Annotated in this window: 59 protein-coding genes, 1 pseudogene, 1 riboswitch and 1 other annotated feature (1 of these 62 cut by a window edge); of the genes and pseudogenes, 37 read left to right on the top strand and 23 right to left on the bottom strand. The window is 52.3% G+C overall.

All coding sequences use genetic code 11. The features are described 5' to 3' along the window. From EDM54_RS02800 to EDM54_RS02765, 8 genes are all read left to right on the top strand, one after another. Positions 1–432, top strand: partial view of a LytS/YhcK type 5TM receptor domain-containing protein gene (locus EDM54_RS02800; RefSeq protein WP_122957739.1) — the 3' end only. The gene continues 1,320 nt to the left of window position 1, outside the view; only the last 432 of its 1,752 coding nucleotides appear in the window; the start codon falls outside the window, past its left edge; it ends in the stop codon at positions 430–432. Then, on the top strand, positions 432–1,169 hold the full coding sequence (locus EDM54_RS02795) for a LytR/AlgR family response regulator transcription factor (RefSeq protein ID WP_003387408.1): 738 nt from the start codon (positions 432–434) through the stop codon (positions 1,167–1,169). Before EDM54_RS02800 ends, EDM54_RS02795 begins: the two co-directional genes overlap by 1 nt. Before the next feature lie 150 nt (positions 1,170–1,319). Beyond that, the gene (locus EDM54_RS02790) at positions 1,320–1,670 is read left to right on the top strand and encodes a DUF485 domain-containing protein (RefSeq protein WP_003387406.1); all 351 of its coding nucleotides are present in this window, start codon (positions 1,320–1,322) and stop codon (positions 1,668–1,670) included. Beyond that, the gene (locus tag EDM54_RS02785) at positions 1,667–3,193 is read left to right on the top strand and encodes a solute symporter family protein (RefSeq protein ID WP_024985150.1); all 1,527 of its coding nucleotides are present in this window, start codon (positions 1,667–1,669) and stop codon (positions 3,191–3,193) included. Before EDM54_RS02790 ends, EDM54_RS02785 begins: the two co-directional genes overlap by 4 nt. A gap of 80 nt (positions 3,194–3,273) precedes the next feature. After that, positions 3,274–4,830, top strand: coding sequence for a solute symporter family protein (locus tag EDM54_RS02780; protein WP_031931757.1), 1,557 nt, complete (start codon positions 3,274–3,276; stop codon positions 4,828–4,830). A gap of 44 nt (positions 4,831–4,874) precedes the next feature. Continuing rightward, a complete protein-coding gene (locus tag EDM54_RS02775) occupies positions 4,875–5,192 on the top strand; it encodes a hypothetical protein (RefSeq protein WP_003387403.1) in 318 nt (105 codons plus the stop codon). 120 nt (positions 5,193–5,312) lie between these two features. Beyond that, positions 5,313–6,377 (top strand): HD-GYP domain-containing protein, encoded by a 1,065-nt coding sequence (locus tag EDM54_RS02770; protein ID WP_122957738.1) that lies wholly within the window; start codon positions 5,313–5,315, stop codon positions 6,375–6,377. A 139-nt stretch (positions 6,378–6,516) separates the two neighbouring features. Continuing rightward, positions 6,517–7,371: a universal stress protein gene (locus tag EDM54_RS02765; protein ID WP_122957737.1), complete on the top strand. Its 855-nt coding sequence runs from the start codon at positions 6,517–6,519 to the stop codon at positions 7,369–7,371. 133 nt (positions 7,372–7,504) lie between these two features. Here the strand turns inward: EDM54_RS02765 and EDM54_RS02760 are convergent, their stop codons facing one another. The 3 genes from EDM54_RS02760 to EDM54_RS02750 all read right to left on the bottom strand — a co-directional run bounded on the left by EDM54_RS02760 (position 7,505) and on the right by EDM54_RS02750 (position 10,086). Beyond that, the gene (locus EDM54_RS02760) at positions 7,505–8,785 is read right to left on the bottom strand and encodes an MFS transporter (protein WP_003387400.1); all 1,281 of its coding nucleotides are present in this window, start codon (positions 8,783–8,785) and stop codon (positions 7,505–7,507) included. Positions 8,786–8,847: 62 nt separating this feature from the next. Further along, entirely contained in the window at positions 8,848–9,441 is a 594-nt protein-coding gene (locus tag EDM54_RS02755) for a TetR/AcrR family transcriptional regulator (RefSeq protein ID WP_024985154.1), read from the bottom strand. A 132-nt stretch (positions 9,442–9,573) separates the two neighbouring features. Beyond that, positions 9,574–10,086, bottom strand: a complete 513-nt coding sequence (locus EDM54_RS02750; protein ID WP_003387396.1) for a GNAT family N-acetyltransferase — start codon at positions 10,084–10,086, stop codon at positions 9,574–9,576. A gap of 255 nt (positions 10,087–10,341) precedes the next feature. Here EDM54_RS02750 and EDM54_RS02745 point away from each other — a divergent pair, with 255 nt between their 5' ends. Together EDM54_RS02745 and EDM54_RS02740 are read left to right on the top strand one after the other, a co-directional pair. Next, positions 10,342–11,223 (top strand): deoxyribonuclease IV, encoded by an 882-nt coding sequence (locus EDM54_RS02745; protein WP_003387395.1) that lies wholly within the window; start codon positions 10,342–10,344, stop codon positions 11,221–11,223. A 39-nt stretch (positions 11,224–11,262) separates the two neighbouring features. After that, positions 11,263–11,661, top strand: coding sequence for a hypothetical protein (locus tag EDM54_RS02740; protein WP_122957736.1), 399 nt, complete (start codon positions 11,263–11,265; stop codon positions 11,659–11,661). A 200-nt stretch (positions 11,662–11,861) separates the two neighbouring features. On the opposite strand, the gene argS is transcribed toward EDM54_RS02740, so the two are convergent. The 4 genes from argS to EDM54_RS02720 form a co-directional block, all read right to left on the bottom strand. After that, a complete protein-coding gene (gene argS, locus EDM54_RS02735; RefSeq protein WP_003387393.1) occupies positions 11,862–13,577 on the bottom strand; it encodes an arginine--tRNA ligase in 1,716 nt (571 codons plus the stop codon). 57 nt (positions 13,578–13,634) lie between these two features. Continuing rightward, positions 13,635–13,883, bottom strand: a binding site (T-box leader). A 42-nt stretch (positions 13,884–13,925) separates the two neighbouring features. Continuing rightward, the gene (locus EDM54_RS02730; protein WP_003387392.1) at positions 13,926–14,405 is read right to left on the bottom strand and encodes a hypothetical protein; all 480 of its coding nucleotides are present in this window, start codon (positions 14,403–14,405) and stop codon (positions 13,926–13,928) included. A 96-nt stretch (positions 14,406–14,501) separates the two neighbouring features. Further along, a complete protein-coding gene (locus EDM54_RS02725) occupies positions 14,502–15,362 on the bottom strand; it encodes an AraC family transcriptional regulator (RefSeq protein WP_122957735.1) in 861 nt (286 codons plus the stop codon). Positions 15,363–15,529: 167 nt separating this feature from the next. Continuing rightward, complete coding sequence (locus EDM54_RS02720) at positions 15,530–15,634, bottom strand: YjcZ family sporulation protein (protein WP_003387390.1); 105 nt, start codon at positions 15,632–15,634, stop codon at positions 15,530–15,532. Positions 15,635–15,833: 199 nt separating this feature from the next. Further along, positions 15,834–15,934, top strand: a riboswitch (SAM riboswitch). Between the two features lie 101 nt (positions 15,935–16,035). Here EDM54_RS02720 and metH point away from each other — a divergent pair. From metH to EDM54_RS02685, 7 genes are all read left to right on the top strand, one after another. After that, positions 16,036–19,482 carry a methionine synthase gene (gene metH / locus EDM54_RS02715; protein WP_024985157.1) on the top strand — a complete coding sequence of 1,149 codons (3,447 nt, stop codon included), beginning with the start codon at positions 16,036–16,038 and terminating at the stop codon, positions 19,480–19,482. Positions 19,483–19,514: 32 nt separating this feature from the next. Beyond that, positions 19,515–21,383, top strand: a complete 1,869-nt coding sequence (locus EDM54_RS02710; RefSeq protein ID WP_122957734.1) for a bifunctional homocysteine S-methyltransferase/methylenetetrahydrofolate reductase — start codon at positions 19,515–19,517, stop codon at positions 21,381–21,383. Positions 21,384–21,614: 231 nt separating this feature from the next. Further along, on the top strand, positions 21,615–22,136 hold the full coding sequence (locus tag EDM54_RS02705; protein WP_024985159.1) for an AAA family ATPase: 522 nt from the start codon (positions 21,615–21,617) through the stop codon (positions 22,134–22,136). 28 nt (positions 22,137–22,164) lie between these two features. Beyond that, complete coding sequence (locus EDM54_RS02700; protein WP_122957733.1) at positions 22,165–22,752, top strand: histidine phosphatase family protein; 588 nt, start codon at positions 22,165–22,167, stop codon at positions 22,750–22,752. Between the two features lie 32 nt (positions 22,753–22,784). Continuing rightward, positions 22,785–23,225, top strand: a complete 441-nt coding sequence (locus tag EDM54_RS02695; RefSeq protein WP_003387384.1) for an Rrf2 family transcriptional regulator — start codon at positions 22,785–22,787, stop codon at positions 23,223–23,225. Between the two features lie 162 nt (positions 23,226–23,387). Next, positions 23,388–24,029: an NAD(P)-dependent oxidoreductase gene (locus tag EDM54_RS02690; RefSeq protein ID WP_024985168.1), complete on the top strand. Its 642-nt coding sequence runs from the start codon at positions 23,388–23,390 to the stop codon at positions 24,027–24,029. A 59-nt stretch (positions 24,030–24,088) separates the two neighbouring features. Beyond that, positions 24,089–24,640 (top strand): NADPH-dependent FMN reductase, encoded by a 552-nt coding sequence (locus EDM54_RS02685; protein ID WP_003387382.1) that lies wholly within the window; start codon positions 24,089–24,091, stop codon positions 24,638–24,640. A gap of 198 nt (positions 24,641–24,838) precedes the next feature. On the opposite strand, the gene EDM54_RS02680 is transcribed toward EDM54_RS02685, so the two are convergent. The 3 genes from EDM54_RS02680 to EDM54_RS02675 all read right to left on the bottom strand — a co-directional run bounded on the left by EDM54_RS02680 (position 24,839) and on the right by EDM54_RS02675 (position 27,486). Next, entirely contained in the window at positions 24,839–25,405 is a 567-nt protein-coding gene (locus tag EDM54_RS02680) for a mismatch-specific DNA-glycosylase (RefSeq protein WP_031931771.1), read from the bottom strand. Positions 25,406–25,668: 263 nt separating this feature from the next. Further along, positions 25,669–25,815: a hypothetical protein gene (locus EDM54_RS26345; protein ID WP_170208359.1), complete on the bottom strand. Its 147-nt coding sequence runs from the start codon at positions 25,813–25,815 to the stop codon at positions 25,669–25,671. Positions 25,816–25,968: 153 nt separating this feature from the next. Beyond that, positions 25,969–27,486 carry a carboxypeptidase M32 gene (locus tag EDM54_RS02675; protein WP_122957732.1) on the bottom strand — a complete coding sequence of 506 codons (1,518 nt, stop codon included), beginning with the start codon at positions 27,484–27,486 and terminating at the stop codon, positions 25,969–25,971. A gap of 157 nt (positions 27,487–27,643) precedes the next feature. On the opposite strand from EDM54_RS02675, the gene EDM54_RS02670 reads away from it, so the two are divergent. The 3 genes from EDM54_RS02670 to EDM54_RS02660 all read left to right on the top strand — a co-directional run bounded on the left by EDM54_RS02670 (position 27,644) and on the right by EDM54_RS02660 (position 31,330). Next, positions 27,644–29,239, top strand: a complete 1,596-nt coding sequence (locus tag EDM54_RS02670; protein ID WP_003387378.1) for a peptide chain release factor 3 — start codon at positions 27,644–27,646, stop codon at positions 29,237–29,239. Between the two features lie 181 nt (positions 29,240–29,420). Then, positions 29,421–30,062, top strand: a complete 642-nt coding sequence (locus tag EDM54_RS02665) for a hypothetical protein (protein WP_031931773.1) — start codon at positions 29,421–29,423, stop codon at positions 30,060–30,062. Positions 30,063–30,184: 122 nt separating this feature from the next. Continuing rightward, positions 30,185–31,330 carry an MFS transporter gene (locus EDM54_RS02660; RefSeq protein WP_003387376.1) on the top strand — a complete coding sequence of 382 codons (1,146 nt, stop codon included), beginning with the start codon at positions 30,185–30,187 and terminating at the stop codon, positions 31,328–31,330. Here EDM54_RS02660 and EDM54_RS02655 read toward each other — a convergent pair. After that, on the bottom strand, positions 31,280–32,041 hold the full coding sequence (locus tag EDM54_RS02655) for a DUF817 domain-containing protein (protein WP_194247008.1): 762 nt from the start codon (positions 32,039–32,041) through the stop codon (positions 31,280–31,282). The genes EDM54_RS02660 and EDM54_RS02655 overlap by 51 nt on opposite strands. Before the next feature lie 292 nt (positions 32,042–32,333). Between EDM54_RS02655 and EDM54_RS02650 the strand changes: the two genes are divergently transcribed. Continuing rightward, positions 32,334–33,122 carry an exodeoxyribonuclease III gene (locus EDM54_RS02650; protein WP_122957731.1) on the top strand — a complete coding sequence of 263 codons (789 nt, stop codon included), beginning with the start codon at positions 32,334–32,336 and terminating at the stop codon, positions 33,120–33,122. Here EDM54_RS02650 and EDM54_RS02645 read toward each other — a convergent pair. Then, the gene (locus EDM54_RS02645; protein WP_024985172.1) at positions 33,097–33,525 is read right to left on the bottom strand and encodes a DUF6157 family protein; all 429 of its coding nucleotides are present in this window, start codon (positions 33,523–33,525) and stop codon (positions 33,097–33,099) included. The genes EDM54_RS02650 and EDM54_RS02645 overlap by 26 nt on opposite strands. Before the next feature lie 173 nt (positions 33,526–33,698). Next, positions 33,699–34,919 carry a DUF418 domain-containing protein gene (locus tag EDM54_RS02640; RefSeq protein ID WP_122957730.1) on the bottom strand — a complete coding sequence of 407 codons (1,221 nt, stop codon included), beginning with the start codon at positions 34,917–34,919 and terminating at the stop codon, positions 33,699–33,701. Between the two features lie 139 nt (positions 34,920–35,058). Here EDM54_RS02640 and EDM54_RS02635 point away from each other — a divergent pair, with 139 nt between their 5' ends. After that, positions 35,059–35,775 carry a response regulator transcription factor gene (locus EDM54_RS02635; protein ID WP_003387371.1) on the top strand — a complete coding sequence of 239 codons (717 nt, stop codon included), beginning with the start codon at positions 35,059–35,061 and terminating at the stop codon, positions 35,773–35,775. Beyond that, complete coding sequence (locus EDM54_RS02630; protein WP_122957729.1) at positions 35,772–37,544, top strand: sensor histidine kinase; 1,773 nt, start codon at positions 35,772–35,774, stop codon at positions 37,542–37,544. Before EDM54_RS02635 ends, EDM54_RS02630 begins: the two co-directional genes overlap by 4 nt. A 50-nt stretch (positions 37,545–37,594) precedes the next feature. Here EDM54_RS02630 and EDM54_RS02625 read toward each other — a convergent pair whose 3' ends face one another. Further along, entirely contained in the window at positions 37,595–38,422 is an 828-nt protein-coding gene (locus EDM54_RS02625; protein ID WP_122957728.1) for a sulfurtransferase, read from the bottom strand. Positions 38,423–38,694: 272 nt separating this feature from the next. Between EDM54_RS02625 and EDM54_RS02620 the strand changes: the two genes are divergently transcribed. Genes EDM54_RS02620 through EDM54_RS02605 form a run of 4 tightly spaced genes read left to right on the top strand, consistent with a single transcriptional unit; the run spans position 38,695 to position 42,618 of the window. Continuing rightward, positions 38,695–39,174, top strand: coding sequence for a DUF6530 family protein (locus tag EDM54_RS02620; RefSeq protein WP_003387368.1), 480 nt, complete (start codon positions 38,695–38,697; stop codon positions 39,172–39,174). 1 nt (position 39,175) lies between these two features. Further along, entirely contained in the window at positions 39,176–40,384 is a 1,209-nt protein-coding gene (locus EDM54_RS02615; RefSeq protein WP_122957727.1) for an MFS transporter, read from the top strand. A 19-nt stretch (positions 40,385–40,403) separates the two neighbouring features. Further along, the gene (locus tag EDM54_RS02610; protein WP_031931780.1) at positions 40,404–41,513 is read left to right on the top strand and encodes an AAA family ATPase; all 1,110 of its coding nucleotides are present in this window, start codon (positions 40,404–40,406) and stop codon (positions 41,511–41,513) included. Continuing rightward, positions 41,452–42,618 carry a vWA domain-containing protein gene (locus EDM54_RS02605; RefSeq protein ID WP_238986180.1) on the top strand — a complete coding sequence of 389 codons (1,167 nt, stop codon included), beginning with the start codon at positions 41,452–41,454 and terminating at the stop codon, positions 42,616–42,618. The genes EDM54_RS02610 and EDM54_RS02605 overlap by 62 nt, the downstream gene beginning before the upstream one ends. 162 nt (positions 42,619–42,780) lie before the next feature. On the opposite strand, the gene EDM54_RS02600 is transcribed toward EDM54_RS02605, so the two are convergent. Then, positions 42,781–43,023 (bottom strand): hypothetical protein, encoded by a 243-nt coding sequence (locus EDM54_RS02600; RefSeq protein WP_003387363.1) that lies wholly within the window; start codon positions 43,021–43,023, stop codon positions 42,781–42,783. Between the two features lie 76 nt (positions 43,024–43,099). Beyond that, positions 43,100–43,543 carry a DUF2621 domain-containing protein gene (locus EDM54_RS02595; protein ID WP_003387362.1) on the bottom strand — a complete coding sequence of 148 codons (444 nt, stop codon included), beginning with the start codon at positions 43,541–43,543 and terminating at the stop codon, positions 43,100–43,102. A 178-nt stretch (positions 43,544–43,721) separates the two neighbouring features. Between EDM54_RS02595 and EDM54_RS02590 the strand changes: the two genes are divergently transcribed. Beyond that, complete coding sequence (locus EDM54_RS02590; RefSeq protein WP_003387361.1) at positions 43,722–44,096, top strand: hypothetical protein; 375 nt, start codon at positions 43,722–43,724, stop codon at positions 44,094–44,096. Between the two features lie 109 nt (positions 44,097–44,205). Next, the gene (locus EDM54_RS02585; protein ID WP_003387360.1) at positions 44,206–45,165 is read left to right on the top strand and encodes a tetratricopeptide repeat protein; all 960 of its coding nucleotides are present in this window, start codon (positions 44,206–44,208) and stop codon (positions 45,163–45,165) included. Between the two features lie 304 nt (positions 45,166–45,469). Here the strand turns inward: EDM54_RS02585 and EDM54_RS02580 are convergent, their stop codons facing one another. Genes EDM54_RS02580 through EDM54_RS02570 form a run of 3 tightly spaced genes read right to left on the bottom strand, consistent with a single transcriptional unit; the run spans position 45,470 to position 48,058 of the window. Beyond that, a complete protein-coding gene (locus EDM54_RS02580; RefSeq protein ID WP_003387359.1) occupies positions 45,470–46,276 on the bottom strand; it encodes an ABC transporter permease in 807 nt (268 codons plus the stop codon). Then, on the bottom strand, positions 46,257–47,060 hold the full coding sequence (locus EDM54_RS02575; protein WP_003387357.1) for an ABC transporter ATP-binding protein: 804 nt from the start codon (positions 47,058–47,060) through the stop codon (positions 46,257–46,259). The genes EDM54_RS02580 and EDM54_RS02575 overlap by 20 nt, the downstream gene beginning before the upstream one ends. Before the next feature lie 5 nt (positions 47,061–47,065). Continuing rightward, positions 47,066–48,058 (bottom strand): ABC transporter substrate-binding protein, encoded by a 993-nt coding sequence (locus tag EDM54_RS02570; protein ID WP_003387355.1) that lies wholly within the window; start codon positions 48,056–48,058, stop codon positions 47,066–47,068. 283 nt (positions 48,059–48,341) lie between these two features. On the opposite strand from EDM54_RS02570, the gene rnz reads away from it, so the two are divergent. From rnz to EDM54_RS02550, 4 genes are all read left to right on the top strand, one after another. Beyond that, positions 48,342–49,319 carry a ribonuclease Z gene (gene rnz, locus EDM54_RS02565; RefSeq protein ID WP_003387354.1) on the top strand — a complete coding sequence of 326 codons (978 nt, stop codon included), beginning with the start codon at positions 48,342–48,344 and terminating at the stop codon, positions 49,317–49,319. A 24-nt stretch (positions 49,320–49,343) separates the two neighbouring features. Then, the gene (locus tag EDM54_RS02560) at positions 49,344–49,577 is read left to right on the top strand and encodes a hypothetical protein (protein ID WP_003387353.1); all 234 of its coding nucleotides are present in this window, start codon (positions 49,344–49,346) and stop codon (positions 49,575–49,577) included. 77 nt (positions 49,578–49,654) lie between these two features. Further along, positions 49,655–50,296 carry a YczE/YyaS/YitT family protein gene (locus tag EDM54_RS02555; protein WP_003387352.1) on the top strand — a complete coding sequence of 214 codons (642 nt, stop codon included), beginning with the start codon at positions 49,655–49,657 and terminating at the stop codon, positions 50,294–50,296. Positions 50,297–50,428: 132 nt separating this feature from the next. After that, positions 50,429–50,521, top strand: coding sequence for a YjcZ family sporulation protein (locus EDM54_RS02550; protein WP_024985180.1), 93 nt, complete (start codon positions 50,429–50,431; stop codon positions 50,519–50,521). Positions 50,522–50,597: 76 nt separating this feature from the next. Here the strand turns inward: EDM54_RS02550 and EDM54_RS02545 are convergent, their stop codons facing one another. Further along, positions 50,598–50,828: a stage VI sporulation protein F gene (locus EDM54_RS02545; RefSeq protein WP_003387351.1), complete on the bottom strand. Its 231-nt coding sequence runs from the start codon at positions 50,826–50,828 to the stop codon at positions 50,598–50,600. A 206-nt stretch (positions 50,829–51,034) separates the two neighbouring features. On the opposite strand from EDM54_RS02545, the gene EDM54_RS02540 reads away from it, so the two are divergent. Then, positions 51,035–51,985 carry a S8 family peptidase gene (locus tag EDM54_RS02540; protein ID WP_122957725.1) on the top strand — a complete coding sequence of 317 codons (951 nt, stop codon included), beginning with the start codon at positions 51,035–51,037 and terminating at the stop codon, positions 51,983–51,985. Between the two features lie 92 nt (positions 51,986–52,077). Here the strand turns inward: EDM54_RS02540 and EDM54_RS02535 are convergent, their stop codons facing one another. Beyond that, positions 52,078–52,419, bottom strand: coding sequence for a hypothetical protein (locus EDM54_RS02535; protein WP_031931783.1), 342 nt, complete (start codon positions 52,417–52,419; stop codon positions 52,078–52,080). 49 nt (positions 52,420–52,468) lie between these two features. Here EDM54_RS02535 and EDM54_RS02530 point away from each other — a divergent pair, with 49 nt between their 5' ends. Further along, entirely contained in the window at positions 52,469–52,924 is a 456-nt protein-coding gene (locus EDM54_RS02530) for a DUF188 domain-containing protein (protein ID WP_003387348.1), read from the top strand. Then, positions 52,921–53,586, top strand: coding sequence for a phosphatase PAP2 family protein (locus tag EDM54_RS02525; RefSeq protein WP_052259722.1), 666 nt, complete (start codon positions 52,921–52,923; stop codon positions 53,584–53,586). Before EDM54_RS02530 ends, EDM54_RS02525 begins: the two co-directional genes overlap by 4 nt. Before the next feature lie 17 nt (positions 53,587–53,603). On the opposite strand, the pseudogene EDM54_RS02520 reads toward EDM54_RS02525, so the two are convergent. Then, positions 53,604–54,484: pseudogene (locus EDM54_RS02520) on the bottom strand (LysR family transcriptional regulator). Positions 54,485–54,616: 132 nt separating this feature from the next. Between EDM54_RS02520 and EDM54_RS02515 the strand changes: the two are divergent. Then, positions 54,617–55,840, top strand: a complete 1,224-nt coding sequence (locus tag EDM54_RS02515; protein WP_003387343.1) for an MDR family MFS transporter — start codon at positions 54,617–54,619, stop codon at positions 55,838–55,840. Here the strand turns inward: EDM54_RS02515 and EDM54_RS26740 are convergent. Next, a partial coding sequence (locus EDM54_RS26740; RefSeq protein ID WP_221175475.1) for a hypothetical protein occupies positions 55,835–56,101 on the bottom strand: 267 nt, incomplete at its 5' end. The genes EDM54_RS02515 and EDM54_RS26740 overlap by 6 nt on opposite strands.

The raw sequence follows: 56,101 nt of genomic DNA, 5'->3' as shown, positions 1-56,101 counted from the left end.
CTGAATGCGTATCTGGAAATTATCAGCATACGCTTTGCAGAGCAATTTACGGTTTCGCGCGAGGTAGAGCCGGGTGTGGAGCAGGCGTTGATTCCGTTCGGCACCTTGCAGCCGTTGGTGGAGAACAGCATCCAGCACGGCCTTAGCGGAAAGCCGAGCGGCGGACGTATCGCCATTGCGGTCAGAGAGGAGAGTGACTGCATCTCCGTCGTGGTCGAGGACAATGGTGCAGGCGTTCCGGAGCCGCTTCTGGACAAGCTGGGCAATACGCCGCTTGAGAGCAAAGACGGCAACGGCATCGGCGTATACAATGTCAACCAGCGTTTAATCAGCCTTCTCGGTCCGGAATCGAAGCTCCATTTTTCCAACCTGCCGGAAGGAGGCTGCCGCATCCAGTTTGCAATTCCACATAGACGAGGAGAAGATGCCTGATGCAGATCCGAATCATGATCGCAGAGGATGAAAGGCTGGCGAGGGAGGAGCTGGTCTATTTGCTGGAGCAGGAGGCCGATGTGGAGGTACTGCCCTGTGCGACAAATGGCCGCGAGCTTCTGCAGTTGGTAGAGGAATACGAACCGGACGTGGTGTTTCTCGACATCAAAATGCCGGAGCTGGAGGGGGACCAGGCCGCGCGCATGTTGGCCGCCCGCAAGAAACGGCCTCTGCTCGTATTTTCCACTGCACATGAAGACTACGCTGTCGAAGCGTTCAAGCTGAATGCGGTCGATTACCTGTTAAAGCCGACAGAACCGCAGCGGCTGAAAGAAACACTGCAACGGTTGAGGAAACGGCTTTCGGAAACGGCTCCGCCATCTGCTTTGCCGAATCCCTCGAAGGTAGCGAAGATGATCATCGAGGACAACAACCGTTTGGTGGTGATCGATCCCAGCACCGTGATGTACGCTGTCCGGGATGAGCGAGTCGTTCAAATCTGGACGGAGTCGGAAGTGTATACGACGCGCATGACATTGCAGCAGTTGGAGGAAAAGCTCCAGGCTTACCCGTTCTTTCGGACGCATAAAAGCTACCTGGTAAACCTGCAGTATGTAAGCGAGCTTCAGCCGTGGTTCAACGGCGCGTACAATCTGATCCTGAAAGGGCCCAATCCGGTTCGGCTTCCCGTCTCCCGGACCGCAGCAAAAGATCTGCTGAAACGCCTGGAAGGGTAGAGCTTGACTTTGATCCCGTATTTTTTGCTTTTGACGCGCTACTTTTTGCATGTCGCGCGCAAATGTAAACAATATTGGGAATTTTTTTGTAAAATAAGGAAGCGCTTTCAATGGCGCGGTTACACATTCTTGACAAGGGGAGATTCCACAATGGGAAATACAAGCTCGACAGCGAAGGCCATGTCTGAGAAGCAGACGTCTGTCCAGTACACGTCTATCATCCGGTCGGCGACGTTTCAGGAGCTGCTTAGACGAAAAAAAGCATTCATCGTACCCTACTCCATTTTCTTTTTCTTGTTCTACTTTACTCTTCCCATCATGACCTCCTACTTTCAAGTGTTGAACAAACCCGCCTTCGGGGCGATTACCTGGGCCTGGGTATTTGCCTTCTGCCAATTTATCATGACCTGGGGACTGTGCATCATCTATTCCAGGAAATCGCGGCAGTTTGATGAGCTGGTAGAGAAGATCAAGCAAGAGACGGGAGGCAAAAGCGCATGAATGTAATGGCATTTTTACTCTTTTTGGCAATTGTTGTGTTAACGCTTGTTATTACGTATTACGCCTCCAAACGGACCAATAGCACTAGCGAGTTTTACACGGCGGGAGGAGGACTGACCGGTTGGCAGAACGGCCTTGCCATCGCCGGCGATTACATGTCCGCGGCCTCTTTCCTCGGGATCGCCGGAATGATTGCTCTCTCCGGCTTTGACGGCTTCTTTTACAGTATCGGCTTTCTCGTCGCTTATCTCGTCGTGCTGTACATCGTAGCCGAGCCGCTGCGCAATCTCGGAAAGTACACGATGGCGGACATGATTGCGGCCCGGTTTGAAAACAAGCAGGTCCGCGGAGTAGCGGCTCTGAACTCCATCGCGATCTCCATTTTTTACATGATCGCCCAGTTGGTAGGGGCCGGCGCCCTGATCAAATTGCTGCTCGGTCTCGACTACACGACCTCTGTTCTGATCGTAGGCGTTCTGATGACGGTTTACGTCGTGTTTGGCGGCATGACGGCAACCTCCTGGGTGCAGATCGTCAAGGCGGTTCTGCTGATGGCCGGTACCTTCATTATTTCCGTAATGGTGTTTGCCAAGTTTGACTTCAGCGTGACGCAGATGTTCGAGCAAATGAAAACGGCAACGCCGCTGGGCGAAAAGTTCCTGAATCCGGGGAACAAGTTCAAGGACGGCCTCGATACGATTTCGCTCAATCTGGCGCTCGTTCTCGGTACTGCCGGACTGCCGCACATTTTGATGAGGTTCTTTACGGTAAAGGACGCCCCGACGGCGCGGAAATCTGTTGTGTACGCCACCTGGATTATCGGCTTGTTCTACGTCATGACGATTTTCCTCGGATTCGGCGCAGCCGCATTTGTCGGGGCGGACAAGATGGATCCTGCCGGAAACATGGGAGCGCCGTTGCTGGCCCAATTCCTAGGGGGCAATTTCCTCTTTGCGTTTGTGTCTGCCGTCGCCTTCGCTACCATTCTGGCGGTAGTGGCTGGTCTCGTACTCACGGCTGCATCAGCGTTTGCCCATGATTTTTACGGCCATGTCATTCGCCAGGGGAAGGCTACGGAAAGAGAGCAGATGGTCATGGCCAAATGGGCCTCTGTCGGCGTTTCGGTCATCTCGATCCTGCTTGCCCTGTTCGCGCAGAAGCTGAATGTCGCTTTCCTCGTTGCTCTTGCCTTTGCGGTAGCCGCCAGCGCAAATTTGCCGGTTATTATTTACACGATCTTCTGGCGTCGATTCAATACGACCGGGGCTGTTGTCGGTATGCTGGTAGGCTTGTTCAGCTCGCTGATCCTCGTTTTCCTCAGTCCGAACATCTGGAATCCGGAGGCGGGCAAGGCCATCCTGGTCGGAGAAGCTCTGTTCCCTCTCTCGAATCCGGGGATCGTCTCGATTCCGCTCGGTTTCCTTGCAGCCTGGCTGGGTACCTACTTCTCGAAGACCAAAGACGATGCGAAATACGATGAAATTGTTGTCAAAGCGAATACCGGGATGAAGGAATCCGCCTAGTCTCTGTACAATTGTAAAAGCAAAGGAAAGGTGTCGGGGGAGGCTCCGGCATCTTTCCTATGAAACGGGGGAGCGGCGATATGTCATCGGTCATCTTTTTTTGCAGCGTCATTATCGGCACGCTGTTCATCACGTATTCAGCGGCGAGCCGAACATTCAATACGAGAGAGTTCTACGCTGCGGGAAACCGGATGACCGGGCTTCAGAACGGGGTGGCCATCGCCGGAGATTACATGAGTGCCGCTTCGTTTTTAGGAATCGCCGGGACGATAGCAATGTACGGTTTTGACGGCTTTCTTTATGCGATCGGCTTCTTTGTGTCGTATTTGGTCATGCTGTTTTTGATCGCGGAACCGCTGCACAATCTGGGCAAATATACGCTGGCGGATGCGATTTCCGTCCGGTTTGAGAGCAAATGGCTGAGGGGTGCGATTGCCGCCGTCACGCTTCTGATCACCGTCTTTTACATGATTGCGCAATTGGTCGGCGCGGGGGCGCTGATCCACTACCTGCTCGGCATTGATTACGCTGCTGCGGTGATGGTCGTGGGAACGCTGATGACCATCTACGTCGTGTTTGGCGGGATGGAGGCTACCTCGTGGGTGCAAATCATCAAAGCGATTCTGCTCTTGACGGGGACGCTGATCATCTGCCTGATCGTCCTGTCGCGCTTTCACTGGAGTCTGGCTGAGCTGTTTGTATATGTCGGCGAAGCGACACCGATGAAAGAGCGCTTTTTGCACCCGGGAAACAAATTCAACCAGCCGCTGGACATCCTTTCGCTCAATCTCGCTCTCATATTGGGGACTGCCGGACTGCCGCATATCATCGTCAGGCTGTTTACCGTAAAAGATGCCCCCACGACGAGACAATCCATCATTACGGCCACATGGGTGATGGGTGCGTTTTACCTGATGACGATTTTGCTCGGTTTCGGGGCATCTGCTTTTATCGGATGGGAATATATCCAGGACGCCGGATTCGGAGGAAATCTGACGGTGACGATGCTTGCGGAAGCGCTTGGCGGAGAATTTTTGATGGCCTACATATCGGCCGTGGCTTTTGCGACGATTCTCGCGGTGGTCACAGGTCTTGTGCTGTCGGCCTCATCGGCGTTTGCCCACGATTTGTACAGCCATATCATTCGCAATGGGATGGCTTCGGAACGGGAACAGGTATGGGTCGCCAAATTATCCTCGGTGGGAGTAGGAGTGATTTCCATCTGGCTTGCGATTGGCGCGCAAAAAATGAATGTTGCGATTCTCGTGGCGCTGACTTTTGCTGTGGCGGCATCGGCCAACTTTCCCCTGATCTTCTTTACCATCTACTGGCGCCGTTTCACCCTACAGGGAGCGTTGACCGGGATTGTCACAGGGGCACTGTCCGCCCTCATCCTCGTTTGTCTCGGGCCGTCGGTCATGGACCCCGAAAGCGGCATGATTCTCGCCGAACCGCTGTTTCCTCTCGCCAATCCCGGCGTGGTTTCGATCCCTCTCGGATTTTTCGGAGCCATCGTCGGTTCGCTTGCAAGCAGACCGGCTCCCGGCGCGTCCGATCACTACGATGCGGTATTGTTTCAGGCACACACCGGCACGCGGCAGGGACTGCGTCACAGCGTGGCAGCGAAAAGCGAATAATCTGCTGCAATCCGGCCCACCCTATAGGTCAGGGGGGAAGCGATATGAGTACGGACAAAGAGACTCGGACATCTGCCGAGGTGGATGTCTACGAGCAGGCCCGGATTTCCTTGGTAGGATTGATCCAGGAGCTGTGCGAGGCGCTGGATGAGACCGATGCGGAGGCATACAAGCGAAAAGGCTATGAGATGATCGGCCAGTATTACAAGACGCCCGTACATACTGGTGAATTGACTCTCACCTGTGCCGCTGTTCTCGAAGATATTTTGCACAAGCTGGAAATGACCCAGCAGGGCGACCAGGTAACGATGGTCAGAGGCCCTTACAGTATTATGAAGATGGATGATCATGAAAAGAGTTAAAGACCCGTCTGGCGGGTCTTTTTTGCTTGCTGCATGAAAGTTTTCTAGTCTACCGGATGGTTATTTCATGGTAAGATAGATGGGAAATAGCAGCAGGGGAGCAGGCAGGAGGAAGACCCCATGAAATATGTCAACATCGATCAGGTAGAACCGGGCGATGTCCTGGGCAGAAGCATTTATACGAGCGACGGTCTGACCTTGTTGCAGGCCAACGTACAGCTAACCGTTGGAATGATCAATAAATTGCGCCGTTTTGGCGTTACGATGGTAAGCCTCAAGGACCCAAACCTGCAGGACGTGAACACGGAAGAGGTTTTAAGCGAATCGACGAGAAAAGACGCCATCCGCAATTTGTCCGCGGCGATCCAGTGCGTTCAGGCCGGAAAAGGAATCGATGTGCGCGGAGTCCAAAAGTCCGTCAACAATATCGTGGATGAGACCTTGCGAAACCGGCGAGTTTTGTTAAACCTGGGTGAAATTCGCACGAATGACAATGCCCTGTACATACACTCCCTGAATGTTTGCATGATGGCTGTCGTCATGGGGGGTGGACTTGGATATTCCGTCAACCAGCTAAAGGAGCTGGCGATCGGCTCTTTGCTCCATGACATCGGGAAAGTCGTCAAAGATGAGGGAGACGCTTCGCCCTACAAGCAAAACAGTCTCGAGAATCACCATACGTGGACGGGATTTAACCTGCTGCGCAAAAAGCACGAGATGAGCATCGTTTCTGCTCATATCGCCCTGCAGCACCATGAGTGGGTAGATGGCAGCGGCATACCCAGAGGTCTGATGAGCCATGAAATCCATGAGTTCGGGAAAATCGTCGCGATCTGCAACGCATACGACAATTTTATCTCCCCGTTTTCTGAAGAAGAGGAGACGCTCCCGCCTTATGAAGCTTGCGAGCGCATCATGGGACTGGCGGAAAAAAGGTTTGACCACCAGATGGTCATTCAGTTTTTGCGGACAATAGCCATGTATCCGACAGGTACATCCCTGAAGCTGAGCACAGGCGAGGTAGGGATCGTGATTGATCAAAACAGGGGATTGCCCTCGCGACCAGTGGTTCGAATCATTCGCAAGGACAGAGTTGCCAATGAGCGAGTGGGGGACGACCACGAGATTCGGGATGTCGACTTGAGCGAAGAGACGACGATATTTATTACTGGCATATTAGAATAAGGCGAACAGACAGAAATCAGGGAAAAGTTTGCCTGATATAGGGGAGTTTCCCTACATACACCATCCTTTGTTTTTCCTAGAATGAAGTCAGAAAAGGGCGGACACAATTGCCTGATGACGAGGAAAAGGATGGTGCACAATGTCGATTCTGGTGCCGGTAGATGCTACTCCACAGTCTTTGCAAGCTGTAAAGTTTGCATTGGCTTTTACGAACGGAAATAACGAAATCTCTCTCTTGCATGTCATTCCACCGTTTTCATCCAGATTTGCTGTCAATCAATTGGGAAACAAGACTGTGCAAGAATTTCAGCTGGATGAAGCGAAAGAGGACCTGAAAGAAATCGTGGAGCTGGTCGAGCAGGCAAAGGTGCCGTACAAACTGAATATTCAGTTTGGAGAACCGCATGAGGTAATTGTCGAAGTAGCTCGCGAAGGCCATACGGCTGTCGTCATGGGAACCCACGGATACGGCCGGATGACCGGCTATTTGATGCAAAGCGTCAGCTATCCAACAATCCACGATGTGGAGATTCCCGTATTTTTAGTGCCCGAGGCGGCGAAGATCAACGACAAGTGGAAAACGGTACTGATCGCAGTCGACGGCTCCGACCACGCCATGAAGGCAGCGCAGCAAGCCATCCGGATGGGCAAAGAGGATGGCACCCGGTTTGTTCTTCTGACCGCGGTGATTCCTCCGGTCGCTTACGCAGGCGTTTGCGGGATTGGCTGGGAGGATACAGCAACACTGGAATCGTGGGGGAAACAGACGATCCGTCCATACGAGGAGCTGTTTGAGCAAGCACAGGTCCCTTACGAGAGCAAAGTGTTGATCGGAGACCCGGCTACGCTGATCAAGGAAGTTGCCCAAGAGACAGAAGCAGATGTAATCGTCCTCGGCCACCACGGCATGAGCGGCATTGCCGGAACGCTGATGGGCAGTGTCACCTTCAAGGTGATTTACCGGACGAAAACGCCTCTATTGGTCGTGAAATAAAGGAAATACAGGGTAATCCTACCAAAGGGAAGGCTGTACGGATTGAAGACTACCCATCGAGCAGCGGCTAATGAAACCTGTTTGCTCGATGGGAGCATTTCATATCCCGGACAGTCTGTTTTTATTGTTGGCGTTACAACTGCTCGGTTTCAAGAGACTGCTGGTGTTTCGGTTTCGAGAGCGGATGTTGTTGTTCTTGGTTTGATTGTGATTGTGGCGGTTCTGCCTCCATAATTTTGTTGACCCCGAGGGAGCCAAGCAGCAGGAAGAAGCCTGACAGGCAGAAGACCGTGATCAGAGAGGTCAACTCCATGAGCGGGCCGGCCACAAACGAACTGATCATTACCAGTGCCACAAAGAGCGGTGTCATGGTGCCATTCACACGCCCCACGTACTCTTCCGCTACCAAATGAATCATCTTCATGCTGAGTACAATTTGCAAAAATGCCAGCAGCACTCCGGAAAGCAGGCGCATCGTCCCAGTCAGCGGAGCAGAGGTGGAAAGTGCCTCAACGACAACCGAGACGGCAAAAAAGACAATGGCGCCGTGAATGACCAGCTTTCCGTTTAACTGCCTGTGCAGGGCGGAGGCGAGGATGCCTCCGAGCAGCATGCCGACACCCTCCAGAGCCGTAAACCACTGGATGGATTCTTTCGGAAGCTGCAGGCGGTCTGTCACGAGAAAGACCTCCAGCGGATTGATCAGACCCGAGCCGAGTCCAAGCATGGCAAACAGCCACACAATCCCCCTAAGATGCGAGTGGTGCCTGACGTAGCGAATGCCGTCCTTGATCTCAGCCAGAAGCGAGGTTTTTTCATGAGAGTCACTAACGGAAGAAGCGCGCTTTGACGAGGGCAAACCCAAGAGCATGAACGCGGACAAGAGAAACAAGAGGGCCATCGCAAACAAGGAGACATAGACGCCGGAAGCCTCATAGACAAACGTCCCCACGATCGGGCCAAAAAGGATAAACAGCGACCCCATGCTTTGGGAAACAGAGATGGCGGAACCTACCTGTTCTTCCGGAACGTGTATCTTAAAGACTTTGGCGGAAGCGGGCTGTGAGAATTGGGAAACGACAGCGGAGACAAAGGTAGCGAAAAAAACAGCGGACCAATAGCCTTTCCAAAGCAGTACGGCAATCACGCAGACGGAGAGCGAGCTGAGGAGATTGGCGGAAATCATGGTCCGCTTCGGGTCCCAGCGGTCTGCCAGTGCCCCGCCGATCACGGAGAACAACAAAATGGGAACATACTCGATAGCAGTCAGCAGCGAGACGGCGGTCGGGTTGTTGCCGCTGATTTCCATGACGAAGAAGAGCAGCGCCATGTTTCGGATCCAGACGCCGATGTTTTCCAGCAAATCGGTAGAAAAGACGATGAGAAAGACGCGATTGCGCCAAAGCTCCTTCATTCAGGTTCCTCCTAACTTTTGCAAACCGAACGGTCGGTCTAATGATAGCCGAAAAAAAGGGGCTATTTTTTCCCCGTCCCCTTTATGAACACATCAATAGACTTTCGCATGTACGTATGAAGCTGGTCCGGGTGGTCGTAGTATGCTGCGCTGCATACCCCGCTGAGAAAGCCGTCCAGAAGATAGGCCAGGGCCGCCGGATCGTCTGCTTCAAACTCGCCTGCCTCAATGCCCTTTTCAAAAATGGGGATGTAGACTTGATGGGCTGTTTTTGTCAGATTGATGACCTGCTCCAGAATTTCGGGTTCAGCCAGCTTGCTGCCGCTGAACTCCTCGGCAGCCTTTTTCAACGGGTGATTTAAAAAATCATCTACGAAAAAGTCAGCCAATGCATACAGCTTCTCCGTCGCTGTGGGGTAGGGAGCGGAGTACCTTGCCCATTTCTCTTCCCATTCCTGCTGATTCTTTTCCAGCAGATAGAGAAACAATTGCTCCTTGTTTTTGAAATGGTAGTAGAGACTTCCTTTGCTTGCGTCTGCTGCAAGGCAAATGTCCTCGATGGAAGTTGCGGCATACCCCTTTTGGGCGAATAGTTCTGTTGCTTTTTCGGCGATATGTTGCTTTGTCTTTTCGCCTTCGAGACGGCGGCGTGTCATGGCGGATACTCCTTTTTCTAGACTGAACGTTCGGTATAGATTAAAGGTAAAACAACTTCGCGGATTTGGCAAGGGAAATACATCTTTTTCGTTTCCATGCGAAGTCAAAGTCAACATTTCCCGCTGCACTCACTATTTGATGTCGTAAGCCATGCAGATGACCAGTCCCAGCTTTTCGGTCATCCGTTCTTCATAGACGCGGAATCCGCATTTTTCATAAAACGGGACTACCCCTCGGTTTTTATCCAACACGCCCAGATGAAGGGACGTGTAGCCGTTTTCTTTATACCATGCAATCAAGGTGTCCAGAAAATGCTGAGCGTATCCTTTTCCCTGGTGGTCCTTGTGCAGCATGATGAGCCCGAGCCATGGATTGCCATCGCGAGGATTTCGCAGGATGAATTGGGCAATGCCGACGAGATCGCGGGTGGAGCGGGAACGGAGCAAGATGCTGTAGGAGTCTTCCATCGCCAGATTCTCGGCGTGGTCCGATTCCACTGTTTGGACAGTGACTTCCCGCTTGCCGTACGCATACTCCATGTAATCGGGGTTGGAATTGTAGACGGAGAGCAGCTCATCGAAATCGCTCTCCTCTACGGGAAAGTAAAGCAGGTGCTGGCTCGAAGCAGGAAATGGAGACGGCATTGGGTACCTCCTGAAACATTTTGATAGGATTTGAAGATGGATATTAATCGAAATAAAATGAAATGTCAATCTTGCAAATACTGCTCAAAATAAGGACCTCAGCCCAAGTCATTTCTTGCAGGGGAAAAGCAACGAAAATGATAGATGATCCAACAGGCAGGCGCATGACAAACCGGGTCCCGTAGAGGACAGCAGACTGAAAAAAACAAAGGTGGGGGAAACTGCAACTAATCAGCAGAGGGAAGGAGATGCAATATGTTTGTCGGTTGTCACGTCAGTATCAGAAACGGATACGCAGGAGCGGCAAAGGCAGCAATGGCGATCGGAGCGAACTGCTTTCAGTACTTCCCGAAGAATCCAAGGAGCATGGGCGTAAAAACCTTTGATGCCAAAGATGCAGCTTCGTGCAGGCGCTTTGCAAAGGAACACGGCATGCTATCCATCGGTCATACGTCGTATCCGACAAATCTTGCAGTGGAAGAGGAGGAGCTATACGAGCGGACTGTCGAACACCTCCGCAATGATCTGGAGATAGCGGAAGCATGCGGTTCACTCGGTGTAGTCGTTCACTTCGGGCACAGCAAGGGTGGCGACCCGCTCGAGGGATACAAGCGGATGATCCGGCTTTTGGATGAACTGCTCTGCGATTGGCGGGGAGAGGCGAAAATACTGCTTGAAAACAATGCAGGGCAGGGAACCCGGATGGGGACGACCATCGAAGAGCTGGTGCAGGTGCGTTCTTTGCTCGCGGCACCTGACCGGGTGGGTTTTTGTCTGGACACCTGTCACGCTTTTGCCAGTGGGCTGTGGCGGGGACACGATTGGGACGAGGTTTGCGCTCACATGCGAAACGCGGGGTATTTTTCATCACTTGTCGCTGTTCATTTGAACGATTCCGTTTATCCGAGCGGCTCCTTCCGCGACAGACATGCTCCTATCGGCAAGGGTGAGATCGGGTTGGAGGCGTTCGCAGCATTCCTGCAAACTCCTGAGCTAGCGGACATCCCGTTCATTTTGGAAACCCCGGCACCGGCGGATGGAGGTCACCAGGAGGAAATTTCGCTGGTTCGCCGGCTGGCAGAGCAGAGAGATGGAGTCTTCGGTGTGGAAAAAGGAGCGACCCGTGTGGTAGAGTGAGGAATGAAGAGTTGTGTGTCGAACCAAGGAGGAACATACGTGATAAGACGAGTGAAAGTAACGATCGAAGATTTTTCTTCCCTGCAGGAAAACCTGAACAATCCCGAAGAGCTCGCCCTCTACCAGGGAGCCAACGGACATACATACGATGCGGAAATTGAGCACGATGGCTATGCCATCATTGATGTAACCGAGGATGACTATATCGAGCTTGCCCCCGGCGAATATCAGATCATGATCGAAGAGTGGACCAAGGCAGGGAATATCGGAGACTGCACACTGGAAACCAAATCCGACCCGGCCGATGACAAGGCGATGCTGTACCGCCTCGTGGATGCGTCCGGAAATGAAAAGGAACAGCCGGTGTCGCTCTCCAAACTAGTCGTCGAGCTTCTGGGCAAGACTTGGTTTGGGAAAAATGCAAAGAAAGAAGAATAAAAAAGCAGCGCTGGCCGATCAAAGACATGTACTGTTAAAAGGGGCGGGTACGTTTACAAGTTCCGGACCAGCCCCGCGACAAGACTCCTGACAAGCCGGATGGAAGGCTAGCACCGGATGGAAGGCCGGCAATCGAAAAAAACCGCCGACGCATTGCATGGGACTGATCCCATAATGCATCGGCGGTTTTGCTTGTTTTCTTACATTTCTTCCGGTGCTGCGAGTCCGAGAATGCGGAGCCCTTCCTTCAAGACCGTAACAACAGCCGCTACGAGCTGGAGACGCGCATTTTTCACAGCGTCCTCCTCGGCCAGAATGCGGACGTTTGCGTAGAACTTGTTGAAGGCCTGCGCGAGGTCGATCACGTACTTCCCGATTTGCGAAGGATCAAAGCCGTTGGCAGCGCGGTCTATCACTTCCGGGAATGCATTCAGAAGCGTAACGACTGCCCAGGCTTCCTTGCTGTCCAGCGCATCCTGAGGCAAGCTTACCGCTGCGGACGGTACATAGCCGCCTTTTCTCAGCAGGGAGCAAGCGCGTGCGTGCGTGTATTGGACGTAAGGACCGGTTTCGCCTTCAAAGGTGAGCATCTCTTCCCAGGAGAAATTGATGTCATTGAGACGATAGTTTTTCAAGTCGTGGAAGATGACGGCCCCGACGCCAACCTGGCGGGCGACTTCTTCCTTGTTGGCGAGACCAGGATTCTTTTCCTCGATCACTTTCTTGACGTCTTCGATCGCCTGGGACAGCACTTCTTCCAGCAGGACGACCTTGCCCTTGCGCGTGGACATTTTCTTGCCGTCCTTCAGCATCATGCCAAACGGAATGTGATGCATTTCCTTTGCCCACTCAAAGCCCATTTTCTCCAGTACCTTGTAGAGCTGTTGGAAGTGAAGGCGTTGCTCGTTTCCGACGACATAGAGCGCTTTGGCGAAGTCGTAGGTTTCATGGCGGTAGAGGGCAGCAGCAAGGTCACGCGTCGCGTACAGCGTGGCGCCGTCCGATTTTTTGATCAGGCTTGGCGGCATGTCGTATTCATCCAGCGTCACGACCATGGCGCCGTCCGATTCCGTCAGCAGGCCTTTTTCCTCCAGCATGGCGACGACGCGATCCATCTTGTCGTTGTAAAATGCTTCGCCGTGTGTCGAGTCAAAGGAAACGTTCATCAGATCGTAAATCTTCATGAACTCCTTCAGAGATTCATCGCGGAACCACTGCCACAGGTGGAGCGCTTCTGCGTCTCCGTCCTCCAGCTTTTTAAACCACTCGCGCCCTTGATCCTCCAAAGACGGATCGTTCTCCGCTTCTTCGTGGAAGCGCACATAGAGGCTGAGCAGTTCTTTGATTGGCTCCGCTTTTACTTTTGCTTCGTCGCCCCACAGGCGATACGCCACGATCAGCTTGCCGAACTGCGTGCCCCAGTCGCCCAGATGGTTGATGCGGACCGGCTGGTAACCGTGCTTTTCCATGATGTTGGCAATCGCGTTTCCGATCACGGTAGAGCGCAGATGCCCCATGGAAAACGGCTTGGCAATGTTGGGAGAAGAAAGATCGATCGGAACCTTCCGCCCTTTGCCGATGTCGCGGCTGCCGTAAGCGGCTCCTGCGGAGAGGATGGTGCCTACTACCTCTGCTGCGACACTTTGCTGATCGAGAAAAATATTGACGTACGGGCCAGCTGCCTGGACTTCGCGAACCGGCGTACCCGAGATAAGCGGGGCAAGCTCGGCTGCAATCACAGGAGGCGCTTTGCGAAGTGCCTTTGCCAGTTGAAAGCAAGGGAAGGCGATATCGCCCATGGCCGGATTCGGAGGCGTCTCCAGCATGTTGCGCACTTGCTCGGCCCCCAGCGTATCTACGCCTTGCTTGGAAAGGGCTGCAGAAATCATCTCAGCCACTTGATGCTTGTAACTCATAGTGATGCAAACTCCCTTCATCATGAAAAATAAAAAAACCTCTGCGTCTCTGATTGATCAAGAGACGAGAGGTATTCTCCCGCGGTGCCACTCTTTTTGCCATGCAGCCTTTACATTTCGGGCAGCACAGCCGCTTTGTTCTGCGATAACGGGCAGACCCGGCTGCCTTACTTGCTCCAGAGATAAACCGGGCAATCAGACAGCATCTCCGAGGTGCGATTCCTGCCGTCATCCTGCACCGGGCTTACACCATCCCCGGCTCGCTTGGGCATTTTGACGGAGTACTTTCCTCATCATCGATCCTTTATGATTCATCCATTATAGCGAAAAGGATGCGGCTTTCGCAACTCAATCATCCGCTTTTTTTATGATCGCATCGAGATCGCGAAACAGGTCGCGGGTCAGCGATTCTTTGTCTTCGGCAGCATTCCATTGCTGCTTGAACTGCTGCAGCTTCTTGAGCAAAGCCAACTCCGCCTCCGCGTCCTTTTCCAGATCGTGATTTTCACTCGGGTCGAATGGCATCAGCCGCTCATCCGTGCCGCTGCGAAGATAGGCGGTTTTCCAGTTGTCCGGAAACTGATAAGCCTGCTCTCCGAACAGAATCGCGAGAACATCGTCCGATTCAAGCGGCAGGAAGTGGTCGAATTCGTCGCGCCTGCCCCCTTCGGACAGATTGATATGTGTAAAGGAATACCGGAGATAGTGTTGGCCATTTTCGCTGTCTTTCACGACAGAATATGTCTCGAAGTCGGTTTGTTCCAGTTCTTTTACCGTTTCGATACGCGATAGGAATTCGTGCTTGTCACAAGGGTGTAGTGGATCCAAAGCGTTTCGCTCCTTTGCTTGGCTTCGACCTCATCATAGCAAAAGGGGCATGGATTGACAATGAGCGGGGACAGCGGGCGGACTGGAGCTGGAACACTAGTCGATCGGTATGTAAATTTTTATTTTCATTTGATCCGGGTACACGGACTGGCGGACATCGGTTATTTCAAAATCAGGTCCTTCTCTTCGCTCGTAGTTGGAATTCGGAAGCCAGGTGCCGTAAATATAGGTTCTTGTATTTTGGACAGAGCCGATCACCCTGAATTCGGCGTATTTCCCTGCCGGAAGCAGACAGTGGACAAAGCCATCCTCCAGCTCGCCATCCAAGTTTTTTACCTCTTCGCCGACGATGAACGTAAAGTCGCCGTTATCCTGGAAATCGCACGAAATGCCGTATGCCATGTCAGGGGCGGCTTTGTTGGGAATCCGCATATAGTGTCCATTCCTTCCGAAATCGGCATAGAAGCGGGGAATGTCCTCAAAGTAGCGTTTGTTGTTCAGATTTGTCTTGTAGGCGTACCCGACGATGGCAATGCTGTTTAATTGCACAATGTTTGGTTTGTTCATGCTTATTTCTCCCTTTGCTCGTTTTTGATCATCCAAAAAATCCAGCTTCTTTTGCAGGAAAATAGGTATGTTCGCCTTTCGGAACTTGGCCGGGGTGATGCCGAAAGTAGCTTCAAAAGCACGGGTAAACGCCTCCTGGGAGCCGTACTGGCAGGCGATAGCCAGATCAAGGATGCTTGTTTGCGTCTGTTTCAACAAAACGGCGGCCTCGCTCAGCCTTCTTTTTCGTATGTACTCGTGAACCGAAAAACCGGAGATCGCTTGAAACAGCCGTTGAAAATGAAAGGCGGAAAAACAGGCTTCCGCGGCAATATCCGCGATATTCACCTCCTCTTGAAGATGCTTTTCGATAAATTCGATTGCGCATTGAATCCGCTCGTAGTGATCCATACCTGCCTCCATTTCCCAGATGTGCTACTCCTATTGTACAGCCGGGAAGACGATGTTTTTTGATAATCTGTGCCGATTTGGCAAGTGATTGCTTGATTTCTTCAAAGTGCACCTGTTGGACAAGAAAAAAGAAGCCTGGATTCCAGGCCCCTTTTTCAAGCAGCTGCTTAGCAGTCGTTATTGCACCCTACGATGACCAGCAGGATAAACAGAACGAGCACTAGGGCGAAGCTGTCACCGAAGATATTGTTTCCGCAGTAGGATGTACTCATGTCGTTTTCCTCCTTTCCGATATGCTTTAGTCTATACACGGGAGTCATGAAGAGTGTGGGCGATTGACTATATGGGGCAAATATGGGCGCCGGACTTGCGTGGATACGGACAATTTCTTCATTGACGCGGGGGAGGGGGGGTGTTAAGATACTTTCAAACCTTGCAATTACTGGAACGAATCGAATAAAAAAGCGACATCTCTTATCCAGAGAGGCAGAGGGACTGGCCCGATGAAGCCTCGGCAACCGGAATTTTCAGGTGCCAATTCCAGCAAAGCCGTGTGCTTTGAAAGATGAGAGGATGCGTCAGGCGTATCGTATTCGCGGACAAATCCTCTTCTGCACACAGAAGAGGTTTTTTGTTTATCTGAGATGATCTGCTTTGAGAAAAGGAGTCTGCCATGAAACCGAATTTTCGCGAACAGCTTTACCGAAAAATTCTGATACTGGACGGCGCGATGGGAACAATGCTGCAGCAAGCCAACCTGACTGCCGAGGACTTCGGCGGAGAGGAATACGACGGCTGTAACGAGCTGTTGAACCTGACCCGGCCGGACGTCATCCGCTCGATCCATGAAAAGTACCTGGAGGCGGGTGCCGATATTATCGAGACGAATACATTTGGCGCTACGTCCATCGTCCTGGCCGAGTATGACGTGGCGGAAAAGGACCTGGAGATCAACATCGCCGCTGCCAAAATCGCTCGCGAGGCCGCAGATGCCTATTCCACGCCTGAGTGGCCTCGCTTTGTGGCAGGGGCGATGGGCCCGACGACCAAGACGCTTTCTTTGACGGGCGGGGTCACCTTTGACGAGCTGGTCGAGTCGTATTACCGCCAGGCAAAAGGGCTTTTGATCGGGGGAGCGGATGTGCTGCTTCTGGAAACCTCGCAGGATACGCTGAACGTAAAAGCGGGCGGCATCGGCATACGCAAGGCTTTTGATGAGCTGGGGACGGAAGTGCCGGTCATGCTTTCGGGGACGATTGAGCCGATGGGCACGACGCTGGCGGGACAAAACATCGAAGCGTTCTACGTCTCGCTTGAGCACCTCAAGCCTGTCAGCATCGGGCTGAACTGTGCGACCGGTCCCGAGTTCATGCGCGACCATATCCGCACGCTATCCGGTCTTGCAGACTGTGCCGTGAGCTGTTATCCCAATGCCGGTCTCCCGGACGAGAACGGCCACTATCACGAAACTCCGCAAGGGCTGGCGGCAAAAGTCAAGGCATTTGCCGAGCAAGGATGGCTCAATGTGGCGGGCGGATGCTGCGGAACCACGCCCGACCACATCCGGGCGATGGCCGAAGCCTTGAAAGACTGCAAGCCGCGTGCCCGGCAAGAGCATGCAGTCAGCGCCGTGTCCGGGATCGATGTCGTCTACGTGGAACAGGACAACCGCCCGCTGCTGGTCGGGGAGCGCACGAACGTCATCGGGTCCAAGAAATTTCGCGATCTGATCGCAGCCGGACAATACGAGGAGGCTTCCGATATCGCAAGGGCACAGGTGAAGCGGGGGGCTCATGTCATCGATATTTGTCTGGCCGACCCGGACCGCGACGAGTACGGCGATATGGAAAAATTCCTTCAATATATTGTGAAAAAAGTAAAGGCGCCTCTCATGATCGATTCCACGGATGCGCGTGTTATGGAGCTGGGGTTGAAATATTCCCAAGGGAAAGCGATTCTCAACTCGATCAACCTCGAAGACGGGCTCGAACGGTTCGAGCAAGTCGTGCCCTTGATCCACAGATACGGGGCCGCAGTTGTCGTCGGAACTATCGACGAGACCGGCATGGCTGTCACCGCCGAGCGAAAGCTGGAAGTGGCAAAACGCTCCTATGACCTTTTGGTAAACCGGTTTGGCGTCAATCCGCGGGACATCATCTTCGACCCGCTCGTGTTTCCTGTCGGTACAGGAGACGAACAGTACATCGGCTCTGCCAAGGCGACAGTAGAAGGCATTCGCCTGATCAAAGAAGCGATGCCCGAGTGCAAGACCATTCTCGGCGTCAGCAACGTGTCGTTTGGTCTTCCGGCCGCAGGTCGGGAAGTGCTGAATGCCGTTTTCCTCTACCATACGACAGTCGCTGGTCTCGATTATGCCATCGTCAATACGGAGAAGCTGGAGCGCTATGCTTCCATCCCTGAAGAAGAGAGAAAGCTGGCTGAAGCTCTTTTGTTCGAGACAAAGGACGAAACGCTTGCCTCCTTTACCGATTTTTACCGGCAAAAGAAAAAGGAAGCCAAAGTCGAGGTGTCCTCGCTTCCACTGGAAGAGAGACTCGCGCGGTATGTCGTCGAAGGCTCCAAAGACGGACTGGTAGAAGATTTGAAGCTTGCTTTGGAAAAATACGCGCCGCTGGAAATTATCAACGGGCCGCTGATGACCGGGATGGAAGAAGTGGGCCGCCTGTTCAACAGCAACCAACTGATCGTGGCCGAAGTACTACAGAGCGCCGAAGTAATGAAAGCATCCGTTTCATTCCTGGAGCCGTTTATGGAAAAAACGGAGTCGGCGGCAAAAGGGAAGATTTTGCTGGCCACCGTAAAAGGCGACGTCCACGATATCGGAAAAAACCTGGTAGAGATCATCCTTTCCAACAACGGCTATGAAGTCGTCAATCTGGGGATCAAGGTTCCGCCGGAGCAGCTGATCGCCGCTTGCCGCGAAGAGAAGCCGGATGCGATCGGTCTGTCCGGTCTGTTGGTCAAATCGGCCCAGCAAATGGTCATTACCGCGCAGGATTTGCGCGAGGCTGGCATCGACGTGCCGCTGATGGTAGGCGGAGCGGCACTGACACGTAAATTTACGTCCAACCGGATTGCACCCGAATACAAAGGAATCGTTCTGTACGCCAAGGATGCAATGGACGGGCTGGAGCTGTTTAATCGACTGCAGGACCCGGAAGCAAGAGAAAAGCTCCGGGCCGAGCAGCAGGAGGCAATCGAGGCTGCGGCTTCTGCCCAGGCCCCGCCCGAAGTTGAAAAACCGTCCAAACCGAAGCGTTCCGCCGTCAGCCGCACACAGCCGATCTACCTCCCGCCCGATTGTGAACGGCACGTGCTCCGCAACTATCCGCTGAGCCATCTCCGGCCGTATCTCAATTTGCGGATGCTGCTCGGAAAGCATCTCGGCGTTCGCGGAAATGTGGACAAATTGCTGGAGAGCGGAGACGAGAAGGTGACGGAGCTTCACGATCTGGTGCAGGAGCTGCTTGCGGAAGCAGTACAGGCAGGCTCGATAACAGCAAACGGGATCTATCAGTTCTTCCCCGCACAGGCGAATGGAGACGAGATCTTGATCTACGACGCCAAGGATCATTCGCGGGTCTTGGAACGCTTCCGGTTCCCGCGCCAGCCAGAGGAGCCGTACCTTTGTCTGTCGGACTTCCTGCGGCCCGTGGAAAGCGGCGAAATGGACTATGTCGGATTCCTGGCGGTCACGGCGGGCAGCGGCATTCGAGAACAATCGGAACGTTTGAAACAAAAGGGCGACTATCTCCGATCCCACGTCTTGCAGGCGCTGGCGCTGGAGCTGGCCGAGGCATTTGCCGAGCGGGTTCATCACGTGATGCGGGATAGCTGGGGCTTCCCGGACCCTGCGGAAATGACGATGCTGGAGAGATTCGGCGCGCGTTATCAGGGCATCCGCGTTTCTTTCGGATACCCGGCATGCCCCAACCTCGAAGATCAGGCCCAGTTATTCCGCCTGCTGCGGCCGGAGGACATCGGCATTCAGTTGACGGAAGGCTTCATGATGGAACCGGAGGCCTCTGTAACAGCGATGGTGTTTTCTCATCCGGAGGCGCGGTATTTCAATGCGGGCCCATCCGTTTTTGAATTGTAAGGTCGAGATGTTATGGAGAGAAGGGATGGATTTTGTCAGCGAATAAAAAAGATTTGCGCGTATATTTGCAAGACAATCTGCTGATCGGGGATGGGGCGATGGCGACGCAGCTGTACCGGACAGGTGTGCCGGTCGGCGTCAGCTTCGAAGAGCTGTGCCTCTCCAACCCCCAGCTCGTGCATGATGTGCACAAGGCGTATTACGACGCCGGTGCGCGGCTTTTGGAAACAAACACATTCGGTGCCAATCGGGATGCGTTGTCCCGTTATGGCCTGGAGCATAAAGTGACGCGGATCAACCGGGCTGCTGTGGCGATTGCCCGCGAAGCAGCGAAGGCAGATGCCTTTGTGATCGGCAGCATTGGCTCGATTCTGGCGGGGCGGGTCCGACAGAAGGCGATGGATGAGTTCCGCGACCAGTTCGAAGAGCAAGCAATTGCCCTGATCCATGCAGGTGTCGACGGCCTGATTCTGGAGACGTTCCTCGATGTCGAGGAGCTGCTGCTGGCAATCGACGTCATCCGGCCGCTGACAGATCAGCCGCTGATCTGCCAACTGGCAACGCTGGAGGTGGGCCGTACACGCGATGGCTACACCCTGACAGAGGCGTTCTCGCTGCTTCAAAAGGCTGGAGCTGACATCGTCGGTTTGAACTGTCGCTTGGGTCCGGCCGAAATCCTGCGTTCATACGAGCGGGTCCAGGTGCCGGAGGGGACGCTTCTTTCCGCGTTTCCCAATGCGGGACGGCTCGGCTTGACCGATGGAGAGTACGCGTATAAGTCTTCGCCGGAGTATTTTGCGGAAAGCGCAAAGCGGCTCAGAGAACAAGGCGTCCGTCTCTTGGGGGGCTGCTGCGGTACGACGCCGGAGCACGTCAAGGCGATGGCCGACGCGCTGCATGGACTCGCACCGCAGGTGAGGGTGAATCCTTCGGAGACGGAAAATGAACGGCCCTCCCTGTCGTCTTACAATGTCAGGGACAGACAAAAGCCCAGCATCGTCGAGCGAGTGAAAACAGGTACGACGATTATCGTCGAGTTCGACCCGCCGAAGGACCTCGATACCGAGGGCTTCCTGCAAGGGTGCTGTGAATTGCACAAGGCCGGGGCCGATTCGATAACGCTGGCCGACAACTCGCTGGCCAATGTGCGGATGAGCAATATGGCGCTCGGCGCGATCATGAAAAGCCAGTACGGGATGGATCCGCTGATTCACATCGCCTGTCGCGACCGCAACCTGATCGGGCAGCAATCGCATCTGATGGGCTTGCACGCTCTCGGCATTGACCAGGTTCTTGTCGTGACCGGGGACCCGTCCCGGTTCGGGGATTTGCCAGGGGCCAGCTCGGTGTTCGATGTCACGTCATTTGATCTGATCCGCATGGTGAAGCAGCTGAATGAAGGCATATCCTTCTCGGGACGTCCGCTGAAACAGAAGGCGCAGTTTATCGTGGGCGCAGCCTTCAACCCGAATGTTCGCCAGATCGACGCGGCGATCAAACGGTTGGAGAAAAAAGTGGAGGCCGGTGCCGATTTTATCATGACGCAGCCTGTCTACGATGCGGAAGCGATCCGGCTTGTCTACGAATCGACGAAGCACATCAACATCCCGGTCTTCATCGGCATCATGCCGCTGACCAGCCAGCGGAATGCCGAGTTCCTGCACAATGAAGTGCCGGGGATCAAGCTCTCGGACGAAGCGCTGGCGCGCATGCGCAAGGTGCAAGGCGAGGAGGCCAGACAAGAGGGGATCAAGATGGCAAAAGAATTGCTCGACGCAGCAATCCCGATCTTCAATGGCATCTATCTGATTACGCCGTTCAACTATTACGCAATGAGTGTAGAGCTGATCCAGTACGTACGGCAAAAGAGCAGCCTGCTGCAAGCTTCTGCCCAGGCCTGACAGGCAGCATGCAATGTAATAAGGAGCCCTTGTTTGGCGGACCGATCATTTCGGCATTCGAGAGCAAGGGTTCTGCTTTTGTCAGAGGGGAAAAAAGAACACAGACGGTTTATCGAGGCAGGTTTCTTGGAATCGCGTGCTGCCGGTAACAGGACGGGCGTAAAAGGTAAAGGAAAAAGCGACGCTTGCGGAGAAGATAGGTTAAAAAATAATGGCAAAAACGGTGGTCTCATGGCTAAAAAAGGTCCAACCAAAATCCATATTATCGGCTCTGTCGGAAGCGGAAAAACAACTTTGGCACGATTGCTTTCAGCCAAACTGGATGTTCCGTTTTACGAATTGGACAACGTTGTCTGGAAGCGGTTTAAAACGGGAGATGTAAGAAGAACGGACGAGGAAAGAGACGAGCTTCTGGGCGAGATCACAAGCGCGGACGTTTGGATTGTCGAAGGCGTACACCATAAATGGGTACACCCAAGCTTTGAGCGGGCCGATTTGATTATCTTTTTAGATACAAGCTATCGCACAAGGACTTTTCGGATCATCAAAAGGTTTGTCCGGCAAAAGCTTGGGCTGGAGCGGGCAAACTACAAGCCTACTTTCCGGATTTTTCGCAACATGTTTGTCTGGAATGCCCATTTTGAGAACGAGAGCAAGCCGGAAATTGAAAAAATGTTGGGTCGATACAGCGAAAAATTGGTCGTTCTGAAGGATAACAGCGAGATGGAGAAATACTTTGGCACAAAGCAGTAATTACTGATGATCATGCAGGTGAGAGACGATGCGAACCAATATCTTTTTCGTAAGACATGCCCATTCCGATTATACGCCGGAGGAGCGGACAAGACCGTTGTCGGAAAAAGGCTTGCGCGATGCCCAAGCAGTGAGTGAGCTGTTAAAAAAAGAGAATATTCACCACGTGCTTTCAAGTCCATACCGGCGAGCCATTCAAACAGTTGAAGGGATTGCCGTAAGCCTTGAGAAGGAAATCGTGATCGAGGAAGACTTCAAGGAGAGAGTGTTGAGCGAGAAACCCGTGGAGGATTTTCATGCTGCGATCACGCGAGTTTGGGAAGACGAGGGGTTTTCCTGGGATGGAGGGGAGTCCAATAAAGCGGCGCAGGATCGCGGAGTAAAGGCCATTAAACGAGTTTTACGCAGACTAAAAGGGAAAAATATCGTAATCGGCACCCATGGCAATCTCATGGTGTTGATTATGAATGGTTTTGACAGCCGCTACGGTTTTGATTTTTGGAAACAGCTCGATATGCCGGATATATACAAGCTGTCCTTTGACGGATCAGAGCTGAAAGAGGTCACCAGGCTGTGGAGACATAAAGACAGTGTTGACATTTGGAATTCGTTGTAGCTATAATGATTACAACGGAAGGATGAAACAAAATGAAAATTAGCAGTCGATTCAGCATTGCTGTCCACATCCTGTCTTTGCTGGCAATCGCCAAGGATGCACATGGAACTTCCGAATGGATTGCAGGGAGTGTAAATACAAACCCTGTAACGATTCGCAGGATATTGGGACAGCTAAAAAAAGCGGGATTGGTCAATGTCCGCGCCGGAACTGGCGGAGCTTACTTGTTGAAAGGTCTGGATGAAATCAGTTTGCTGGATGTCTTTCGAGCGGTTGACGTAGTTGAGGAAGACCAGCTCTTTCACCTGCATGAGCAGCCAAACCCGGATTGTCCGGTCGGAGCGAACATACAAGCCGTCCTGCAGCTCATATTTACCCGCGCCCAAAATGTAATGGAGCAGTTCCTGGCAGATATAACGGTGGACGAGGTAGTGAATCAGCTCACGCAAAAGATAAAGAGCGGTGCTAAATGATTTTTTTTTAGACTGGTTGTAATGTTGTAGTTTACAACGATACAACGATGCATCCATCCTTCCTTTCGTTTCGACCGGATGGTATTGCTGATGGCAAATCCTCATCCGCAACAATCATTTTTTTATGGTTACGCTAATAAAAAATGGTAGGAGGAAATCATAATGAAAATCGGAGTAATCGGTGCCACAGGGAAAGCGGGGAGCCTCATTGCGAAAGAAGCGATTGAAAGAGGCCATGAGGTTACGGCAATCGTGAGAAATGCATCCAAGCTGACAGCGCCAAAGACGGCCGTCTTGGAGAAAGATGTTTTTCAATTGACTGCAGAGGACCTGAAAGCTTTTGATGTGGTGGTAAATGCATTCGGTGCAGCGCCGGGCAGTGAGCATCTCCATGTTGAAGCAGGCAGAGTATTGATCGAAGCGTTGAAAGCTGCCCCATCTACAAGACTGATCGTTGTCGGCGGAGCAGGAAGCCTGTTCGTCGACGAGGCAAAGACAACACGTGTCATGGAAACGCCGGACTTTCCGAAGGAGTATCTGGCGACCGCGCAAAACCAAGGAAAGAACCTGGAGGACTTGCAGCAATCTACGGGCATCCAATGGACGTTTATCAGTCCATCCGCCTTTTTTGATCCGCAAGGGAAGAGAACCGGAGCTTACCAAAAAGGAAAAGATCATCTTTTGGTGAATGCGAAAGGGCAAAGCTATGTAAGCTATGCGGACTTTGCGATTGCAGTACTGGATGAAATCGAGAATCCGCAGCATCGAAACGAGCGTTTTACGGTTTCGTCCGAATCAGAGTGATTCGCAGCCGCGAAACCAAAGTCAACTAAATCGAAGAAAACCGCTTGGAGGTATCGCACATGAAAGTAGTTGCTCTCGTAGGAAGCATTCGCAAGGAATCCTTCAACCTGAAGCTCGCCAAATTTATGCAAAAACGCTACCACGGCCGTCTGGAGATCGAAATTTTGCCGATCCGGGATCTCCCGCATTACGACCAGGATATCGAGAATGATCCGCCTGAAGCCGTAAAGGAATTCAAAAGCAAGGTTGCCGCTGCCGATGCGGTACTATGGGTAACGCCGGAATACAATTACTCCATCCCGGGTGTACTTAAGAATGCCATTGACTGGCTGTCGCGCGTGGATAAGGTCATGATCGGGAAACCTTCCATGGTCGCAGGCTCATCGATGGGCATGCTTGGCTCAGTCCGCGCCCAGCAGCATTTGCGCGATATTTTGTTCTCTCCAGGCGTCTCATCTCCGATCATGCCTGGGAATGAAGTCTACATCGGCGCTGTCCATGAAAAATTTGATGAAGCCGGTCATTTGAACCACGAGCCGACCATCGCCTTTCTGGATCAAGTTGTCGACAACTTTATTGCGTGGTATAAACAATTGCCATCCAATAAATAAATCTGCCCAAGAGGTTGACTGTGCCGGATACGGAAGGAAAAAACGATAACAAATTTTGGTAAAAAAAACGCCCGCTTCTCTGAACCGCATTCCCATTGTTGGTCTGATCCAAACCATTGGGGCAACGTTCAGAACCGGGCGTTTTTTTCAAACGCACGAAAAGCGCCTGACGCTCCGGGCGCTTTGCTGCATTCCGGTTTATCGGAACGGATGCCAGCCTTTTTCCTGCAAAAAGAGGCTCAGTTCGGAAAACATGGCCAGTCGTTCTTCGCGGCTAAATGATGCGTTGGCGCCGCTGGTAGAGGGAATGACGAACACCCAGCTTCCGGGCCAGTCCTCTGTGCCAAAATAACGGTCAGGTTGAAGTCCTAGGGGAACAGGCTCCTTCTTTTTGCCGGTGGCGTGCCGAAAGGCCGTAATTCCGTTGAAACAGACCACCCGGGGACGATAAACGCCAACCATGTGGACGAATTGCTCCGCCCCGGTGTTGAAATCCGCGTCCGTTAGATCGCTGGAGGAGCGGGTGGGCCGGGAAACGAGATCGGTGATGCCATAGCCGAAATCAAGCAGGCACGCGGTTTCCTCCGGCTTCAACTGCCGGGGAGTCAATCCTCCCTCGTAAAGTCCGCGCCAAAACAGGTTGGCGGGGTTGGCATAATGAAAGCCGGCCGTAGCAGAGACTCTGCCAGGATTGATTCCACAAAAAAGGACGGTCAAATCCCGCCGGATATAGGTGGGGAGCCATTTCTCCGTAAAGGGAAGCATGTGTGCCACTCCTTTGATACGATTTGCGTAATCGCGGTGACAGGTTGCTCCTCCATTATACGTGATACCTGCTGTTGCCTAAAAGCGGGGGTGCTGCTGGTTTCCTTCGGGAAGAGCAAAAAAAAAGCTGCCCGGAAGGCAGCACGGCTATGGCTATATTCAACACATTGATAAAATGATATGCATCTCTAATGCAGGCAGAAACTCCCTTTCATCAAGGTGAGTGTTGAACACCCCGATGCCGCTTCCGTCTTGGTTGGGTATTACAGCTGCGGATAAGGAAGCAGCTCCTCGTGATGAGCAGGCACGAATTGCTCCATCTCGTTCTTTACATATTGCTTCCGCTCGAACGGTGCCGTCTCTTCGTCGGCAACCATGCCCCACAGCCACTGTGAAAAGGTTGTTGTCATTGTGGACCCCTCGCTTAATCGAATGGTTTACACTTTCATCATAGACCAAATGTATGTGGAAATTGTTGGCGGATTGTGAAGGTGCGGTGAAGAATCCATGGCACAACTGTGAACGAAAAAGCGCCTCTCCCGAAGGAAAGGCGCTTTTTCTGCTTAAAGCTTGTAGATCTCAGAGTATTTCTTCTCCAGGTAGTTCATCAGGTAGGTGGCATTGGTGCCTTCGCCCGTAATTGCCTTGACGATTTCACCCGGGCTCTTCATCTTTCCGTATTGGTGAATATTTTCTTTCAGCCATTGACGGGTCGGTTCGAATTGGCCGCTGGCGATCAAATCGTTGTAGCCGCTGATTTGTTCTTGCATAACATGGGCAAACTGGGCAGCATATACATTGCCCAGCGAGTAGGTTGGGAAATAGCCGAAGCTGCCGCCGGACCAGTGTACATCCTGCAGCACGCCGACTTTGTCCGATTCCGGAACAATGCCCAGATACTCTTTCATCTTTTCGTTCCAAATCGTTGGCAGGTCGCCTACTTCAATCGTTTGGTTGATCAGGCCTTTTTCGATTTCATAGCGGATCATCACATGCAGGTTGTAGGTAAGCTCATCTGCTTCGGTCCGGATGAAGGAAGGCGTCACCTGATTGATGGCGCGGTAAAATTGCTCGACGCTGACCCCTGCGAACTGGTTCGGGAACGCTTTTTGCAAGTCACCGTAAAAATGCTGCCAGAACGGCAGACTGCGCCCGACCATGTTCTCCCAATAGCGGGACTGGGATTCGTGGATGCCCATGGAAGTGCCGTCGCACAGCGTCGTGCCCAGCAGGCGCGGATCGATATTTTGCTCGTACATCGCGTGGCCCGCTTCATGGATACAGCTGAACAGAGCGGAACTGAAGTCATTTGGGTCAAAGCGGGTCGTAATCCGGACATCACCGGGATTGAACGATGTACAGAAGGGGTGAACACTGCGGTCCATCCGGCCTGCCTGGAAGTCATACCCGATCTTTTCCAGGATAAAGCGGCTGAAAGCCTCCTGTTCTGCCTCCGGAAAATGCTTGGTCAAAAACGAAGTGTCGGGCTTGTCCGGGGAGTCAGCGATCGCAGCCACCAGCTTCACTGTTTTTTCCCGCAGCGTAGCGAAGATCGGGTCGAGCTGATCTACAGTCATCCCCGGCTCAAACAGGTCGAGAAGCGTGTTGTATTTGTTCTTGCCGTCATGTCCCCAGTAGTCGATGAACTCCAGTTGGAAGTTGACGATTTTTTCCAGGTAAGGACGGAACATGGCAAAGTCGCTCTTGGCCCGCGCCTCTTCCCAGACGGTTTCGGCCTGAGAAGTGAGGACGACGTATTCCTCATAGCGGTCGGCAGGAATTTTTTTGTTGCGTTCAAAATCCTTTTTGCAATCGAGAACGGTCGCGCGGGTCACATCGTCCAGCGTCTCCAGCACTTGCGGGTCGCTCAGCGCTTCCAAATGCTCTTCCATTTCTTTGGAGGTGGCCAGCCGGAACTGCTCTCCTGCGAGCATGCCGATCACTTCTGAGCGCGCATCCATTCCTTTTTTCGGCGCCTGCGTGCTTTTGTCCCAATAGAGGACGGAGATAGCCTGATTGTAGCTCGCCATTTTCTTCACGTACGCGCGAAAGGCAGCCGAACGGTTTTCGTTTGTGGACATGGGTTACCTCCTAACCATATGTACATACAGTCAAAAAATTTTTACAACTAACATTATACCTGTTTGTAAAAAAAATACTAGGTGGATGACGGGTGCATTTGCCGTTATAATCGTAACAGTGAAAGATGACAGAGACGCAAGCGACAGGAGAATGAAAATGAGTCAAGTGAACCCCCAATGGGAACAAGAAATTGCAAAACGGCGTACCTTTGCGATTATCTCCCACCCGGACGCGGGTAAAACGACCATGACGGAAAAGCTGCTGTACTTCGGCGGAGCAATCCGCGAGGCAGGCATGGTAAAAGGGAGAAAAAACTCCAAGCACGCCACTTCCGACTGGATGGAGATCGAGAAGAAGCGGGGTATCTCCGTAACGTCCAGTGCGATGGACTTCGAATACAAGGGACATCATATCAACATTTTGGACACGCCGGGTCACCAGGACTTCAGTGAGGATACGTATCGTACGCTGACAGCAGCGGATGCGGCGGTGATGATCATCGACGTGGCCAAAGGGGTCGAGGCGCAAACCATCAAGCTTTTCAAGGTGTGCCGGATGCGCGGCATCCCGATCTTTACCTTTATCAACAAGCTGGACCGCCACGGGAAAGACCCGTTTGAGCTGCTGGAGGAAATCGAACGCGTACTGGGCATTCGCTCGTACCCGATGAACTGGCCGATCGGGATGGGGAATTACTTCAGCGGCGTGTACGACCGTGCGAAGTCCCGCGTTGAATTGTATCAAAGCGGCTCCGAGCACCAGGAGATCAGCTTTTTCGAAGTAAGCGGGGCGGACGACCCGATGATCGGAGAGCGCGTCGGTCAGGACCTGTGGCAGCAGCTTCAGGATGAAATCTCTCTGCTTGACGTAGCGGGAGACGATTTTGACATGGAATTGATCAACAAGGGCGAATTGACGCCTGTGTTTTTCGGAAGCGCGATCAACAATTTTGGTGTGCAGACATTCCTGGACAACTTCCTGCAAATGGCTCCGCCGCCTTCGCCGAAGAAGAGCAACATCGGCTTGATCGAGCCGAGCCAGCGTCCGTTCTCCGGCTTTATCTTCAAAATCCAGGCCAACATGAACCCGGCCCACCGCGACCGCGTCGCCTTTTTGCGCATCTGCTCGGGCCGTTTTGAGCGGGGCATGACGGTCAAGCACGTCCGTCTTGGCAAAGACATCAAGCTGGCTCAGCCGGTCCAGTTTATGGCCCAGGACAGGGAAATCGTCGAGGAGTCCTATGCAGGTGACGTCATCGGCCTGTTTGACCCGGGCATTTTCCAGATCGGCGATACGCTGTGTGTCGGCCAGCCGCTGGAGTACGAAGAAATGCCGCACTTCTCGCCTGAGTTTTTCTCCCGCGTGATGGTGAAAGACGCGATGAAGCACAAGCAATTCCAGAAAGGCATCATGCAGCTTACCGAAGAGGGAACGGTCCAGCTCTTCCGCACCTATCCGATGGAGGACCTGATTCTCGGGGTAGTAGGCGTGCTGCAGTTTGAAGTCCTGGAATACCGCCTGAAAGCCGAGTACGGGGTAGATATTATGCTCACACGGATGCCTTATCAGATCGCGCGCTGGCTGGAGGGTGAGAAGGCGGCATTGGATGCCCTCAAGAACAAGACGGTTACAGACCGCTACGGACGTCCGGTCATGCTGTTCGAAAGCGAATACCAGCTCCGCATGGCGATCGAAAAATACTCCAACATCAGGTTTCATGAAAGCTCGCTGGGATTAAAATCCCAGGCTTGAGCCAGCAAACGGCATGAAGCTCAAAGAGGGTCTCACAGCATCGGCTTGAGGCCCTCTTTTTTGTACGGATGCCGACGATTTCTCTGCAAAAAGTGACCTGGAGGGTGAGTGCTGCGTATATCAACGGGAGAACATCGCCTGCATGCGTTTCTTTTGCAAGAACGGGAAGGAGAGCTTTTTCATGTTTGGACGCAAGTGGCGCACCACACTCGCCGCCATCTTTTTATTTTTTCTGGCGTGGATCATGAACGCCCGGTTTCCCCATGAAGTTCAATTGGTGGATAATTTGTTTCAAATCTTCGGCGTCCCGGCGTGGTCAAACGGAACATCGGGTTTGCACTATGCCGCTTTTTTGCCACTAAGCATGATGGCTTTGGCATACGCCATGATGGTCTACGTAACCAAGCGGCCAGGGATCATGCTGCTTGTTTTGCTGCTTGCCGTTGGCCTGTTGCCGAAGCAGCAGGAGCTGGTGAGGTGGTACCAGCGGAACTTTGCGGACGGGATTTACATGCTGGAGTACAAGGAAGAACGGTCTGGCTGCACAGCGAAAACGTCAGCCGAAGGGGTACGCAACGGAACGTGTGTGGTTGTGCTGCAAAATCACGGAGAACAGCCAGCCCGGTTTGAAATCAGCGTATACGGTCCTTCTGGGCGAAAAAGAGCGGCGGTTCTAACCGGGTACCCGGTTGAAGTGAAGAGCCGGGAAAACGTGCGGCTGGAGCTTCCCGTCGAGCCGGGCGGACAGGGGGATATCGTCTACGAAGAATGGGGCGCGCCGAGAATCACGATTTCGAGCGCCGGAAAACGCCGGGATCTGTAGAAGGACAAAGGTTTGGCCGCATTTGACAGCTTGGAGACTCACCTCTTTTGGAGAGTCTCTTTCTATTAGGACGACTCCTGACATATACATGGGACAAAAAGGCCGGAGGGAGTGGGCAGTCATTGCGGATGCTTTTGTTTGTGATCCTGTTTCTCGTCTCCTTTGACATGCATGCGCAGACGCCGCTATTGGCACCGTACATGCATGTTCTGGGAGCTTCAGCGGCGATGATCGGTTTTGTCCTCGGGGCCTATGGCATCAGCAATCTGACAGGCAATCTGATCGCCGGGCCGTTTTTGGACCGTTTTCCGAAAAAGTGGTTTATCGCTATTTCCCTGATCCTCTCCGGGTTTATTTTGACCGGACAAGGGATCGTGACCAAAACTGAGGCATTCCTTGTTCTGAGACTGTTGCTTGGTTTTCTCATGGCGTTTGTCTCGCCGGCCTGCTTTGCCATGCTCGGAGAAACCGGACGGACGCGGGCCGAGCAGGGCGAGCTGATGGCGAAGAACGGGATGGTGCTGACGGCGGCCGCAGTCGTTTCGCCGGCCGTTGGGAGCTTTCTGGGTGTGCAGTTTGGCTATGGGCCTTCTTTTGTCATCCTGGGTGCAATCATGTGGGTGGCGGGTATATTTGCCCTGCTCGTACTGCCGGGAGGGCGGAAAAAAGCGGGGGAAGAGGGGCAAATGATTCGCCCTGCCTCCCCCAAGCTGACTGCTGTTCTGGAGAACCGCGATTTGTATTTGGCCTTTCTCGGCGGCTTTGCCGTGATGTACGCCCAAGGTACGATCATTTATGAAATTCCGCTCTATATCCAAAGAGAAAATTTGTCTATTTCCGTCACGGGGATCTTATTTAGCCTGAAAGGTCTTGGCTCCATGGCTACCTTGAGCCAGTTCTGGCTGGCGCGAATAGCGCCGGAGGAGCGGACGCTCGTCGGGCTCGGCCTGCTTAGCGTGATGATGTACATTTTTGCAATCGGTTTGGACCTTTCCTTGCATATATCGATGTTTTTGCTCGGATCCTGCGTTGGCTTGCTGTTTCCGGCGCTGTCCACGATATTGACCGTGCATGCGCCGCGGGAGCTGTACGGCAGCGCGTTCAGCATCTATTCCGCCGTGCTTTCCGCAGGGGCGATCCTGGCTCCCATCGTGGCAGGGCTGATCGGCAACTGGAACCACTCGTTTTTCATCGTCTTTTTTGTGACGGGAGGTGCGCTAGTCCTGGGCGGCTTCCACCGAATCGTCATGAGAGGAGCGCCCAACTAGCCTTTCCTTGACGTGCTTCAGCTCGGCCACGATGATAAAGCTGACGATGACCAGCAAAAACCAGGAGCTGATTTTGCTCAGGTGCACCAGCTGCCAGCCCTCGTTTTGGTTGGGATAGCGCCACGCTCCGAAAAAGGTGGCGATATTTTCGGCAATCCAGATGAAAAAGCCGATCAGGATGTAGGCCAGAGGCACCGGCATCCACAGCCGTTCCCGGTCCACGCGAAAGTAGACACGGCTCTTCCAGAACAGAAGAAAAATGGCGGCCGTCAATACCCAGCGGATATCCCAAATGTAATGATGGGTAAAGAAGTTGAGGTAGATGGCTGCTCCTAAAGGCACGACAAAACGGTGGCGCGGCCAGCTCTCAAGCGAGACATCCAGTCTGCGCCACGCCTGGCAGAGGTAGCTCGCAACGCTGGCGTACATGAATCCGCTGTAGAGCGGGACGCCGAAGATCTTCGAGTAGGCCGCTTCCGGGTACGACCAGGAGCCCATATGCACCTTGAAAATTTCCAGGGCGAGACCGATCAGATGAAAAACCGTAATCACCTTCAACTCGTCTTTCGTTTCCAAACCGCTTTTGATCATGAAGATTTGAAAAGCGAGACACAGCAGCAGCAGCAGGTCGTACCGCGGGATGCCGGGAACCTCGACCAGCTTGGACAATGCCAGAGAGCCGAAGATAAAGACGGGAAACAGGCAGGACATCGCCTCCTGGTATGTAAAGTGAAACAGCAAACGGAAGAAGCGGTTCACGAAGTATATTCCTCCTCGGGTGCAGCTCGATTTTTAGCAAGCAAGGGAAAATCCCATCATGGCAACCTGTATTACGCAGGAAGCGAATCTTTGGTTTCTCTGCGTCGAATTTTTTGCAGCTCTTCTCCTGAACAAAAGGGAGCCAGACAGGAAACCCGTTTCATTTCATGATATCTGTCAAAAAGTGCAGATGGCTATGGTAAACTAAATGGAAACATGGCAATCTGCAAGGAGATCGACAAAAATGAAGCTGGTATCCTGGAATGTAAACGGCCTGCGGGCTTGCATGAATAAAGGCTTTCTAGACTATTTCAAGGAAGCCGATGCGGATATATTTTGTATTCAGGAAACAAAATTGCAGGAGGGGCAAATTTGCCTGGAGCTGGACGAAGAGTACGCCCAGTATTGGAATTACGCTGAAAAGAAAGGGTACTCCGGCACGGCTGTCTTTACAAAAATCAAACCGCTTTTGGTCCGGTACGGCATCGAAGAGGATCGGGAACCGGAAGGACGGATCATCACGCTCGAGTTTGAAGGCTTCTATCTCGTGAATGTCTACACTCCCAATGCGCGGCGCGATTTGTCCAGGCTGGATTACCGTCTGGAGTGGGAGGATCGTTTTCGGAGCTACCTTCAGCAGTTGGACGCCATCAAGCCGGTGATTGTCTGCGGAGATATGAATGTCGCTCATCAAGAGATCGATTTGAAAAACGCGAAATCCAACCGGAACAACTCCGGCTTTACCCCGGAAGAAAGAGAAAAAATGACCCGGCTTTTGGATGCCGGGTTTATCGATACCTTCCGTCATTTTTATCCGGAGCAAACGGGCGCCTATACCTGGTGGTCGTACATGCCAAAGGTGAGAGAGCGGAATATCGGGTGGCGCATCGACTACTTCCTGGCATCCGCCCGGCTTGCGCCCTTTCTGCTTGATGCTGGCATCGATTCCGAGGTGATGGGCAGCGACCACTGTCCGGTCGTCTTGATGATGCAAGATGGAGCAGCGCTTACTTCGCTCGCCGGTTCCGCATAGCCGCCAGCACCTTGAGCGTTCCGTTTGCTCCTTGGGCATACTCCGCGTATTGCGGGGACTCCATCGGGATCAGCGCCATTTTTCCAGCTTCGTTGAAATGAATGCCCCATCCGAATTTTTTGGGAAGGGCAGAGGCTCTCATACACGCTTTTGGTTTGCTGAAGAATTCGGCTCGAATCTCGCCGCCCCGCTCAGCCAGTTCTGTTTGCGGGAAATTTTGGTGGCGGACGTACACCTCGAAGAGGAGCTCCTCCTGGGTATAGTGGTAGGGAGCCCCGGAAATCAGCTCGTATTCGATGCCGTGCTTGCTTTTGCCCGTTTTCTTTTCCGGCGGAATGATTCCCGTGATCACAGGGCAGTCAGGGGCGACGGTAATGAAGGTGTTGAAATAGTTCCAGTCCATGTGAGCCTCCTCCCTGAAAGACAGGTAATGTTATCCTTTATTATACATGTCTCTGTTGACAATCAGTGTTCGTTCATGCAAAAACTGTTGCTCAAAAAGGAGCACCCTGGACAAACGGCAAACCTCCAAGTCCCAAAAAACGGGTTTGGAGGTTTGCTTTCGTTGTCGGCTGTTTACAGCGTTGTTGAATGTGCAGGTTCTGGCCGGTTTCGCGGTGCGCGAGCCTTCACTTTTCCTTGAATGGACAGATAGGTGCAAATTCTCAGCAGCTTTTCGACCGGGCCGGAAGAAAAGCGTTGCAAATACCATTCGCTTGCAAACAACTGCAGCGCATAGAGAGCAAAGGCAAGAACGCAGCCTGCCGCTATTCCCATTTTCCCAAACCACCCAAGGCCATAGCCGTAAAAGATAGTCGTACAGACCACGGTTTGGACCAGGTAATTCGTCAGAGACAATTTGCCGACCGCCTGAAAACGCTGCATCCAGGAAGAGCTGCTTCGTTTGCTGTAGAGCCAAGCGAACGAGAACAGATAGCCGAGGGCAAGCAAATTGGCTCCAATCATTTCGCCCGCAGCAGCCCATCCTTGTTCGGGAAACAGGTGGGGAAGCACTTTCAGACAGAATCCGACAGGCAAGAAGAGCAGAGCGTTCCTCGCATACAGCCGCTGTTCTTCCTCAGGCTTCCGAAACAGGTCCTTTTTCGCTGCGTACATGCCAAACAGAAACATCGGCGCGGTCAGAAAAGGCGCCAGTAGCAGGAGAAAGACAAGATAGAGGGAGTCCTCCTCTGATATCGGCGAAGCAGTGCTCCTGTGGTGCCTAATCTCCGAATAGGTGCCTGTTCCATAGACGACAATGGTTTCTTTGATATACTCCTGAGAGATCTCCATACTGCCTGGTTGCCTGGAGGGGGAGTTGGATTCTCCCGGCACAAGCCCAAGCAAACCAAACACGAGCAGAAGAGACGTTCCCCAGATCAGCAGGGTTTTTGGTTTTCGGTTCATGAACATGAGCAGAAAGAAACCGACGAGTCCGTAGAATGCCAAAATATCGGACTCCGTCATAAATTCGGAATGGAGAACCCCGATTCCAAACAAGAGCAAAAAGCGTCTGCACAACGTCCATCCCGGTTTTCTGCCAGAAGCTGCAAGGCTCTCTTTCATTTTGATTATCCCGTAGCCAAACAGGAAGGTGAAAATCGGCATGAAGCTTTTTTCCACTACGATGCCGAGTATCGTTCGGACAGAAGCATCAAAACCCGACAATGAGTAAAACTGCATGTCATCCTTGCCCCATATTCCATATTGAAAAATGAGCATATTCGCCAGCAAGATCCCCAGCAGGCAGAGTCCACGGGCTGCGTCGACGAGACCTGCCCTTTTTCGTTGTTCCATTTTTATCACCTCGCAAGCAAGTGTAACTGGGCGGCTTAAAGGCTCGCTAAAGCGGAGCTTATTTTTTCCTTAACGATTCTTGTAGTTGTTTAGCTGGAATTAAGCTTGCTTTGGTACAATCTTGTTCGGAGGGATTGTCATGCAACAAGCGCGGATACTCATCGTCGACGACGAGAAATCGATTACGCAGATGATCGAAATGGTTCTAAAGAAAGAAGGATTTCGGCATATTTACAAGGCTTATTCGGCCAGGGAAGCCCTTGAGCTTCTGAACAGACAAGAAATGGATATCATCCTGCTCGATGTGATGCTTCCGGATCAGTCGGGGTTTGAGCTTTGTCCCAAAGTCAGGGATATTTCGCGAGCCCATATCATCTTTTTGACAGCGAGAACGTCGGATTTGGACGTTTTGACAGGGTTTGCCATCGGTGGAGACGACTATGTCACCAAGCCGTTTAATCCGCTCGAAATTGCCGCAAGAATCAAGGCCAGAGTACGGCGGGACGCAATTCTGGCAAGCTCCCAGGGAAAACAGGAGGAGCGCAGGCGGCATGACTTTGGACGCTTTGTGCTGGACGAGTCTGCGGGAGAGCTGTGGGTACAGGGAAAAATGGTTCCCTGTCCCGCCCAGGTGTACCAGTTGCTGCTTTTTTTATGCAAAAATCCGAATGTGGTGTACTCCAAATCGCAGCTGTATGAAGCGGTCTGGGGAATCGATGGCGTCGGTGACGACAATACGGTGATGGTCCACATCCGAAAGATCAGGGAACGGATCGAGGCGGACCCGGGCCATCCGCAGCTGCTGCTTACAGTCCGCGGTCTCGGGTATAAGCTCGTCAGGGGGATCGCGCCATGAGCAGCTTGCGTCGAAGGCTGGCCGCTCATTTCGCGACACAGTTCTTTTTTATCTGGCTGTTTGTTCTGGTGACGATGACCGCCCTGTTATTGCTGCTGCTGCAATACCTTGTCAATCAGGACTTGAAAAAAACCTTTCCGAACGGCGCTTTGGAGAATATCGTGACGGAAGCGAAGGCGGAACCGGGACAGGGCCAGATCGAGATACCGGTATGGTGGCGAAATCAGCTCGCCGAGTCCGGGTATTTTTTGCAGATTGTAAATGAAAAAGGCAAGGTCATTTATGCCTTTGGCAGCGGACCGGCCAGGGAGTCTTACACGGTAACCGAATTGTTGGGGATGACGGAAACAGGGCGTTTCCAAACCTTTCGCGTAACAACCTCCCTGGATCAGTCGAGAGCGCTGCGGCCTGAACCGCTGCTCTTTATGCTGGGAACGGATGACAGCAATTCGGAACGTTTGAAAACGTGGGTTGAGAGCTACGCCGAGAAAGGCAAGATACGGCCGCAGGCGATCCCGGAGCTTGAACGTCAGCTGGACATGAGCCGCGAGTATGTGCAGGTCATAGATGCACGAGGCAAGATCATTCAGTCAATTGGCAGCGCCGATCAAAAAGAGTCTTACCAACCGCTTGAATTGATCGCAATCCGCTCTGAGCCGGGAAGCTATTCCACAGACGTCTACACGCACTATGATCAAGCATCCGGGAATCTTTGGATTTTGCATGCAGAAAAGAAAGGCACAGGCTATTCCGATCAGCCGATCATGTCGGACGTCATCCTGGTGCTTAGCGTAGCGGGAGGGGCTTTGCTGGTCATGGCGCTTGCTTTGGCCGCGTGGCATGGCGTCCGTTACAGTCAGCCGCTGCTGTTGTTTACGGACTGGTTTGAGCGAATGGGACAAGGTCGGTACGATGAAGCGTTGACTGAAAAAGAACGGAAAAAGGTATTTCGCAGAGACGGTTCCATCCGCATGCGCTATCGGCTGTACAAGGAAGTGATCGGCGGATTTTACGAGATGGCGGAGCGATTGGCTGCCACGGAGAAAGAGCGGAGCAGACTGGAAAAGACCCGGGAGGAATGGATGACAGGCATTTCGCACGATCTCAGGACGCCGCTGTCAACGATCCAGGGGTTTGGGCATCTTCTGGAAAGCGGGCAGTATACGTGGACAGACGAAGAGCTGCAAGGCATGGGGAAAATGATCCGGGAAAAGGGAGATTACATGCTCGCTTTGCTGCAGGACTTTTCGCTTGCCTTCCAATTGAAAAACCAGGCGCTCAGCTTTCCGGTTGGCAAGCTGGAGATCAACGAGTTTGTGCGGAGAACCGTGCTCAGGTATGTGAATGATGTGACGCTTGCCCACGTCTCTTTTGCCTTTGAGAGCAGTCCGGATGCTATCTTCATCAAATCCGACGCCAAGTGGCTGCAACGCGTTCTGGACAATCTGATTTGGAACGGGATCAAGCACAATCCCCCAGGGGTCGCCATCACCCTCAAGACGTGGCGGGATGAACGGGAAGCGTTCATCGCCGTAGAGGACAACGGCGTAGGGTTTGACGAGGAAACAAAGCACAACCTGTTTGAAAGATACTACCGGGGAACGGCGACCGAAGACGGGACAGACGGGACCGGCCTTGGCATGAACATCGCCAAAGCGATCGTGCTTGCGCATAAAGGGAAAATTGACGTGGAATCCCAGGTTGGGCAAGGGACGCGTATTGTGTTGCGATTCCCGCTGGAAGAAACGCCAATACTGCCGGAAAAATAGAAGCGAGGCCGAAAGTCCCCTGAGAAAGGGCTTTCGGCCTCTTTTACCGGCTATTCATCTCCCGTAGCAACAGGATTGTTCTCATACGATACCCAATCGCTCCAGCTTCCGGCATACAGCTTCGCATCCGGCCGTCCCGCCGCGTGCAGCGCCAGCAGGTTGGTGCACGCTGTCACGCCCGATCCGCAGTACACGATGATCTCTTTCCCTTCAAACGCTTCAAACCGGCGTTTCAGCGCTTCTTCGGGGAGCATGCGGCCATCGGCTGACAAACTGTCTTTGTAAAAATAATGCAGAGCCCCCGGGATGTGACCCGCTTTCGGATCGAGCGTCTCCATTTCGCCGCGATAACGCTCTCCTGCTCGGGAGTCTAGGAGTGCCGTTTCCTTGCTGCGGGTTTCGACTCCCTTGCAGTCGACAAGCATGCTCGTCTGAATCCGCGGTACAAATGTCCGAGGCTTCGGTACGGGTATCTCGCTTGTGACGGGATATCCTGCGTTTTTCCAGGCAGCAAAGCCGCCGTCCAGTACAGCGACCTTGTCATGCCCGGCGTAGCGGAGGAGCCACCAGAGGCGCCCGGCCATAGACATTTCCTGGTCGTCGTAGGCGATCACCGTCACCTCCTGATCGATGCCGGAGCGAGAGAACAGGGAGGCGAGCTGTTCTTCGCCTGGGATAGGATGACGCCCGCCGTGCTGTTCTTTCGGTCCGGAGAGATCGCGGTTCAGATGAAAGTACAGGGCGCCGGGAATATGCTCCTCGCGGTATTGCTCTTCGCCCAGTTCAGGGTTGTTCAGAGCAAAACGGCAATCTGCTACCAGAATATTCGGATCGTTTGCATGATCGCGAAGCCATTGCGGAGTAACGAGTGCTTGCATATGTCTCCCTCTTTCTTTTTTCCTTCATCATAGCAGATGGGTCTTTTCTTCGGTACAATGTTTGTTGAACATATTGGACAGCTTTTTCAGGAGCAGGACACAGCCGTTTCGTACATGGCTGCGTCCTTTTTTTGTTTGCTAGCGCAAAGGGAGAATGATATTCCAAACAGAAAAACATTGACTTTTATAGACAATAAAATAAAATGTTTATCAAATAACAAACTTTAACTAAAAGTGTTTGTTTGTTAAAAGAACAACTTGGAGGGAGAAAAATGCAAATGCCAACGACTGCAGAACATAGGGCTGTTATCGTATCGGAAAACTATGATCGGATTGACGGCCGACTCGCCCGAAATACGGATGCAAAAGCCCTTTCGTTGGGGTTGTCACAACAGAACGAGAGAGGGAAGGCCGGTATTTTGGCCAAGGTATGGAGACACACGGGAGAAGAATGGTCAGAGCAATCGGAGGAGCTGCCGCTTCATCGCGTTCTTGATTTGTCCATTCTCGTCTGCCGGTCCCTTGAGCATTTTCGCGAAGCATACAGATTTGAGCATTTATACGATCCGCAAAAGCCCGTCATCGACCGGATTGGCTTGCAAGGGGACGCCATGAACGTGGCGATTTGCACAGACAATGAGAGGATTCATGAAGATATCAAGCAGTTCAGTCTGGCGCTGAGCCAGGACGATGAAATGATCGGCGAACGTCTCCGGATGTTGTCAAAAATTTTAAAGGATATGGGATACTGACATGTTGGCGAATCCATATGTACGAACGGTTATCCTCTCCCGCGTGCTGCTGCAGCTGGGAATTTGGATCAGGAATTATGCCGTGCTTCTTTATGTCACCGACCTGACAAAAAATGATCCCGTTTACGTATCGCTGATTGCGGTTGCGGAATTCGCTCCGATCTTTTCGTTTGGCCTTATTGGGGGGACCTTTGCCGACCGCTGGCGGCCGAAGCGGACGATGGTCTGGAGCGATCTTGTTTCAGCCTTGTCCGTCGGAGCTGTGATGCTTGTCCTCATGAACGGCGGGTGGATTCCGCTGCTCATCGGCACATTTATTTCTGCGAGCCTGTCCCAATTTTCTCAGCCTTCGGCGATGAAGCTGTACAAGCGGCATGTGCCGGCTGAACAACTGCAGGGCGTGATGGCGATGTCCCAAACGCTTGTCGCTGTCTTTATGGTTTTGGGACCGGTCATCGGCACGTTTATTTTCATCCAGTTTGGACTGCAAGCCTCTCTGATTTTGACGGCCGTTCTGTTCCTGGGCTCTTCCCTTGTATTGGCGACGCTTCCCAGTGACACGGACGAGCCGAACTCTGGCGATACCGGCAGCTTTAAAAAGGAGTTGCAGGCCGGACTTCGCTATATCGCCTCCAATCAATCCCTGCGGACACTCTGCCTGACTTTCTCGGCTGTCGGGTTGGCTTCAGGACTGACGCAACCGCTTCAAATCTTCCTAGTCATCGAGAATTTGGGACAGGACAAACAATTTTTGCAGTGGTTGGTAATGACCAATGGGGCAGCCATGCTGGCAGGCGGAGCTGTCATCGTCGGGATAGCCAAAAAGGTGAAGCCGCAGCTGCTGCTCATGGTAGGCTTGCTTGTCACGGCCGTATGTACGATCGGATTGGGCGCTTCTACGAAAATGGGGATGACGATTGTTTTATTGGTGATCAGCGGGTTGTTTTTCCCTTGTATTCAAGGAGGAATTCAGACGCTTATTGTCCGCAATACGGAAGGGGCATTTATTGGCCGGGTATCCGGAACGATCACGCCTGTTTTTATGGGAATGATGGTGATCGGCATGTTCGTATCCGGCTATCTGAAGGATGCGTTTTCCTTGTTTGCGGTATATGTGGCGAGCGGTGTCTTGATTATGATCGGCGCCTCAATGCTGCTCCCCCTCATAGCTCAGAAAAGGAGCTTGGATGAGAGGAGACCCGCATCATGACGATTGGAGGAAAAATGGGATGACTGCATATGGAGAATGTGTTTTGTCACCAGAAAGACAGCTGACCGATGCAGAAAAAAAGCTGATTTGGAAAAAGCCATGGACTCATAAGGTCAGCGAAGAAGAACGTCGCATCACGAATGAAGTAAAGCGCAACTGGAATCGCGGGGAAATGAAAATCGCCAACATATTGTTGGAAGGGGACGCCGGTTCAGGCAAGACACAACTGGCCAAAGCATTATCGGCGAATTTCGGGCTGCCGTATACGAAAGTGACCTGTTTTGCCGATATGGATAAATCGGATATTATCGGCGCTATTTTGCCGGTGATTTCCACGGAACGTTTAGACGAAATGGAGCCTTGGGAGCAAACGGCACTGCAGGCATTGTATGAAAGCGACGGCTTTCAAAGCGCAACGGAAGTTTTGACAGACGCGCTGGAGATTCCGCAGGAACAGGCAGCCTTGAAGATGAAGCAATTGCTGAGGCTGGCAGCGGAAAAAACGGATGGAGAAGCGGTGGAGTACCGATTTTACCCTTCGGAGATCGTCAGAGCCTATCAAAACGGGTACCTGCTGGAAATCCAGGAACCAAACGTGATTCGCGATGCTGCGGTGTTGATGGCATTAAACTCTGCCCTGGAGCTGGATGGCAGCATCAATCTGCCCACCGGGGTCATACACAGGCATCCCGATTTCATCGCGGTGATCACAACGAATCGCAGTTATGCGGGAACCAGACCGTTAAACGAAGCGCTGCGCGACAGGGTTCAGCATGCGGAAAAGATGGACCTGCCGACCAAAGAGGTCATGATCGAACGCGTAATGGCCAAAACCGGATTCCACGATGAAAAGGTGTTGGATACTTTAGCGGAAATCATTATGATCCTGGACAAAACCGCCAGAGCCAATGCGATCAAAGGCGTAGCGGGCATGCGTTCCTTCTTCTACTGGGTAGATGCGATTGCCGGAGGAGCTTTGGCGAAAGAATCCCTTTATCATAAGGTCATCTACAAGATCACAACCGATCCGGAAGAGATACTCATTCTGGAAGAGGCTCTGCTCAATCATGGTTTGCTTGCCAGTTTGGAAGAAGCCCGGATCGAACGTAAAAAAAAAACGGAAATCTGACGATGCGATAGAGATCAGGACATGGGGAGATATAGACGAGAGCGGTTTTGACACAGACAGCCATGCCGCGGAAAAGGGAATCGCATTGAAAAAATCTGCCGATAGTGACAAGAGCTCCTCGCGTGTCACAGACGATTCCGCCCATATCGAACGTACAGGTTTGGGCGACGATGGCTCTCCCACATATCATCAGACAAATCCTGAATCAATGTCAGAGGTTGAGAAACAAAAGGAACGCGATTTCCGCAAAAAGCTGAATCAAGACGCAAGAGCGGTGGTTTCCGATTCCATTCATAAAAAAGTAAAGCTCATTGTGCACCGTCCAGACTACGATCAGGAAGACCAGCAGGAATATGTCCGGCTCAGCAAGGAGCTCATGCCGACCGTGAAGGAAATTGCGAGAAAGACGCTTCCGTACTTGGAGCATGAGGTGTCCTCCGACTTTGCACGGAACCGTTGCTACGGCAGCAAATTTCAAGCAGAAAGCGTCGCTTACAGGGATTACAGGTATTTTGCCAAGAAACGGCCTCCAACAGAATCCCCTTCACTTGTCGTTGGTATCAGGGTCGATGAATCCGCATCCATGTCAGCTTTTGGGAGATTGGAAGCAGCCAAGCGCGCTGTCATCGCGGTATATGAATTTTGTCAGCTTTGCGATATTCCCGTATTGATCTACGGCGATACTGCGGATGTTTCCAAGCTGGAACAAATGTCGATTTTCGCATACACCGATTTTGATAAAAGGGATGCGCATGACCGATACAGGCTTATGAGGATTCGTGCGAGAAGCAATAACCGCGATGGAATGGCCCTGAGAATAATGGCCGAACGATTGGCCGTCTCGCCGCAACAGACAAAGCTGTTGATCAGCATAAGCGACGGTCAGCCCAAAGCAATGGATGAGTATACCGGAAGCTATGCGGTTGCTGACATGAAGCAGACAATCGAGGAATACGAACGGAAGGGAGTCATTTTTCTTGCGGCCGCAATCGGGCAAGACAAGGATGTGATTAGTGACATCTACGGAAAGGAAAGATTTTTGGATATTGCCAATTTGCATGAGTTTCCTGCAAAGTTGGTTCGGATTATTGCCCGTCATTTGTGATGACAGATGGCCCCATTTCAAATGAAAGGACCCTGCAGCCATTGCAGGGTCCTGATTTCATAAGGAAAGCGAATCAAGCAAAACAAATCGAACAGCATCTGCGTATAATAGCAGGCAAACATCTACGGTGCACGGGATCAACCAATTACCGCGTTTGCCAGCCTAGCTGCTGAAAAAACCGCTACGGCTGGAATGCTTCCGGCGGTAGTACGAATGGCCGTAAGACTTATGTCCGCGCCCGAAGAGGCCGCGATGACGGTAGTCGCTGCTGCTGTAGCGCTTGTACCCGCGATGTCCTCCTTTGAACAAAAAGCCTGCTCCTTTTTTGAGGAGGGCGAAAACAACGGCCACCACGATGACGATCAGCAGCAGGCCGATTCCGAGAATCGCTAACAGTACGGACATACACATCGTCTCCTTAGTAGAGCGGGATATCTACGTTTACGGCAGACCGGGCAAATGGTTTCAAGCTTTGGGTCGTCTACGAGCCCATGTGCAGGTACTTTTCGTATGGGGAGTAGTCGATTTGTTTTTTCTTGAGATGGTCGATTAAAAATTTGTGGTCCCGCTTTGGCGTCGCGAGTATGTAGCCTTTTACGATCAGATCCAGATCGATCGACGTCGCTTTCTCATCCAGGGCAAGCTTGCCGATTTTGGCAGCGATGCTGCGCCTGGCCACATCCCGAAACAGCTGAGGGACGGGTTCTACCAGTTCATTCAGGAGAGCCAGTCCGTCCTCCGTCCACATGGAGCGGGTTTGCTCGATATAGTAGTCCTGCCAGTCGAGTTCCGATTTGCCGTCCTGCTTGGGCATCGATTTCAGGAACTTGCGGAACATGAAGAAACCGCCGATTCCCATGAGCGAGACCAGGACAACCGTCCAGCCGACGATAAATACGGAGAATCCTGTGGACAATTGCGTCATGTTTGTACACCTCGTTCCAATCAATTACACTGGAAAAAGCCCTATCTAGAGAAGTGTATCGCATTTTTGCCTTTCCAACAAATCTTTTTGCATAAAAAGTCAAAGGCGCTGTTTGCTCTTCCCAAGTATGCATACTATTTAGTATGATTAGAATGAATCTCAGAAGGGGTTGACGCTCATGTTCAAGCTTGGACAACGTGTCGTCATCGTTGCTGACTCCTTTGAACAAGGTATGCCAATCGGAGAATACGGGTATCTCATCGGCAGAGACCGCAATCCGGACAGCGCATTTTCCTGGATTGTCCGTATTCCCAAGATCGATAAGCAGTACGCCGTAGTGGAGGATGACATCGCTCTGGAGGAGACTCTGCTGGAACAGGAAGCAGATCGTATCCAGAAAGAGGCCCTGCTTGACTTCGCATTGGCAACACGCAACGAAGCCCTGTTCCGTCAACTGATGGGTATTCAGGACGAAGCAGCGGAAAATGGCGAACCAGTGAAAGAATCAATGGAAGAATTTATCCGGAAAGTGAATATAAAAGCCTGGATTTAGGAACGGGAGACGAAGGAAGCGGGCGGTTTTCTATTACGGGAAATCGTTCGTTCTCTTTTGGGGAGATGCTCCTGTAGCTCCTTTGACCAAAAGAAAGAGAGGCTGTTTCATGTCAGAATTTGTGACCTTTACGAATGAGTTTGGCCAGACTGTGCAAATGTCGCGTGAGGACTATCAAAAGAAAGTGATTCCGCAAAATTTGGACAAGTACTGGGAGGACAAGGAAAAGCTGCGTGACTTTGCGATGGAGCTGGTCCGCGACAAGTTTCCCGTGCAGGCTGCCATTGCCGCTGACCGGCTGCTGGAATTGTACGGTCCGATTGAGTCCGCGCTCATTTTTCGGGCTGTCGTGCACATGCAGGCAGGGGAATACGATCGGGCCAAGAAAATGCTGCTCGACTGTCTCGAGCGTTTTCCGTCTTCAGGTACGGCTTGTACCAATCTGGCCAAGCTCTACGCCCTGGAAGGGGAGGAGGCAAAGGCCTTTGAGACGCTGGAAGCGGGACTGTTCAAAGATCCGAACCAGGAAAACGGCTTGAATATGTACGTGGAAAGCTTTTTGCAATTCAACAAGCGGGACGAGCTGCGCAAGCGCCTGGAAGCCCTTATGGCCAAAGAGGGGGCTTGGCGTCCCCATCTTCACATGGCCCGTTTGGCGATGACAGAGGAAAATCTTTTGAAGGCGATGCAGTGGTACAAGGAAGCGATCCAGCGGGCACCGGAAAAGGAAGAGGTCATCATGACGGTAACGGGAGAGCTGGGGCAAGCCGGGTACGTGTACCAGCTGATTCAGATTTGCGAGGAGTATTGGTCGCCTGAGGAGATTGCCTACCCGTTTACGGGCTTCAACTATGCCAATGCACTGCTGTCCACAGACCAAAAGGAAAAAGCGATCGCCGTCTTGCGCGAAATGCAGCAGCACATATCTGAGCAGTACAAGCCGATGATCGACCACTTTATCGCGAGGATACCCGGAGCTGACGAGGTGGAAGCGGCGATGAAGAAAAGCAGCCAGAGCGAACAGCCAGAGGAAGCGGGAAAAAAGAGCAAGTGGAAGTTCTGGCGATAGAGAAGCAGACAATGCGCCCGTGCCTGTGCCGGGCGCTTTCTGTTGGCACGGCGCCGACGCCGATGAACAGGATGATTGGAAAAATGATTGGTCCAAAAACGGATACAAATGACGACATATACGGCCCCTTCCATCTGTTGTTTGCATCAGTATAATCTGGATTTTATGATAGGTAAATTCTATTAAAACCATAATTATTATAGAAACTACCTATAACAGAGATGAAGTCGCTCGCTTTTTCTTCTGCCCATGTAAAAAACGGCGCTGCCCGCGATTTTCGCAAGCAACGCCGCTTTGCTGCCATCTATTTGAACTGGCTGGTGAGTCTCCTCTCGAGAAGCGCGACACCTTGATACATGAGTGTTGCGACGACTGCGATGATCGCGAGAGCCACCATGACCAGAGTAAAATTGAATACCTGGAAGCCGTAAATAATCAAGTAGCCGAGCCCCATTTTCGAGACGAGAAATTCACCGACGATCACCCCTACCCAGGAGAGGCCGACATTCACCTTCAAGGTTGAGAGGATGGCGGGGATGGTCGAGGGGAGAATTACCATGCGGAAAATCTGCCGCTTGTTCCCTCCGAGCGTTTGAACGACCTTGACGTAATTTTGGTTGACTTCCTTGAAGCTGGTGTAAATGACGATGGTCGTGATAATCACTGAGATCGCGCAGCCCATCGCGATAATGGACAACAGGCCGGGACCGAGGAAGACGATGAACACCGGGCCTAGCGCTACTTTAGGCATGCTGTTCAACACGACCAGATAAGGGTCGAGTACCCGGGAGAGGAATGGCGACCACCAGATGAGCGTGGCCAGCAGTGTTCCCAGCAGCGTCCCCAAGAGAAAGCCCACGACGGTCTCCCAGACGGTCATTCCGATATGGGGAAGGAGTCTGCCGTCCAGCAGTTGTGCCCAAAACAGCTCCCACATCTTGGAGGGATAGCTGAAAATGAGCACGTTGATGGCATTGATGCGGGCCAGCCACTCCCAGACACCGACAAAAACGACGAAGATCGACAACTGGGTTAAAAGAATCAGATTTCGTTCTTTCGCTTTCTGTTTGATGTGATCCCGGTGGATCGCTTCAATTTCCTTTGGTTGCATCGGAGACCACCTCCATCTCTTTCCAGACTTGATGGAACAGGTCCTGAAATCCAGGCAGGTTGCGGGCATCAAAGGGAAGTGCGCTGCGGATTTCTGCCGGGACAGCGACTTCACTGTTGATGCGTCCGGGATTGCGGGCAAGGATGTAGATACGGTCTCCCATCGCGATTGACTCCGACAGATCGTGTGTCACGAGGATGGCAGTCTTTTTGTGACGGCGCAAGGCCGAAAAAATCAGGTCCTCCAGCTTCAGCTTGGTCTGGTAGTCGAGTGCCGAGAACGGTTCGTCAAGCAGCAGAATATCAGGCTGACAGGCGAGTGTCCGCACGAGCGCCACCCGTTGACGCATGCCGCCGGAAAGCTGTGCAGGGTAAGAGTGGCGCACATCGGCCAGCTCCATCTCAGCCAGCAGATGCAGAGCGTAATCCTCTGTTTCTTTATTTCGGATTCCCTGAATGTCCAGACCGAGAAATACGTTTTCTTCGATCGTCCGCCAGTTGAACAGATAATCCTGCTGCAGCATGTATCCTACCTGGCGAGAGGTCCCCTGCACGCTGGCGCCTTCGATCAGCACCTTGCCGGCAGTAGGCTTCTCCAGACCGGCTATCAGCGAAAGCAGCGTCGTTTTTCCGCATCCACTGGGGCCGACCAGACAGATGAACTCGCCTTCCTCCACGCGCAGGTTGATGTCCCTGACCGCCATGAACGCCCTGGAAGTCGATACGTAGAGATGCGTGACGTGGCGTAGCTCAATCTTGGCCGGCGTAGAAAGAAGCTGGTTCATGTTTTTTACTTCCCTTCTTTAGCGGTTTTGGCAAAGGTGGTATTGACGAGCTTGGCGTAATCCATACGCTGCTTCAATTCACCTGCTGAGTCCATAATGTCCTGAAGCTGATTCCATTCGGTTTCGTCCAGGATCGGATCTGTCGCAAAGGAGCCTTGCTCCAGATAGCGCTTGATCGAGCTCTCCAGAATTTCCGGCTTGATGTCCTGGAAGTAGGGAGCGATTACCTCAGCTATCTCTTTTGGAGAGTGGGACGCTACCCATTGTTGCCCTTTATAGATTGCATTGGTAAACTTTTGAATAGCGGTTTGATGCTTGTCGAGGTAGCTTTGCTTTGTCATAAAGACCGTGTACGGCACAGTGCCGCTCTCCTTGCCGAACGATGCAACGACATGGCCGATCCCGTTCAGTTCAAACTGCGAGGCTTCGGGCTCGAACAACTGCACGAATTCGCCGGTTCCGGAGGCAAAGGCAGAAGCGACGTTTTTAAACTCGATATTTTGGATGAGCTCCAGATCCGCATGCGGATCAATCTTGTTCTTTTTCAGTACATACTCGCCGACCATTTGAGGCATCCCACCCTTGCGCTGGCCGAGGAAGACGCTGCCCTTCAATTGGTCAAACGAAAAGTTGTCGATTTTCTTGCGCGACACCAGGAATGTGCCGTCGGTCTGGGTCAACTGCGCAAAATTTATCACCGGATCTTGAGCACCCTGCTGGGCGACATAAATACTCGTTTCCGAGCCGACCAGGGCCACGTCGATCCCGTCCGATAGCAGCGCTGTCATGGTTTTGTCTCCGCCCCACGTCGTGCTCAGCTCTACTTCGAGACCCTCTTCTTTAAAGAAGCCCTTTTCGAGCGCAACGTATTGCGGCGCGTAAAACAGGGAACGGGTCACTTCGCCGATTCGGATTTTTTCTGTGCCCCCGGAGCAGCCGCTTATGATCGCGGTCAGTGCCAGGGAGGCAGCCAGACCCAATGAAAGTAAACGCTTCATCCTCAACCCTCCTGTCAGGTGGTTACCTGAACGATTGACAAATTTTCAACGGTTCGATAGGAACCAACGCCAACGGTACCTATCGGGTAAAGTCGCCGGCTGGGCTACAGAGCTCTGTTGCACCGTCGGCATGGATAAAACCTGTGCTTCGCAGCGAAGCTCCGCCAATAAACCTGGCGATGCCAAGTTTTTAATAACGTATGCGCCCAGAGAAAAAAGGGTGAATGCCCAATAGGCGGACAGGCACCGAAAGAAAAGAGAATAAAGGAGAACGTGAACAGACATGCAAGTAACGTTTTTAGGTACAGGTTCGGGTGCCCCTTCCACCAGAAGAAATGTAAGCGGAATCGCCCTCAGTTTTGACCAGAGCGCAAAATGGTGGCTGTTTGACTGCGGGGAAGGAACACAGCACCAAATCCTTCGCTCGCGGCTAAAGCTCAGTCAGCTTGAGAAAATCTTTATTACCCACCTTCACGGGGACCATTTATACGGGCTGATCGGTCTGCTCGCCAGCCGTTCGTTGCGAAATGACAGTGCTGCGTCGGTAGAGCTGTACGGTCCTCCAGGAGTGGAGCGATATGTCAAGGCCGTGATGGATGTTAGCCCCGTGCATCTGCATTATCAGCTCCATATCAAGATCATCGAAGAGGGAACGATTTTTGAGGACGGGGACTTTACCGTCGCCTGCAGGAAGGTTCAGCACCGGGTGCCAGCCTATGCCTATGCTGTTCACGAAAAGGAAAAGCCGGGTCCCTTTTTGGTAGAGCGGGCGAAAGCAGCCGGTATTCCGGCCGGGCCGCTGTACGCTGCTCTGAAACGGGGAGAACAGGTCATGCTTCCGGATGGACGAGTCGTCGACGGAAAAGATTTTGTCGGACCTTCCCAAAAGGGCAGGGCAGTTGTGTTCAGTGGAGATACGGAGCCCTGCGAAGCGGTCAAGGAGCTGGCCAGGAATGCCGACCTGCTCGTACACGAAGCAACCTATGCGTTTGCGGACAAGGAATTGGCGGTGAGGAGCGGTCACTCGACTGCCCGTGAGGTGGCTCAGCTTGCCAAGGAGGCTGGCGTAAAGAGCCTGTGTCTGACCCATTTCAGTCCTCGGTATGAAAATGAGGATGGCGATCTGACGATGGAGGATCTGCTCAGAGAAGCCCAGGAGATCTTTCCCGAGACGGCCCTTGCCAGCGATTTTGCCTCATTCTCCGTAAAACGGGAGAGAAACACAGTGGGAGAAATGGAGAAACCCTGCTATAATGAATGATCATCGCAAGAAAGAAGGGAAACCATGAAACGGGTAACCTTTGCTTCTGCACAGGAGCTGAAGGAATACTGTCTAGAGCAGGAGCTGTCGCTGGTAGTCGAGTACCGGGACGATCAGAACAAGCAGCGCCAGGTTATCTTGTCAGGCGAGAGGCTGGAAGAGGCCGGCATGTATTTGGACCGGCCAAAAGCTGAAGCTTATTTTCGAAAGGACGGCGTCTTTCACGAAGTCATTGCCGGGTGGCAGGATGGCGGATAGCGAATCACGGATTTTCTGACCCGCGAAGAAAGCAGATATCGGGAGAGGAAAGGTGAGCTGAGGTGTCCGGTATACGGATGGGCGGCCCCATCGTGGTTCGTTACGCCATGTTTGTGCTTGGATTGTTTATTGGTGCTTTTGGATGCGTACTGATGATCAAAGCCAATCTGGGGGTATCCCCCTGGGATGTGTTTCACATCGGTTTGCAAAAAACATTTGGGTTGACCATCGGACTCTGGTCGCAAATCGTCGGTGTCATTGTTATTTTCCTGTCGTTTGTATTGGCGAAAATCAAACCGACGTTTGGCATGTTTTTAAATATGATCTGCTTCGGACTCTTTTTGGATATGTTCCTGTGGATGAACATCATCCCTGAGGTCGAAGGAATCGTCCAGCGTGTCTTGATGCTGCTGACCGGACTCCTGGTGTCAGCCGTAGGGATCGGGATGTACCTTTCGCCGCGGCTGGGAGCAGGACCACGGGACAGCTTCATGCTGGCGATGAATGAACGGATGGGATGGAGTATCCAAAGAGTCCGGTTGATTATCGAAGTGAGCGTTCTGCTGGCGGGAGCTGCTCTCGGTGGACCGGTATCGGTAGGGACCGTTCTCGTGGCTGTACTGACGGGACCGCTGATTCAACGGACGATTCCGTTCTGGCAGCAGGTGATGCAAAAGCCATATGGTATGGCAGAGCCGCTGCACCGCAAGGCAAGCTAGACCAAGAGAGAATACGCACAACTGTCAAAAGATGAGGGATATGCGGGTAACGTGATTGGGCAATAGTCCAATCACGTTTTTTGTTATGTACATACCATATGAGTAGTTTGTCGACAAAGGAGGGTGAATGGATTGAGTCTGTTCAAAGGCAACTTTGACGATTTCTCTTTGGTTCTTGTCCTCTTCGTGTTGCTGGCTATTGTCGGTTGTTCGTGCGACGACTAACGGACAGGGAACATTCGGTTCGGGTCAGAACCAAAAAGGAGAGCAGCTCATGCTCTCCTTTTTGGATTCCTTTTTCCTAGAGACCTGGCAACCGTTCCTTTACCTGCTTGCGGACTTTGGAAATCTGTTTGTCTGACAGCTTGATGCCCACCGCTTTGCTTACTTTTTTAATCAGTTTCTTCAGCTTTTTGTCATCCTTGAAATCTTTCTTTTTGTACCCTTTTGCCAGTGACTTGACGTCGCTCATGCTCAGTTTCTTCTTGCTTTTTTTATTCAATTTCTTCAACAAATCTTTTGTTTTGGCCATCGGGTTTCGTCACTCCCTTTCCCATTTGTCTGCTAGAAGGCAAAACCGCCCCATTTGCAGTCATATGGCAGCCAAGACAAAGATGTATGGACAAAAGCGGATACATGGACGCCCAATTTTTTTCGTCTGTGTATATACCCAACCCACCCACTCCGCGAATACATAAGATGATGCAGACATTTGTCACGATAGGAGGAAAAAGTGGGTTGAAAATCATCTCTTTTCATCCAAAGCAGCCGTTCCCCAAGATTTTGTCCGAGTTGCAGGAGAGGGTGTCCCGCCTCTCAGTAAAACAGCCGTGGAACTGCTATCATGATTTGTCCTGTCTTTGCGTCAGGCAGGATATGTTCGAGCTGTTTGAGGAAGAGTTCCGCAAATACAATCCCCATGTTGAAGAGAATGCCACAGTCACCGTGCACGCAGAAGACGAGGCGCACGGTGAAGACGAAGTGCCATGGGGAGTCAAGTACATCGGTGCCGAACGCATGTGGAGAAAGGGCAGGGGAAATGGAGTCAAGATTGCTGTAATTGATACAGGCATCGCCCGGGACCATTTTGAATTAAAGGATCGGGTCAAGGGCGGCGTCAATCTGGTGGGAGGAAAGCGGAACGGCCATGGTACCCATGTAGCGGGTATCATTGTGGCGGAGATGAACCATACAGGGATCGTCGGGGTTTCTCCGGAAGCGGACCTGTATGACGTGAAAGCCTTTCGCGAGGATGGAACGGCTTCATTATCCGATATTATCAGAGCCTTGAACTGGTCGATTGAAAACGAGATGGATATTGTCAATATGAGTTTTGGAATGGGACAGTACAGCGAAGCATTGGCCCGGCTGGTCAAGAAAGCATCGAAGCGGGGGATTGTCATGGTCGCTTCTGCCGGGAACAACGGAGGAGAGGTGGAGTACCCGGCCAGGTACCCTGGAGTGATTGGAGTAGGTGCGATTGACCGAAACGGCAATCTGGCAGACTTCAGTGCACGGGGAAAAGGGATGAACATGAAGGCGCCAGGCGTGGAAATCTTGTCGACATGGCCGGGGGACAGCTTCCGTACACTGAACGGGACCTCGATGGCTGCACCGCATGTCACCGGCATGCTTGCGTTAAAGCTCGCCCGCAAGAAAAAAAGCAGGGTGCAGGCGGCAGGCAGCTAAGGGGATTTTTGAAAACGTGACAGCAAAAAAAAAAGAAACCGGGTCGCATAGAGTACGGATGCAGCCCGGTTTCTTTGTGTGCCCGCCCGGATTTACCCATGAATCTTGGTGTCGTAGTCTTGCTGTACGCGGAACCATATATTAAGATCGTTAATGATACTCGCTATTTCGTGGATTTCCGAGTTCAGCTGACAGGAGCGGGGGAAATCCTCTTCGACATCCAACTGTGTCTGTTTTTCTATGATCATCGCTTCCAGCTTGATGATGCGATCTGGGATCGTGGAACGGATTTCTTCCCACTCCATCAGGATGTCTGCCCTTTCACCTGGCGAATACTCTTCCCAGTCGTGCTGAAGGGCGGGAAGACGAATACCCATCCGTTCATCGTAGACAAATTCGTAACGCAAAGGTACATTCACTCCTCTCACGTCCATCGTATCAAAAAAGGAGAAGGGGGGAAAGTGTGAAAAGAGGTGCAGGCATATGAAAGAAAAGCGGGTGCTGATCGATGCCGACGCTTGTCCCCGTCAAGCCTTGGCTATAGCCAGAACGCTATGTGCGGAAAGGGGCTGGCGATGCATCACCTTTGCCAGCTTCAATCATCAATTGACCGGTGCCGATCACGTCACAGTCGATGCCGGACCACAAGCCGTTGATATGAAACTGGCCAATGAAGCAGAGCGAGGAGACATCGTAGTCACGCAAGATATCGGCCTTGCCGCATTGATTTTGGGAAAGCGCGCAAAGGCGGTTTCACCGCATGGAACAATATTTCATTCAGAGCGAATTGCCTTCCACCTGGAAGAGCGCAATGAAAAAGCCCGGTATCGCAGAGGCGGCGGGCGTACAAGAGGTCCAGCCGCCAGAAGCGCCCAGGATGACGAGCGTTTTGCGGAAGCGCTGAGAGCGCTGATGGACGATGGGGGGGAGATTGGATGAAACAGAACAGTTCAAAATATTTGTGGGGCGCAGCCGTCTTTTTTCTTATTGCAGCTGCTCTTGTCTCCGTTTATTTCCAGGATGGTTTCGGAGCGTTTGACCAGGCAGGTTTCGCATTGGCAAAGGAGGCGCGCTCTGATGAGCTGACGATAGTGCTGACAGTGTTGACGGGTTTGGGAGGGACCAAGGCGATCGTCGCGCTTAGCGGACTTCTCGTCCTGTGGCTGTACTGGAGAGGCTACCGCCGTGAAGCGGTCATCGTGGCGATTGTCATGCTGGGGGCGGCCTGTATGAATGAGTGGATGAAAAATTCGTTTGCGAGGGAACGTCCAGTCGGACATAATCTGATTGCCAGACCGGATTCGTATTCCTTTCCCAGTGCCCATGCCATGGTCAGTTCGGTTTATTATGCGATCCTGGCGTCGCTGCTGCCGCTTATGATCCCTCGGAGTTGGGCCAAATGGGCAGCGCCGCTGCTTTATCTGTTGATTGTCGCCATTATTGCAAGTCGTGTCTATCTGGGAGTTCATTTTCCGAGCGATGTGACGACCGGTGCTTGTTTCGCGGCAGGCTGGTACTTTTTGTTCCGATTTGCACGTGCAAAATGGGGAGAGGCGGGCAAAGCATCGTACTACCCGACGTTTGCCTCCTCGCAAAAGTGAGCTTCCGAGAGACTTGCTTAAATGGAATAGCCGAATTCTTTCATCAGGCTCAGCCATTTTTCCACGCTGGGCTTGTTTTTTTTGTCCTTTGGCAGCACGATGTATGCCGAGCGCTTCGGCGGCTTGCTGCCGACAATCACCATTTCCTTGAGCGTCCCGGCAGCGAGGTCGGCTTTCACCGTAGAACGGGTAAGCAGACTGACGCCAAGACCTTCCTTGACCAGATCGATCGCCAGCTCCGCTTTGTCCACATGCAATTTGGGGACGTAGTTGCGAGGCAGAGTCTGACGAATCCATTCGTCAAACGGAGGGCCCCAGTTGACGTACAAGAGCGGCAAATTCCGAAGCTCCCGGGCGTCTATGTGAGTCGCCGCCGTCACAGAGTCGCCAGCCTTGCAGACGAGAACGATCTCGTCTTCCCATGTGGGGATCACCTCGAAATTGGGCAGGGAAGGCGGGATATAGACAATGCCGATCTGGATCATGTTATCAAGCAAATATTGGATGACATCGGAGGAGTGCCCGGTTTTGGTGCTGATGGCAATTTGCGGATAGCGATAGTGGTACTCCTTCAAGATCGGTTCCAGGGTCGATGTCCAGATGGCATTCAGGCTGCCGATGGAAAGGTAGTCTTCATAGGGCTGCAGAGAAGCTACTTCGCTCAACGCTTCATTTGCCAGCTTGAGAATGCGTTCGGCATAGGGGAGCAAGGTAAGGCCGCCTGAGTAATCTCGACGCTTCTCTTGTCCCTCGTAAACAGAGGTTTGCCTACTTTTTCTTCCAATTGCTTGATGCGCATCGTTACCGTGGACTGGACCAGATGCAGCATTTCGGCAGCCTTGGTAAAGTTCTTGGTTTGGGCGAGTGTATAAAAAGCCCGCAGTTGTTCAAAATCCATTCACTTCTTCCCTCTTATCTAGAGAATTGATAACTCTATACAAAAAGAATCGTTTCTCAAATTATACCTTGCTTTGTAAGCTGAAGGTATCTTTATTTGCTGGACCGGAAAACAGGAGAGTGAGTGGTTGAAATGAATCGGGAGATATGGAGAGAAACCCCGGTCTCCGTCAAGCTGCTGCTGGGAACTTCTTTCATGATGAATCTGGGCTTTTATGCGTTGATTCCTTACCTGACTCTGCATCTGACGGGCAGCATCGGCTGGACGGTTGCCATGGCTGGACTGGTGCTGAGTGTACGGCAATTTTCGCAACAGGGCTTTGCCTTTTTGGGCGGGGTCGTAGCCGATAAATTCGGCTACAAGGGAACCATGGTACTGGGACTGTGGATACGGGCCATCGGCTTTGCCATGTTTGCGTTCTGTACGGAAACGTGGCATTTTTTTGTCGCAGCGATTTTGTCGGGGCTGGGAGGCTCTTTGTTTGATCCTGCAGGTTCTGCCGCCTTTGCAGTCCTTACGCCAGAATCGATTCGCAAAGAAGTATTTTCACTGCGAAACGTATTGACCAATATCGGGATCGTCGGGTCGCAAATTGTCGGTACGGCGTTGGCTACCGTTGACTTTACGTATTTGTCGCTGTTTGCCGGCGGGATGTTTGCCGCAAACGGGCTGCTCGTGCTGTTTTTCCTGCAGCCGATCGCCGCGAAAAATACGACTCACAGCATCTGGAGCAGTATGTCCCACGTCATCAAGGATAGCCGTTTCGTGCGCTACACCATGATCCTGATGGGGTATTACTATTTGAATATGCAGTTGTTTCTCACCATCCCGCAATTGGTGGAGGATGTGACACATCAAAAGGCCGATGTAGGGATCGTGCTGTCCGCGATTTCTCTTTCCGTCATTTTGCTGCAGATGAAGGTGACGAAGTGGCTCGAAGGGTATACGCAGCGCTTTACGCTGATCGGCATCGGGACACTGGTAATGGGTGCCGGGTTGTTTTTGCTCGCCTTTGCTGATAACCTATGGATGTTAATCATCAATGCCTTTCTGTACGCGCTAGGTACCATGATCGCCGTACCTAACCTGGTGGAAGTGGTTCCTCGCTTGGCGCCTCGGGAGCATGTCGGCGCCTACTATGGATTTAACGGATATGCTCTCGCAATTGGCGGGTCTTTCGGGCAGCTTCTCGGGGGCTGGGTATATGATACTTCCCGCCAGTTGGGAGCCCCATGGCTGCCGTGGACGATTTGTCTGGTGGTCGGCATCGGAGTCGCTTGGCAAATGTACCGGATGGAACATGCCGTACAGACGGACGAAAGCGGAAAGAGCTGTACAAAAGTGGCACGTTCATAAAATTGTATAGAAGTTGAAACATTTTCCATTTGTCATTCGTATATAACGGTAGAGATGGTTGGCAATAGAGAAATGGAGGGAATCGCAAATGGAAGACATGAATAAGGTTAAACGCATGCTGCTGGTAGCCAGTTCCCTTGGGTTTGCCGTCTTTGCCATGGTGGTCATAACTGAAATCGTTCGTTTGTCGATGTAAACGTAAATGACGAAAAGCTTGCGGCTGTGGGTGGCCGCAAGCTTTTCTTTTTGGTGCGCCCAGCA

The sequence above is a fragment of the Brevibacillus borstelensis genome (assembly GCF_003710865.1).
Taxonomy (GTDB): domain Bacteria; phylum Bacillota; class Bacilli; order Brevibacillales; family Brevibacillaceae; genus Brevibacillus; species Brevibacillus borstelensis.
The sequence above is the reverse complement of the archived record's forward strand: the minus strand, read 5'-3'. Positions and strand labels throughout refer to the sequence as shown.

Coding starts and splice junctions, on each gene's coding strand:
- EDM54_RS02795 (WP_003387408.1), top strand. CDS start 432: ATGCAGATCCGAATCATGATCGCAGAGGATGAAAGGCTGGCGAGGGAG.
- EDM54_RS02790 (WP_003387406.1), top strand. CDS start 1,320: ATGGGAAATACAAGCTCGACAGCGAAGGCCATGTCTGAGAAGCAGACG.
- EDM54_RS02785 (WP_024985150.1), top strand. CDS start 1,667: ATGAATGTAATGGCATTTTTACTCTTTTTGGCAATTGTTGTGTTAACG.
- EDM54_RS02780 (WP_031931757.1), top strand. CDS start 3,274: ATGTCATCGGTCATCTTTTTTTGCAGCGTCATTATCGGCACGCTGTTC.
- EDM54_RS02775 (WP_003387403.1), top strand. CDS start 4,875: ATGAGTACGGACAAAGAGACTCGGACATCTGCCGAGGTGGATGTCTAC.
- EDM54_RS02770 (WP_122957738.1), top strand. CDS start 5,313: ATGAAATATGTCAACATCGATCAGGTAGAACCGGGCGATGTCCTGGGC.
- EDM54_RS02765 (WP_122957737.1), top strand. CDS start 6,517: ATGTCGATTCTGGTGCCGGTAGATGCTACTCCACAGTCTTTGCAAGCT.
- EDM54_RS02760 (WP_003387400.1), bottom strand. CDS start 8,785: ATGAAGGAGCTTTGGCGCAATCGCGTCTTTCTCATCGTCTTTTCTACC.
- EDM54_RS02755 (WP_024985154.1), bottom strand. CDS start 9,441: ATGACACGCCGCCGTCTCGAAGGCGAAAAGACAAAGCAACATATCGCC.
- EDM54_RS02750 (WP_003387396.1), bottom strand. CDS start 10,086: ATGCCGTCTCCATTTCCTGCTTCGAGCCAGCACCTGCTTTACTTTCCC.
- EDM54_RS02745 (WP_003387395.1), top strand. CDS start 10,342: ATGTTTGTCGGTTGTCACGTCAGTATCAGAAACGGATACGCAGGAGCG.
- argS (WP_003387393.1), bottom strand. CDS start 13,577: ATGAGTTACAAGCATCAAGTGGCTGAGATGATTTCTGCAGCCCTTTCC.
- EDM54_RS02725 (WP_122957735.1), bottom strand. CDS start 15,362: ATGGATCACTACGAGCGGATTCAATGCGCAATCGAATTTATCGAAAAG.
- EDM54_RS02720 (WP_003387390.1), bottom strand. CDS start 15,634: ATGAGTACATCCTACTGCGGAAACAATATCTTCGGTGACAGCTTCGCC.
- metH (WP_024985157.1), top strand. CDS start 16,036: ATGAAACCGAATTTTCGCGAACAGCTTTACCGAAAAATTCTGATACTG.
- EDM54_RS02705 (WP_024985159.1), top strand. CDS start 21,615: ATGGCTAAAAAAGGTCCAACCAAAATCCATATTATCGGCTCTGTCGGA.
- EDM54_RS02700 (WP_122957733.1), top strand. CDS start 22,165: ATGCGAACCAATATCTTTTTCGTAAGACATGCCCATTCCGATTATACG.
- EDM54_RS02695 (WP_003387384.1), top strand. CDS start 22,785: ATGAAAATTAGCAGTCGATTCAGCATTGCTGTCCACATCCTGTCTTTG.
- EDM54_RS02690 (WP_024985168.1), top strand. CDS start 23,388: ATGAAAATCGGAGTAATCGGTGCCACAGGGAAAGCGGGGAGCCTCATT.
- EDM54_RS02685 (WP_003387382.1), top strand. CDS start 24,089: ATGAAAGTAGTTGCTCTCGTAGGAAGCATTCGCAAGGAATCCTTCAAC.
- EDM54_RS02680 (WP_031931771.1), bottom strand. CDS start 25,405: ATGCTTCCCTTTACGGAGAAATGGCTCCCCACCTATATCCGGCGGGAT.
- EDM54_RS26345 (WP_170208359.1), bottom strand. CDS start 25,815: ATGACAACAACCTTTTCACAGTGGCTGTGGGGCATGGTTGCCGACGAA.
- EDM54_RS02675 (WP_122957732.1), bottom strand. CDS start 27,486: ATGTCCACAAACGAAAACCGTTCGGCTGCCTTTCGCGCGTACGTGAAG.
- EDM54_RS02670 (WP_003387378.1), top strand. CDS start 27,644: ATGAGTCAAGTGAACCCCCAATGGGAACAAGAAATTGCAAAACGGCGT.
- EDM54_RS02665 (WP_031931773.1), top strand. CDS start 29,421: ATGTTTGGACGCAAGTGGCGCACCACACTCGCCGCCATCTTTTTATTT.
- EDM54_RS02655 (WP_194247008.1), bottom strand. CDS start 32,041: ATGTCCTGCCTGTTTCCCGTCTTTATCTTCGGCTCTCTGGCATTGTCC.
- EDM54_RS02650 (WP_122957731.1), top strand. CDS start 32,334: ATGAAGCTGGTATCCTGGAATGTAAACGGCCTGCGGGCTTGCATGAAT.
- EDM54_RS02645 (WP_024985172.1), bottom strand. CDS start 33,525: ATGGACTGGAACTATTTCAACACCTTCATTACCGTCGCCCCTGACTGC.
- EDM54_RS02640 (WP_122957730.1), bottom strand. CDS start 34,919: ATGGAACAACGAAAAAGGGCAGGTCTCGTCGACGCAGCCCGTGGACTC.
- EDM54_RS02635 (WP_003387371.1), top strand. CDS start 35,059: ATGCAACAAGCGCGGATACTCATCGTCGACGACGAGAAATCGATTACG.
- EDM54_RS02630 (WP_122957729.1), top strand. CDS start 35,772: ATGAGCAGCTTGCGTCGAAGGCTGGCCGCTCATTTCGCGACACAGTTC.
- EDM54_RS02625 (WP_122957728.1), bottom strand. CDS start 38,422: ATGCAAGCACTCGTTACTCCGCAATGGCTTCGCGATCATGCAAACGAT.
- EDM54_RS02620 (WP_003387368.1), top strand. CDS start 38,695: ATGCAAATGCCAACGACTGCAGAACATAGGGCTGTTATCGTATCGGAA.
- EDM54_RS02615 (WP_122957727.1), top strand. CDS start 39,176: ATGTTGGCGAATCCATATGTACGAACGGTTATCCTCTCCCGCGTGCTG.
- EDM54_RS02610 (WP_031931780.1), top strand. CDS start 40,404: ATGACTGCATATGGAGAATGTGTTTTGTCACCAGAAAGACAGCTGACC.
- EDM54_RS02605 (WP_238986180.1), top strand. CDS start 41,452: ATGGTTTGCTTGCCAGTTTGGAAGAAGCCCGGATCGAACGTAAAAAAA.
- EDM54_RS02600 (WP_003387363.1), bottom strand. CDS start 43,023: ATGTCCGTACTGTTAGCGATTCTCGGAATCGGCCTGCTGCTGATCGTC.
- EDM54_RS02595 (WP_003387362.1), bottom strand. CDS start 43,543: ATGACGCAATTGTCCACAGGATTCTCCGTATTTATCGTCGGCTGGACG.
- EDM54_RS02590 (WP_003387361.1), top strand. CDS start 43,722: ATGTTCAAGCTTGGACAACGTGTCGTCATCGTTGCTGACTCCTTTGAA.
- EDM54_RS02585 (WP_003387360.1), top strand. CDS start 44,206: ATGTCAGAATTTGTGACCTTTACGAATGAGTTTGGCCAGACTGTGCAA.
- EDM54_RS02580 (WP_003387359.1), bottom strand. CDS start 46,276: ATGCAACCAAAGGAAATTGAAGCGATCCACCGGGATCACATCAAACAG.
- EDM54_RS02575 (WP_003387357.1), bottom strand. CDS start 47,060: ATGAACCAGCTTCTTTCTACGCCGGCCAAGATTGAGCTACGCCACGTC.
- EDM54_RS02570 (WP_003387355.1), bottom strand. CDS start 48,058: ATGAAGCGTTTACTTTCATTGGGTCTGGCTGCCTCCCTGGCACTGACC.
- rnz (WP_003387354.1), top strand. CDS start 48,342: ATGCAAGTAACGTTTTTAGGTACAGGTTCGGGTGCCCCTTCCACCAGA.
- EDM54_RS02560 (WP_003387353.1), top strand. CDS start 49,344: ATGAAACGGGTAACCTTTGCTTCTGCACAGGAGCTGAAGGAATACTGT.
- EDM54_RS02555 (WP_003387352.1), top strand. CDS start 49,655: ATGGGCGGCCCCATCGTGGTTCGTTACGCCATGTTTGTGCTTGGATTG.
- EDM54_RS02545 (WP_003387351.1), bottom strand. CDS start 50,828: ATGGCCAAAACAAAAGATTTGTTGAAGAAATTGAATAAAAAAAGCAAG.
- EDM54_RS02535 (WP_031931783.1), bottom strand. CDS start 52,419: ATGGACGTGAGAGGAGTGAATGTACCTTTGCGTTACGAATTTGTCTAC.
- EDM54_RS02530 (WP_003387348.1), top strand. CDS start 52,469: ATGAAAGAAAAGCGGGTGCTGATCGATGCCGACGCTTGTCCCCGTCAA.
- EDM54_RS02525 (WP_052259722.1), top strand. CDS start 52,921: ATGAAACAGAACAGTTCAAAATATTTGTGGGGCGCAGCCGTCTTTTTT.
- EDM54_RS02515 (WP_003387343.1), top strand. CDS start 54,617: ATGAATCGGGAGATATGGAGAGAAACCCCGGTCTCCGTCAAGCTGCTG.